Source organism: Paenibacillus lutrae (assembly GCF_009757775.1).
GTDB classification, from domain to species: Bacteria; Bacillota; Bacilli; order Paenibacillales; family NBRC-103111; genus Paenibacillus_F; species Paenibacillus_F lutrae.
Window position 1 is genome coordinate 126,869 of sequence record NZ_RHLK01000007.1, and the last position, 57,671, is coordinate 184,539.

The following is a 57,671-nucleotide window of genomic DNA, read 5'->3' on the forward strand; positions in this document are numbered from 1 at the left end:
ACTCGTCCAAGGAATGAACGGAAACTTGAAAGCGACCTTCGTTATTGCTCTTACTCAGCATTTTTTACACCTCGGCTCACCGTTTTACTTACTAATTCGATAAAAAAGCCTGTAGACCCTGCTCCTTACGGAACTTTGTCTACAGGCTGAGGCAGGGGCCCCAGGGGCCCTGCCTTTGTTGCCTTATAACATTAAACGGTTTACACTCACTCCGTTCAACAGGGGATCTCCCGTAATAAGGACACCCTTACTTGTCACATTCAAATCCAACTAAACTTCATAGACCCGGCTTATCCAAATCGTAAACATGAATCGGTTTCCCGTAATCCCCGGCAAGAATAGAAGCCGAATTCCCTATTTCCGGCAACCGCAGGCCGCTTAGTTTGATAAGAATTCCCTCATGCCTCACTTTATTTTATTCCGGGAAGACCAGCAGCCCGTTGTAGATCACTTGAGCCGCTTCCGCGCGGGTCGCTGCCGCCAGCGGCGAGAACGTATCGTCCGTTCGGCCGATCATCAGTCCGCTGTGGACGGCCTTGTCCACGGCGGACCGGGCCCACGTGCTGATATCCCCGCTGTCCGCGAAATCAGCCTTGGGCACTGCACCCGGGCCCGCATGAGTCTTCGCAGCCATGCGAGTCATCATCACCGCGATCTCCTCGCGCGTGATTCTTTGCTCGGGCGCGAACGTGTCCGGGCCGGTTCCTTCCACGATGCCGCTCTCGTAAGCGGCAGCTACCGCATCTGCGTACCAGCTGCCGGCCGGAACGTCCCGGAAAGCAGCCGGTTTAGCTGCGGTGATCTTAAGCTGCTTCACGAGCATCGTCACGAACTGTGCGCGGGTTACTTCCTGCTCCGGCGCAAAGCGGGTATCGCTCACCCCGTCGATGATGTGCTTCGCTGTCAGCTCTTTCACAACCTTGTACGCCCAGTGCTGCCCGGGCAGATCCGTGAACGATTTGTTGTACGTAAACACACCGTACCGGCCGGAATGCTCTACACGCGCGGCAATCGAGCTGCCATCCGGCTTACCGCCCGCGTAGACCGCTTGTCCTGCGGCATCCAGAGAATAGATGCCGGCCAGATTCCGGTCCGCGGGAGCCGCCGTCAGCTTCAGCTTCAGCGTCAGAGGCTCCGCAAAGGAATGGACGGGCACATCGTCCCCCCCTTGGACCCGGACGGCGATGCGAACATCCACGGTATCGCCTGCTGCTTGAACGGCGGCCCCGCCGCTGTGCTTGTTCCAGGCGGCGACCAGCTTGCCTACCGCATCTTCCCGGGCCCGGTCGATGTGGACCGAGAGCGAAGCGGCCGTCTGCCCGGCAGGCACAGCCGCCCCTAGTCCGGCGAGCGCTGCCTTCGGAAACACGATTGTGCCGAAGGTCGTAACTAGCTGGACAGGCGTATCCCCGGCAAGCTCCGCCAAATTGGCGGGCAGGAGCACTTCGCCGGAGCTATTGCCGCTGCCGAAGTCAGCCTGCAGTGTAATCAAGCCATTCTCCGGCTTCGGAATATCTCGCCCCGTGATCGTGACCACCCCGGCACTGCCCGGCTGTTCCGGAGTTACCGGCCCCGGCTTAGGAGATTCCGTTCCTCCGTTTCCGTTCCCGCTGCCGCTTCCTCCTCCATCGCCGTTGTCCCGCTTGGAGTACGTGAATGCGGAAGAAGCCGTCGTACCGCCAAGTCCTGCCACCACCTGATAAGTTCCCGTATCAGCTCCGTCCGGAAGCGTAAAAGAGGTCTTGTAGGCCCCTGCATCCACTGAAACGATATCATAGAAAACAATCGTTCCGTTAGGCGCCAGAACCTTCATAATGACTTCGGGGAGCTGCGTCCGGCCGGACACCGTAACCGTGCCTCCGGTCCACACTCCTCCTATGGCATCAAGGGAAATGCTGCTCTGCTGTGCCGCTTGTGCCGCTTCCACTGCCTGTACCTCCGTGGAGGCAGGAGCTGCAAGCAGCGCTGCCGCCAGAAGGCTCAGCAGAACCGGATTCCGTCTTTTTTCTCTCAAGGTAATGCCCCTTTCGCAATAAGATCACCGAACCCGAAGCGCCCGCCCCGGCCCCGGTCTTGCGCTAACCTTGCCGTTTCCCGCAGCTTCTACTGGTTTAAGTTCGTTATGCGCCCTTCCAGCTTGGAAGTAATCTTGCCGCCTTTGAAGGTCTGGGTGATGTAAGCGTAGAAGACATCGAGATCATTCAGCCCCACCTCCACGTTCTTTCCTTCAAGAAGCACTTTATAGTTGTCGCCGCCTGCCGCCATAAAGTTATTTACGGTTACCGTATACGCTCCGTTATCATCGATCGGTGTTCCATCCGCTTTCTTCAGATCCACTACCCGCTCTTCGATTGGCTTGCTGAAGTCAGCCGTATAGCTCAGACCCGAAATCTGCAAGGTCTTCGTATCCGGACTTCCGTCCAGCTTTTTGCCCCATTGCTGCTGAAGCAGTTTTTTGATCTGCTCCCCCGTCAGCGTCATTTTAACGAGTGTATTGCCGAATGGCTGGATTTTGGCCAGATCCGAGAACTGGATGTTGCCCTTGGGCAAATCGGCGCGGATTCCGCCCGGATTCATAAAAGCAAAATCCGACTGCATCCCGTCGCGCATCGCATCCGCGATGAGATTGCCCAGCGTATTCTCCCCGTTATAGGCGCCTGCCCGGGCATAAGCGGTATCTGTGGTTCCTACCGGCTCCTTGAGCACCGGAAACTTATCCAAGTACTTATTAATAAGTGCGACTACTTCTGCGTCAGGAGTAATGCCTTCCTGCTTCACATCCACGATAGCAGCCGTTTTTGTGACAATATCGCCTGTAGCCGGATCAATTTCCAAATCTACGTCTGCAAAAGCAGTCCCGTATGAGTACGCCTGCACCATCAGCTTGTTATCAACGATCGTATTCACTTTGGCATGATTATCTCCGGCAAAAATAACGTCGACTTCATCATCGATTGCGTTGGCCAGATCTACGGCTTCTCCGGAAGCCACGTTATCTTTCACACTGGCCGGGTCATGCGCAAGCACAACGATGGCTTTGACACCTTGCGCTTTCAGCTCCGCCACCGCTTGGTTAACGACAGGCGCCTGCTCGACCAGCTTGACACCCTTCAAGCCTTCCGGCGAAACCTTGTTAACCGTCGACATCGTTGCAACGCCGATAAAGCCGATTTTGGTGCCCCCGATTTTTTTAATGACATAGGGCTCGAACAAAGCCTTACCCGTGGCCGCATCCAATGCGTTCGTGCTTACATAAGGGAAATTCGCCTTGTCATAGACGACATCCGGCTTCTTTGGATCGGGTCCCCCGTTAATTTGCGCCCGGAGGGCTGCCACGCCCTGGTCAAACTCATGATTGCCGAGCGTACCGACATCGAATTTCATCAGATTCATAAATTCCATGGTAGGCTTATCCCTCTCCATAGAAGAAACAGGTGCGGTCGCTCCCACGGAATCTCCTGCATGAACGAGCAGCGTGTTCGGATTCGTCCCTCTCCACTCTTTGAAGTACGTGGCCAGGTAGGCGGCACCCCCAACTTTGCCGTATCCAAAATCGGAAGTCGTATCCAGCTGCCCGTGGAAATCGTTAACGCCGAGCAGCTGCACCTTAACCGGCTGACCCGGGTTTGGCCGTGTGCCGCCGCTGAGGTCCAGCGAATAGACGGCGAAGTCTTTGTCCGTAATCACATTCGTATTCTTAATGTGGGGGTTGTCTGCCAAATACGTAACCGCATTCGGAGAGCTGGTGAAGGTTACTCTAGGGCTGCCTGTAACCGGCGCGATGGACCAGTTCTTGTCCGCAGAAGGATTAATCGTCTTCTGCCCGCTGATGTAATCCATCAGCACTTGCCGGTTCTCATCGGCCGAATCTACAACGAGCTGCGCCCCCTTCAGGCCAGGGAAATTGCCCCCGCCGCTTGCACGGTAGTTGTTCGTCACCACGATGAACTCCTGCTCGGGATTAATCGGCTGCCCCTTATATTGCAGGTTTACAACCCGGCTGGAAGCCGCATCGTTCAGACTGCCATCCGGCTTATATTTGGCCGGTTTTGTAACATCCAGCTGATAGGTCACCCCATCGATGACGTCAAAGTTAAACACCTGGAAGCCCGGGTTCAACAGGGGCTGCTCTTCGGTGAGGGACGGATTGATCTGGTTGAACATGCCTGCGGACATATCCAGCCAATCCTTCACAACCGCACCCTTCACTTTAACCGCTTTGAGCGTATTGTCGTAGAGATACAAATCGCTGGCGCTTTTAATCGCAACAGGGCCTTTGGCGATATCCGTATATTCCTGCGGGCCGTTGCGGCCTGCTTTGAACGGTGCTCCTACGGAAAGAATAGGCAGATCTTTATACTGCGGAGCATTCGTTGCAATATAGTTGCCGACATATTCCTTCTGAGCGTTAGTTACGATTTGGACCGAAGGGTCATCCTGCACGAGGGCAAAATAACTGTGAATAGGCGCTGTCGTTTCACCGATCGGCTGATTAGCGTACGCCTTCGTCGCCCGATGCTCGGCCTCTACGGCCTCCAGAATAGCAGGATCGGCTTGCACAAGTTCTTTCTTGGCCGCACTATCGTAAATCGCACGGGTAGAAGACTGCGAACCCGCAACTCTCCATTTGCCGCTATCCTGAACCAGCTTCAAATCGATCAACCCAAGGTTCGCACCGCCGTAACCTGCCTGAACGGCTGCAACGCCATTGATCGTGCCTTTGACATTGTCTACACCCGGCAGCGGATTCCCCTTCGCGTCTTTGAACAAGCCATCCAGGGACTTGGTGTCCGCTGCCGGGAATACCTTGTGCGTATGCGAGAACGTAATCGCATCGATTCCCGCTACCTTACTCAGCGGCAGGATCGCGTCTTCTGCGAAAGTATCCGCCTGAGCCGCGCCGTTAAAGCCGGAATGGGCCAGCGCAATAACGACATCCGCGCCTTCCGCTTTCATCTTAGGCACGAATTTGGAGGCCGTTGCCACGATATCCTTGGCGATTACCTTGCCCTCCAGATTGATCTTGTCCCAATCCATGATCTGAGGGGCCACCAAGCCGAGAACGCCGACCTTGATCTTCTGATCCTGGCCCTTCTCGTCCTTGTAAGTTCTATCGAAAATCTGATACGGAGTGAATTTATTCGCATCGTTATCCGGATTATTATCATGATCGTCCACATAAATATTCGCATTCAGATACGGGAACTCCGCGCCTTTAATGGACTTATCCAAGAATTCCAGTCCGTAGTTGAATTCGTGATTGCCGAATGTTGCCGCATCATAGTCCAGTTTATTCATAGCTTTATAGACCGGATGAACCGCGTTAGACTGTTTGAGCCCGTCAATGGTGGCGATATAGGTTCCCAGCGGGGTTCCTTGGATCAAATCCCCGTTATCCACGAGAAAGGTATTCGGGTTTTCTCTACGCGCTTCCTTGATTAAGGAGGCCGTTTTGGCCAACCCCACGGTTAAGGAAGGAGCGTCTTTATAGTAATCGTAATCTACCAGATTCGTATGTACATCCGTTGTTTCCATAATCCGAAGATTCAAAGAGGAAGAATAAGAGGAGGGTTTAATCGCAACCGGTTCTGCCAGATTATTACCAACATTCGATAGATTTCCGCTGTAGGAATCCACTACAAAAACACGGACGGACAGGTTAGGGCCTACAGAATTAAAGTGGGCTGTTATTTTCTCCGGAGCTGTGATGTCCTTCTGGACAGCGGCAATCCCCACAGGCGCAGAGCCGTTGAAGAGTTCAAAAACCACGACTTCTTCACCGCTGTGATTCTCCCCAGCCGGACTGACCCGGACACTGGCACGCACCCCTGAAGCCGTGTCCATCACAGGATCAGCGAGTACAAAGGATCGCGATCCCGCTACGGCGCTTGCGATTCCAGCATCCGATAGAGGATCTGCCTGGGCAACCGCAACTCCCTGTTCGATGGGCCTTTGGGCCTTAATGACACCCGGCAAAATCTGCACGGAGATTAATCCGAAAGCCAAAGCCGAAGCTGTCAGCTTCCTCCACTGTTTAAGCGTACCGATTCCCATTCTATGAATCCCGCCTTCCTGTAAATAGATTACAGGAAATAGTTTACCAGAAGTATTTTAACCACGTGTTAATATTTTTAGAATTTATTGTAAAATGAGTCTGGAGTCATAGCTGCTCAGAATTGGGCTAGAACAATCTGATGCTACTCTGATGGCAGGTTTTATATGCACCCAAATGACGCTTGCATGTTCATCAAATAAATACAGCATATTTTTTTACCTTTAATAAGCAGAAAATAATAAGCAGAAAAAAAGACCTGAACAATCATTCAGATCTTTTGCAGACGCTTTTCAGTTATTAATGATTAATTCCTGTTGCATCCTAAGTTCCTCAAATTCTTTAACGAGTTGGTCAACCGGCTTTTTGTTCTCCTTCAAATCCTTCTCAATTTCAGCCAGCCTGACCTCCTTTTCAGCGACAATCTTAGCCGCTTTAGCGTAAGCTTTGCCATACTGCGGATGACTAGTTTTTGTTGAATAATAATCCTTGGTACCTAAAACATTTTTATAGCTTTTTAAATTGGCTTCTAGTTCTGTTCGGGGATCAACCGGGTTAATTTCCTCTTTTAGATTCCCGGCTGTAATACCTGCTTCCTTTACTTTCCGCCCTAGTTCATTACGTTCCTCCGAATTTTCTGGAAGAGCGTCAAACTTCGTTCGAAGATTACTTTCTTCTTGTGTGAGTTTCTCTAGCTTCTCTGCCTTGCTTACAACATTGGCTTGCGAATCGTTAGTTACCGATAATACGACTATAAGCGAAACAGCGGCACAAAAAGTGATTCCAACAATTTTTTTATTTTTTTTCACCAGCTCATACCTCCTATTTAATATTATCGTATCTTAAGCGTTCTTCTTGATTTTCAAAATCGTGACGTGTCCACCTTCATATTGTCTGTTTTTAATTTCTGTACGCAAACCCATATCCAGTCCCCAGTATCGATCGTTTGTGGAATGCTGAGCGACATTCATGGTTTTATCAGGTCCACCATAATTCCATACCACCTGTGAGTGATATGTATCGCCTGTAGCATCAACATATTGCACTATATCCCCATTCCAAAGCGAAGAATAAATTTCATCATAGCTCGCAACCGCATCGTGGTTAGTACATTTTACCATTTGGTAAGCTTTTTTCCAGCCTTATCATTCACTTGACCCCAATGCTTTCTAAACTCATTGGCTCCGGCCCAAGATGAAGTTCGTGGATTGCTTGGTGATGTGATTGTCTTTGGCACATCCGGGCCATAATAATACCAATCTATTGTATGGCGGTTGTATCCCTTTACTCCATGAATGGAGGACACCCCCAATACGGAGAACTTGAGATGCAAAATTTGTGCAGTCACCTCCATTTTCATTTGAACCGTATGTTGTGTATGGGCTCATCGTATAACCTGGCTTTGCTGCATATTTTTTTACAAAATCAACAGCTCCCGTTCTGTTATAGGAACTGTTTATATTGATGTCAGAATTAGTAAGCACAATAGTGCCAGCGGCAAAAGTTGAGCTTGCATACAATACAGAAACAGGACTTCCCGGTCGGTGCTGCTGACCTGCATCGGATAAATCAAAAAAGCGCCCTCCGAGGTTCGGAAAGACGCTTCCATATATTCGCTACCCCGATTTGGATCCCGATTCGGATGATACTATTAATAGTATCGAGCTATCCATTATCGAGAGCCCCGGCTAACTTTTGCAGAAAACATACTCATGCTTTAAATTAACTAATCCAATAAAGAGAGGTAAAACAATGAATAAACTTGGAATTGTACTCTCATCGTTCGGACTGGAATATCACCAACTACACCTTATACTCCGGAATCTTCCTGTTAGCACTTGGAGTCCTTATCGTCGCCGCCACCCGAAGGAAATGAGAACTTGTTTACCCTGCATGCGTCCTACTATTGTCACGCTTATTGCCATGCTATTTCACGGCTACAAAAATCTCGACAACGGCGTCCGCCGGGTCAAACTTCACAAGATCGTACCGCTCAAAATCCCCCGTATAAGTTCGCTCCTCTGAGGATTGCCCGAAATACCGCCAGATTTCCTGCCACTTCTGGGCTACGACCTGCTGCACCGGCCCTCTCTGCGTAGTAAATATTTTATACTTCGCTGCGGGCACCGCCGCTGTTGCAAGCCCTTCCCGTATTTCCCCCGCTCCGAGCTCATGCCCGATCAGCGCCGTATACGCTCCGCTGGCATCCGTTTCATAATCCGTGTACAGTCCATAGAGAAACTGAGGGTTCCGGATGCCCGGCGCAGCCGATAAGCCGCTCTCAAAATATCGCTGCCACAAGGCTCCCAGCTTCCCTTCCGGTCCCGCTTCCTGCTCGTTAGTTGTCCGGCAGTGGACACCGGTCAGTTCAAATGCCGGCAGCTGTGTATAGTTGTTTGTCATGTTCATACCCTCATTTCCGTTCATATACTTGTATCTTACGGGATTAAATTGGACATCAGTGTGTCATATTTCCGCATATTGATCCACAATTTGGGCAGCACGTCTCTTCAGTTCCTTCACCACCGCAGCTGGCCCTTCCACCTTAACCTTATTCCCGTAACTGAGCAGCTGGCTGTAGAACCATTCGTCCGCGTTAAATTCCCCCGTGACGCGCATCGTCCCACCCTCCAGATACTCAACCTGTTCGGGAAAATAAGAATCTCCCACCCGGTGTTTGACCTCAGGCCGAAAAATCAAGATGACCCCTGCCACCTTATTATCCGCAGACCAGGCGGAATCCCAGCTGTAAGAATCTATGGGAGGCGCCTTGCGCGCTTCGAAGAGCCGTGGGTGTACCTGCCATTCACAAATCCTCGACAGCCTGAAAATCCGGAAGTCCGCTCTCAGCTTGCAGTAAGCCAGCAGGTACCACACGTTTCCTTTCAGAATCAGACTAGCGGGTTCCACTTCTCTCTCCGAGTCGCTTCCGTTCATATTGGTATACCGGATCGTCACTAGCCTGGACGCCGCAATCGCTTCCTTGAGCGCATTGACTTTATCCCTAACCGCCTGTCCCTGCCCCCATGGATTAAAATCAAACGTAATCGCCTCACCGCTGATATCCAGCCGGTCCCTCTCCGTCTTGTTCAGCATAGCTTTCACTTTCTCAAGCAGATCGGCCAGCTTACTGTCATCCAGAGCCGTATGAATCCCTTTGACAGCAGCAAGCAATGACCGCAGCTCTTCCAGCGAGAGCACCTGACGGCTTATCGTATAGTGCTCCATTATTTCGAAGCCACCCGTGGTTCCCTGATGCGCAAAAACCGGAATTCCCGCCCCGCTAAGGGCTTCCATGTCCCGGTAGATCGTCTTGGTAGACACCTGGAACCGGTCGGCCAACTCCTTGGCGCTCATTTTTTTACGGTTCAGCAGCAGAACGGTCATCGCCAGCAGCCGGTCAATCTTCATCTCATCCTCTCCCCTATACAACAAGAAAAACCGGCAGCTCATGGAAAAGCCCGGTTTTGTATTAACATGCTATGGTTTCTTGCAAAGTCAGTCTTCCCGGAATAATTCAAGGCGCAGAAAGGGTCCTGTACAAGCTAGTTATGGTCCCCTCCATTATGTTCCCCGTGGAACAATCGGGTACCCGCTTCTCTTAAATGTACCACGTATAATCAACTGAAACTAGACCTATCAAGGTACCGACCCGAGTTATACGCAGCCTTCAGCCCCTTATAAAGGAGCAGCGACTCCGGCCACTTCGTTCACAACTTCATTTGTAGGCAGCATAACTATGCCGATCCTGCTCAATTCAGTGATTCCTAACTCATATACGCCGGATATTGCATTTGGCACCATCACCACTCTAAAATCACGTTCGCTTGCTTCATACATAGTCGTCCGGGGACAGTTGGGAAAGTTGCAACCGCTAAAGACGAGTGTATCCACATTCTTTTCTCTTAGGAAAGCTTCCAGATCCGTCCCATAAAAAGCCCCCCATCTCGGCTTGTACATCACCCATTCGTTGGGCCCGATTTGTTGGAACTCTCCCTGCAGCAAGATATCCGATGCCAAATGAGGCGCTTCCTGCGGCTTGATTTCAGGAACCAATTCAGCGCCATCCGTTCCTGGAGCAGCGATGACTCCCCCGTTTTCGATCAGTTCTTTGCGGCAGATATCCACATTGGCGCCATCTGTCTGATAGAGGCGAATCACGTGGATAATAGGCAAATTTGCTTCCCGGTATGCCTGCAGCAATTGCTGCATATAAGGCAGTACCTCCGCAGTACCCGCTATGCGGGCCGGAGCATCCGGCTGTGTAAAGTCATTCTGGGTGTCAATCGTGATCAGCGCAGATGACGTCCAGTTAGGTGCGGTATATTTGTTCATTTTATCACCTCTATTAAAATGATCGTTCACTCGGACACTTCCATATTTATCCTAGCACTGATATTCTTATATGGGAAGAGATTGCTGAATCTGCTTTGTACCTGTTCATAACAAAGACCGATCCCTAACAGAAGGGTCCGGTCCTGTTCCTGACTTGAGCGCCAGAACTTATTCTTCTTCAAAAGAGAGATTAAGGGGCTCATCGTGCAGTCCCCCGTCCACTTCCAGGTTCGTACTAGGCACACTCAGATCTACAGTCTCGAATGCGAAGCCGTCTGCCCAGACACGCCCGCTGCCGTTAAGCAGGACGCCGAACGATATCGCTGCGCTTGCCGGAGGCACATCAAGCACGATGGAGTAGTGGTTCCAGTGGTTGCTTCCTGTAATCGGCCGGTTACTCATGTTGTCGAACTGGAGAATTTCGTCCGATGTACTATCCACCCGCATCCACATGGCTGCGAACTGCTTCACATCGTCTGTTTTAATGAATGCGGAGAGTTTAATTCGCTTGCCGCGATAATGGTCGGCTTTAAAAGCCTGCATCATTGTAGCGAATTGCTCGGCGGATTCAACCATCATCGATTTCAGATATCCGGATGCTCTTCCTTTATGAACCGTTTGTCGGTCGATGCCCATCTCATAATGAAATGGATGGCTTCCGCTTAGAAACCAGCCTTTTACGGGCTGCGGGGTATTCATGGGTAACTCCTCCTTGTGCTGGTTTACTTTGTTCATCAGCTTGCGGTAACGTCCCGGCGGAAGATGGTATATCTTCTTGAACGCCCGGGTAAACGCTTCTTGAGATTCAAATCTGTAATGTAAAGCAATATCCAAGATACGTTCATTCGTATACAACAGCCTGACGGCTGCACCGACAATTCGTCTCGTCCGCACATATTCGGTGATCGTCATCCCAATTTCCGCCTGAAAGATCCGGTGGTAATGGAACATCGAGAAACCCGCGGATCGTGCGACCTTTTCCAAAGAAAGTTCTTCTTCCAAATGCTCTTCCATATATTCAATTGTCTGCCGAATAATCGGATGATAGCTCACGTGAACGCCTCCTTGTCTACAAAGATATCAGAACGCATTAAAATTATTTTGATTTTTTTTGCGAAATAGGGTATTATCTTTCATTAAACTTGTACTTTATTTCTTCAACGCGTTATAACGTTTCTGGATTAAGAGATTATAAGGAATCTAAGTGCGATTCCAGGTCGAATTCCTCCAGTTTTATTGACCACCGGTGAGTATGCAAATTGTTTTCAGAATATTTAATCTGTCACAAAAAATTTGCAAATTACTTTAAAAATACCGGTTTCAAAAAATAAAAAAGTTGCTGTATGATCAAAAACATGTAAAATTACTTTAAAAGATGACAACAACCTGACTCAAAACGTTAACTAAATTCTTAAGGGCTGGTGACTATGTATGGGTGTAACGCTTCAAGGCACGACCGGTAATGACGTCAAAGCGAAGAACTATATCGAGGAAGTTTACAAAGGTGTTCTGGAGCGTAACGGACACCAGTACGAATTTCAGCAAGCGGTTAAAGAGATCGTAGAATCCCTTACTCCCGTATTTGCTAAAGATCCGAAGTATATGGAAGCTGGCATCCTCGAAAGACTCGTTGAGCCAGAGCGCCTCATTTCCTTCCGCGTACCATGGGTAGACGATCAAGGTAAAGTGAGAGTAAACCGCGGCTACCGCGTTCAATTCAACAGCGCAATCGGCCCTTACAAGGGCGGACTCCGTTTCCACCCTTCCGTTAACGAAAGTATCATTAAATTCCTGGGCTTCGAGCAAATCTTCAAGAACTCTCTGACCGGCCAGCCTATCGGAGGCGGCAAAGGCGGATCCGACTTTGATCCAAAAGGCAAATCCGATGGTGAAGTCATGCGCTTTACACAATCTTTTATGACTGAGTTATCCAAATATATCGGTCCGGATACAGACGTTCCGGCTGGCGACATCGGCGTCGGCGGGCGTGAAATCGGCTATATGTTCGGTCAGTACAAAAAAATCCGCGGCGGATTTGAAGCAGGCGTGTTGACAGGTAAAGGTGTTCTCTACGGCGGAAGTCTGGCTCGTCCTGAGGCGACAGGTTACGGAACGGTTTATTTTGTACATGAAATGCTGCAATCCAAAGGACTCAGCTATGAAGGCAGCACGGTAGTCGTGTCCGGCTCCGGCAACGTTGCGATCTATGCGATGCAGAAAGCTAAGCAGTTCGGCGCTAAAGTTGTAGCGTGCAGCGACTCCAACGGTTATATCTACGATCCGACCGGTATCAAAGTCGAAACCGTACAGCAGCTTAAAGAAGTGGAAAGAAGACGGATCAGTGATTACGTTCAATTCCACCCGGAAGCGACTTACCACGAAGGTTGTTCGAACATCTGGACAATTCCTTGTGACATCGCACTTCCTTGTGCCACCCAGAACGAAATCGATCTCGATGCCGCGAAGACTCTGATCAGCAACGGCGTGAAAGCCATCGGTGAAGGTGCTAACATGCCTTCCACTCTGGATGCTATTGATTTGTTCCTGGATGCGGGTGTGCTCTTCGGACCTGCGAAAGCAGCAAATGCCGGCGGTGTTGCCGTATCTGCGCTTGAAATGGCACAGAACAGCTCCCGTCAATCCTGGTCATTCGAAGAAGTCGATGCCAAGCTTCATGATATCATGAGAAATATCTACCAGAATTCCATGCTGGCTGCTGAAGAATACGGCCATCCGAACAACCTTGTAGTTGGCGCTAATATCGCCGGCTTCAAGAAAGTAGCCGATGCTATGCTGGCTCAAGGCCTTATCTAATGCAATCCGCTCACTTTTAATACCACGGAATTATACAATACGAACGCCTCTTGGACCCGTCAGGGCTCAAGAGGCGTTTTTTTTGCTGTATTCGTGCAGATGGCGGGCTGAACCTCTTCTCCATTGTAATTCCCGGGTGATCTCTTCAACTCACTAGATCGGCCGGGACCGGGACTTACAGGACAGCTGTTCATACTTACATAAAAGTGCCTACTTGCTTTAAATTATATATTAGCTAATAATTATATATGAGGTCCATTCGGGCTTTTGCAGATGATCCGAGTTCATTCAGCGCATAATACGGTAATTACAGTTAGCGCTGCGGTTTGTTCATAGAGAGTTCTAATATAGAAGGGAGAATTTATTATGACTGAAGAAAACAAATCTGCCCGGGCTGCTAAAGAGATTGGAGAGACCACTTTCTCCATCCTGGACCTGGCCCCCATCACGGTAGGCCACACGGCAGCTGATTCTTTGCGCAACACCCTGGACCTGGCCCAGCATGCGGAGAAGTGGGGCTACAACCGGTTCTGGCTGGCCGAGCATCACAACATGCCCGGGATTGCTTCCTCGGCCACATCGGTCGTCATCGGCCATGTCGCTGCCGGTACGAAGACGATCCGGGTCGGCTCCGGCGGCATCATGCTGCCGAATCATGCGCCACTGGTCATCGCCGAGCAGTTCGGCACGCTCGAGTCCCTGCACCCCGGGCGCATTGATCTCGGGCTGGGGAGAGCCCCCGGCTCCGACCAGCTCACAGCCCGCGCACTGCGCCGGGGCCCCGAGAGCGACGGCCAGTTCTTCCCGCAGCAGCTAAGCGAGCTGCGGGCTTACTTGAGCCCCTCCTCGGGCTCAATGGGCGTGCGGGCTGTGCCCGGCGAAGGCCTCGACATCCCGATCTGGCTGCTCGGCTCCAGCGGCTTCAGCGCGCAGCTGGCCGGACAGCTGGGGCTGCCGTTTGCCTTCGCCAGCCACTTTGCGCCGGATTACCTGCTGCAGGCGCTGGAACTGTACCGCAGCAGCTTCCGCCCGTCGGAAGCGCTGCAGGAGCCTTACGCAATGGTCGGCATGAACGTCATTGCCGCGGATACCGATGAGGAAGCGCAGCAGCTGGCTACCTCCATGGAGCAGCAATTCCTGAATCTGATCCGCGGACGCACAGGCAAGCTGAACCCGCCGGTAGCGGATATGGATGAACTGTGGACTTCACAGGAGAAGGCCATTGTCCGTGATAAGCTCGGTTTTGCCGCAATAGGCAGCAAGGCAACAGTCTTGGACAAACTATCCTTCTACCTGGAGAAAACGCAAGCGGATGAATTTATCGTCACTTCTCAAATTTATAACCACCATGCTCGCCTGCGGTCCTATGAAATCCTCTCGGAAGCCATCGGGCTGCAGGGCAGCACCCGCTAACAGGCAGGAAGACAGGAAGGGTATGCAGCCTACAGCCGGCAAGCCGCGAAACAGAGTTAACCGATCTCACCGGCCTGTACTGCTTTCTTTTCCTCGGCTCTTCCTTTCATCCTTCACCGGTAAACATGCAAATGGACGCGATCTTAACGATCTGCGTCCATTTTTTATTATGCGAAAATGGCGCTTGCATATAGCGGAAGCTATCAGCGGAAGCTATCAGCGGAAGCTATCAGCGGAAGCTATCAGCGGAAGCTATCAGCGGAAGCGTCAGCGGTTTTCAGCACGCGGATCAGCATGCTGGCGCCGGCTCTGCTCTCGCAGCCTGCCCGGCGGAAGCAAACCGGAGCTAGCGAGCCCCGTTGAGCTGTTGCAGGACTTCGCCCTAAACCGCAGTCATTGGGCGCTTCTTATGCTGGCGCCCCTTCATCCAGAAGGCCAAGGAATTTAGCAATCGTAACCGCTTTGATCCGTCGGTCCACTTTCATTTTTCTAAAGATGTTCTTCACATGGATCTTGACGGTCGCTGTAGAGATGATCAGACGCGAGGCAATCTCCTGATTAGACAGACCCGCTGCCATAAGCTGGAGGACTTCCTTTTCCCTTGCGGTCAAGGTCTCCATGCTGTGCGTAACCGCCTGCACCTGCATACCCGGCGGGATTACGGGGGTTGCATCACAGCTCTGCCGCGCTAGATAGAGCGCCTGTACACCGAGGGTCTGAAGAACAGGATACCGCTCGGCCGCAAAAGCACGACGGTTCAGCTTGTTCTCCAGATACAAGCAACCCACCGGCTGCCCTCCCGCGATCAAAGGAAGCGCGAGCCGGGAACCGCGGGCCTCTTCGCTCAGCAGGATCGGCCTTGCTCCGTTTATGCAGTCCGCGAGGAGCTCTTCGTCCAGGCTGGGGTCGCCCGCAAGGCGCTTCACAATGCCGGAGACGACAATCTCTCCGGCACTGCTTACCGCCGACAGAATGCGGACCCGCTCCCCGCCCCGGGCCTTCACCAGTAAGGCCCGCTCTGCACCTGCAGTCTGCAGCAGCAAGGTCATCAGTTTCGCCGCCATTGCCGCGCCGCTGCCTCCAAGCGTAAAAGCCTGCGAGGATTGAATAATCGCAGACAGATCGAGCACCTGCGAATAGCTGGCGCTCTGCTCCAGAGTGACCGCCGCCGCACCGTGAGCTTGAACTGACGGTTTGTTGCCGTCACGGCGCTGTCCAGCGGACGGACTAGCATCAGTCCGCTCCGTGACCGGCCGTACTGCACGGCTGCCCGCCGGATTCACCGCCCCGGCTTGCAGTTCCCGTGGGGACGTACCTGCCCGCAGCGCTTGTGCAGCTTCCACCCTTCGGGCTCCGTGATCTCCGGCGTGAAGCGCTGCCTGCCCAGGGACGGGTTCTGACGGTGCGCACAGCTCATCCGCAGCCACTGCCTGCAGGGCTGCCCTCACTTCCGCCGCGCTTCCGAAACGCTCCGCCGGATCTTTGGCCAGCAGTCTCATGACAATATCCGCCAGCCTCTGCGGAATACGCCCATGGCTGCCGGGTAGAGGGGCTGGACTTTGCGCCATATGGGCATGGGACCAGCCCAGCGCATCCTTGGCCGCATACGGCAGCCGCCCCGCCAGCTGTTCGTAGAGTGTCACTCCCAGCGAGTACAAATCCGAGCGGGCGCCTACGCCCTGGTTCATCCGTCCCGTCTGTTCCGGTGACATGTAGTACGGGCTGCTTTCCATCAACGGGATGCTGCTGTCCTGCCACTTCCCGTCTACCGCTCTGCTTGCATAGCCGAATCCGGTCAAATAAACCTTCAGCGTCGTTTCCTGAATCAGAACCGTGTCCGGTCTGATGTTCAAATGCAAGACATGATTGTCATGAAGCTCCTGGATAATTTCAGTCAATCGGATGCTTATATTTAACAGGTCCCCCATAGAAATAGGCAGAAGCTCGGCATACCGGCGAAGCGTATGCCCTTGAATAGGCTCGAATTCAAGAGCCATGCCGCTGCTGTGCATGATCGCTGCAGTGGGCGCGAGAATTCCGTCCATTTTTAATGAGGAAGCCACTTTATATTCATTTAGTAATTTACCGTTCTCGGTTAACGTCCGGTTTCCGTCTTTGACAACCTTCAGGAGCACCTTGCGGGAAGAATGCGCAGACCAGGCGTAGCAGATCAGAAAGCAGGGGTCATCATATACGATTTCAGTCAATTCGTAGCCTTCTAAAGTAAACATAATCGAGTCCTTTGTCGACGGAAAGCAGTTCCGCTTTAAAATGAGACGACTTTCGTCAGGAGTTCTGAATATCCTAACTTTACCATTGATTGTTTGCACATGGCTACTTTTCTGTAAAATGCCTCTTGTTTCTGTCAGGATACGATATGAGCCTCATTCCATGCCCGTCTCAGAATCTCCTCTACCGTTTCCTCCGGCGTCAGATTAGACGAATCTACCCACATTCCGATCTTGGGCGTTTCATTGTTCAGCACCGAATATAAGCTTTCCACCGTCCATTCGCCGTATCCTTTCTTGGGGCGGCCCGCTTCTCTGGCGGCAACCTCCTGCGTATCCGGATTCAGCACCACGACGTAGAGGGGACGAGTCTGGACAAACGACAGGAATTCCGCCAGCATGGGTCCCACCACAACATCCTGCATGATTACGGTAAAACCCTGACTATAATAAGTATCCGCTGCCTGGGCGCTCAACCGGTAACGAAGTCTTAGCTGCTCCAATTGGTCCTCTCCCGCGTCAGGTTTCACTTCCTTACGGTCACATACGATCATTTTTCTGAAAATATCTCCCCGCAAATGTACCGACTTATTGAATTTTGCGGCCAGGAGCTGAGCAACCGTCGATTTACCGCTCGCCATAATCCCTGTAACCAAAAACATACATGGTTGGTTCATCGTTAACCTCTCCCTCCAGTGCTATAGCTTACTGCATGCATATTCATCAGTGTATCACGGTCGTATCCGAGGACTGAAGGAGCGTATCGTTATACATGAAAATTCCTGATTTCCGGCATTTACAGGACGAAGACTTTAGATTTCACACAAAAAGACCGTCGCCTTCTTCCGAAGGGCAACGGCCGATGTTAACCCGTTTATTCATGCCGAGGACTAGCCTCTCTTGCCGCCTGAAGCAGCTCTTCTTTGGTTAAATCAGCTCATCCGGAGCGGAGGAGTTGATGGAGTATTAATTCTTTTCTAAAGTGACTTCGGCGGATTCCCCGATGTTGCGCTGTGTTGATTTCTTACCTTTCCATAAACGATGAATTCCTAAAGTAATAAGAAGGAAGACCCCATAGACTCCAATGGTGATCAGAACATTCCTAGGCTCGGTCATCAGGTTGTCTCCAACGAAAGCAAACAGCAGCATGGCGGGAATTTTTCCGAGCGACGAAGCGACTGTATAGGACAGCAGCGAAACCCGGCTCAGAGCCGAGTACACATTGATTAAGATCGAAGGAACGAAAGGAACCAGGCGGGCAAAGAGAATGGCCAGGAATGCATTCCGTTCAAACAAGGCGGTGACTTTGCCCAAACGGCCGGAGCGCTTCAGAAGTCTGGCTCCCCACTCTTGATAGCCGTACCGGACGAAAAGGAACATGAGGACGGAAGCAGCGGCAGAGCCTACCCAAGTAATAAAACCTCCAAGAACGGGTCCGAAGGCAGCACCGATCACTCCGCCGACTACGGGATACGGGATCACCGGGAACAAAGCCATTAAAGTGGCTAGTCCCGCCGCCATTGGAGCATGATCCGACTCCCCGAACCAGGCTAACAGCGCCTCTCCGTACACGTATATCAGACAGGCAATGACGATGTAAAAAACGGCGAGGCTTATTTTTTGATACATTCATTTTCTCCCGATTCGTAAGCTTATTCTCTATCATACCACACCATACGTTCAAACGATCCGGTTTACATACAGGAGTATCTTCGAAATTATTTCCGGACAAGATTCCGATTAATTTGACATTTAATGTATTAAATTACATAATTATTTGGAGTACTTGTTTGTTAAGGATGTCAGAACTCGGTATCTGTCCTTTTCAAGCAACCACTTCCACTTCATCCGTTTGCAAAGGAGGGAAATGAAAGACTACAGCGGTTGTCCCCCAAGAAGGAAACACAAAGGAAGCACACCGTACCGGAACAGATTTTCCCACAAAATACTGTTCAATCCAAGGAGGTTATTTTCCAATGAGATTCAGTCCCAAGCACCTGCTAAGTCTCGCTCTTGTATTCGCACTTATCCTAACCATCCTGCCCGCAGCAGGCAATGCGGAGTCCCGCCCTAATGCGGATACTCGCGCAGGCTGTACGGTAAACTGCCATACCAATAACGCAGCCTTTCTTAATGCAGACTGGTTCAATGGGAATATTACCCTGTCCGATCAGCAAATCGCCGATTACGTGAACAAATTGAAGCAATATAAAATTAAATATCAGTTCGTTGATGTCGGTGTTCTCATAGATTCGAATACGGCGAGCAACGGTTCCCTTCCGGCTGCTGGATACTCCAAGCTGGCTAACTGGATTAAAGTTTCCAGGCAAACCGATCCTAACCAGCTGATCATCCCGGCTTTAAACTATGGCTCCCGGGCCCCGAGAGTGAACGGCGTCAAAACACCGAACCCTAATTTCGGAACACAGACGTTTAAAGCCAACCTGAATGCGGCAGCCAACAAGCTTGTAAACACAGGCCTGCAAATCAACGGCAGCGGAACGTTCTATAAAGCGGACGGGATTCATCTGGATATTGAAGGATTTATCTCGAATGATACGGTGCTGCTTGGTACTCTGCAATATCTGCGCGACAATGCTCTGGCAAACAACACGAACTTCTCCCAATCCACACCGGCCGATTTCGGCTCCTCCCCCGTGTGGAGCAATGCGTTCATCGCGCAGGTAGGGGCCATCCTTAACCAGGTTCAGCCGATGATCTATGACCAGATGGGATGGGGGTCCCCAATTGTGGATGCAGCCAGCTATCAAGCGCTGTGGACTCAAGAAGTGAAGCGCTACAGTACCGCGCTGGCCGGCACTTCCAGCAAGCTGATGCCGACTATGCCCGCTTACGAGAAGAAGACAGCCGAAGACGGCACGGTCTATCATGATCCTGCGGTTGAGAGCCTGTACAATGCGGCTAAAGGGCTCCAGGCCGCTATCGCTTCGCCGGGAAGTGCCAATGTACACGGCGCCAGCATCTTCTGGTGGAGCCATTTTGCCGGGTACCACCCTACTGTGTATGCTCCTGCCCTGTACCAGGCAGACCAATCCAATTGGCTGAACGAATGGGTGAATCATCCTTAAAAAATGCAGCCTAAGCCAGCAGCTTGACCGCTTTGCTGACAATTAATAAACGCCTGTCCAACCGGATAAGATCCGCGGACAGGCGTTTTTGATTACAACATGGAAGTCACGTGAAACGAAAGTACTGAACAGAGGCATCCAGAATGCTCAAGATGCCGGGTTGAATCCTAACTCCAGCTGATTCTCAGCAGACTGGGGTTCCCGCTTTTTGTCAATCAGATCCTGTGAGGGATGGAATTTGAACTGATGGATGTTGTCCTGCAGACCTGCGGCCATACCGTCCAGCGACTCCGATGATGCAGCTATTTCCTCCATAGAAGCCAGCTGCTCTTCGCATACGGCTGCTATGTTCTGGGACTGGTCCGAAATCACAGAGGACAGTTCCACAAGCTGCTGCTCCGTGACCAGGAGCTGCTCGGTCACCGCAGACAATTCTTCCGTCGCTGCGGATACTTCTTGTGCCTGCCCAGCTACGACTCCAACGGCTTTGTAAATGTGGTCAAAAGCTTCCCCCGTGCGGTCCATGGCCCGGGTACCCGCTTCAATCTCCTCAGAACCCGCCTTCATCGCATCCACCGATTTGCCGACTTTTTCTACCATACTGCGGATTCCATCCGCAATCTGTCCCGATGCATAACCCGTCTGCTCGGCAAGCTTCTTGACCTCTTCCGCTACAACGGCAAAGCCTTTGCCATGCTCTCCGGCCCGGGCTGCCTCGATACTGGCATTCAGGGACAGCAGGTTCGTCTGGGTTGCGATTTCTTTAATAAAAATACTGATCTTCTCGATCTGCTTCGACTGCTCACCCAACTCGTTGATCACGGCAGCCGATGTCCCCATCGTAGATTGAATCTGCTTCAGCTGAGCGACTGTCTCCTCCAGAAGCGCGCGTCCCTGCTGCGCCTCCTGGTCCGCCCGTTCTGCCGATTCGACTGTGATGGCCGCAGACTGGGCAATTCTTTGAATGCCGGCTGCGCTTTCCTCCATAGCCAGCTTATTTTCCCTGATCCGGGCCACTTGATTGTCCGCCGTTTCCGAGATGCCCTGAACAGCCTCCGCAATCTGCTGAGCGGCTATAACAGCCTGCCCGGAACCGCCGGACAGCTCCTTGGAGGCCGAGGCCACCTGCAGGGCGTTATCGTCGATATTCATCATAAGCGTCCGCAGGTTATGCTTCATGTCATTGAAGGCGCGTGCCATATCGCCGATCTCGTCCTGTTGTTTGACCGCTACATCCTCCGCCGTCAAATCGCCGCCGGCTATCCGCTTCACGGAATCGGCAACTAGCGTAACGGGGCGGGCAATCATCCGGATGATGAAAAAGGCCATAAGCGCTCCCACCAGAAGCGCCAGCAATACAGCTCCCAGAACCATCCCTTTATTATTTTGCACCTGCTGAGCGGTTTCTGTTACGGTCTGATTCAACTGGGCTTGCTGGTAATTCTCCAATTCTTCTGCCGCTGCTGCCATTTCCAGAGCGAGCGGGACACATTTCTCTTCCACCAGACGAATATACGACTGGGCATCATCTTTGTATTTGTATACGGCAATTTCGTTAACTGCCCCCGCGTATTGCTTCTCCAACCGGAGCAGCTGATCCGCATATTCCTTCGCTTGGACCGACGTAATACTTGCCTGTAGTTCCTGCATATCCCCCTTAAAAGCGGCTCTGTCTTTCTCGTAGTTTACAAAGTGCTCATTATTGCCTGTTAAAAGATAACCGCGCACATTTTTGGTCTGATCCGCTGCCAGAGCTCCTAAATTTTTAGCGAGCAAAATTTTGTGCACCCGGTCTTGAATGAGATTCTCGTAAGCCTGGTTGACACGGGTCAAGCCAATCCAGCTAATTGTTCCTACCAGAATGGTCAATACCAGTACAGCGGCAAAACTTAAGGTAAGCTTCTGTCTAAATCTCATAAAAAACCCCTTCGGTCTTTTTATTTTTTTAGTTCTTTGTACCTATTAAACAGGATCGTTATGATTCTAAACAGTGAATATTCATACCTACATAAAAAAATAATAAATCTAATTCCAGTTCTTGTTAAGGCCTATATACCCAAAACATAAAATTGTAGAGACTAGCTTCAAAGACCCGTCATTTCAATTATCCAGGGACTTCCATGTGCGATGGAGTCCTGAATAATGTAGAGAGAAATCTTACATATTGTTCTAAATTTTATAAGAAAGAAGGAAGGCGGATCAGACAAATCGAAGATAAAGAAAGCAGAAAAATATAGAGAGCAGACCAGCTGCCCGATTAACGGAGGACATTACTTGTGGACAAAATCGCAATTCTATCCGACATTCACGGCAATATACCCGCGCTTGAGGCTGTATTGGAAGATATCCGGCGAAGGGATATTACGAGAATATTGTGTCTTGGGGACCTGGTCGGCAAAGGTCCTCATTCCGATCAGGCGGTAGATCTGATCCGCCGGCATTGCGAGGCCGTTGTAAGCGGCAACTGGGATGATTTTATAACACGTGAAGCGGAGTACCCGGATCTATGCTGGCATCAAAATGTGCTGGGAGAAGCACGGCTTCAATATTTAGCCGCTCTTCCTTTCGCGCTTGAGTTCTATATGAGCGGCCGGTATGTGCGGCTTTTTCACGCCTCTCCACGCAGTTTATACGAGCGAGTGCAGCCTTGGGACGACTTGGAGAAACGACTCTCGCTATTCGAATCCTCCGAGCGTTGCACAGCCAATATTCCAGCCGATATCGTAGGCTACGGGGATATTCACAATGCCTATCTTCAGCATTTGCACGGGAAAGTGCTGTTTAACGTCGGCAGTGTAGGTAATCCGCTCGATGTAACGCAGGCGTCTTACGTGATTATGGAAGGCAGCTATGGAGCCCGGACAGCCGCCCCCCTAGATATCAGGTTCGTCCGGGTGCCTTATGACATCGAGCTTGCTGTCCAGCAGGCCATTGATGCGGATATGCCTCACCTGGAAGCTTACATCCAAGAACTGCGCACCGCGAAGTATCGCGGGATCAAAGACTAGGCAGCGCCCGCATATCTATTAGGCGAGGTGATTGTATGCAAGTAAGCCAACCTAAGTTAATTATTGATCGAACGGTGCCCGAACGTATATCCGACTTCCTGTCGGTTCTGCTGCTAGCAGGAGCTACTGTCCTCCTCGCGCTGCACTGGAGGGACATTCCTGCAGAAATCCCGATTCATTTCAACGGAAAAGGGGAACCTGACCGCTACGGCGGCAAAGCTTTCATTTGGGCGCCCATGGCACTAGCCAGCGTTATGTGGATGGTGCTGACCCTGCTTGAGAGGTACCCTCATGTTTATAATTATATCAACCTGACTGAGGCAAACCGTGAGAAGCAATACTTGAATGCCCGCATGATGATCAACCTCATGAAGTTGGAAATTGTGCTCTTCTTCGTCTGTATCAGTGCCGAGATCTACGCGGCCGGAAATTATGATTTTAATCTGCTTGCCTGGGGGATGCCGGTTTTTTTATTGCTGCTCGCGCTAACCCTTGCATTTTTTATTAACCGGGCAAGAAAGTTATAGGGAGGGTTCTATTAGCGGACAAAATATTATAAAAGCCTGCCGGTTCGGATCACTCTGCCGGCAGGCCTCTTTAATCTACGGATACAGCTCTATCTCATGGGCTCCGGAGAATCCGAGTCTCATCCGCAGACTGGTTCTGCATGGACGAGTCTCACACATTCCGGCTTCGCGGACTCTCTTCTTACTTCACCTTTTCAGCGCCCTTCACCTTTTCAGCGCCGAGGAACTCCAGCCAGTCTTTTTCCTCTGCCGTTTTGGACTCCAGCTTCTTTGCGAGATCCTTGGATGGCTTCGGCTCGTTGAATCGTATGTAATCCACGTACGTCAGGTTGTCCGCATAACCGGACAGATTCGTAAGCAGGCAGTAACCTACCTGCAGCTTAGCCGGAAGATCCGTCCGCTCGTGTGCATCCGCGAACTTCCACTGGCCCCCCTCTTCTTTGTACAGCTTGACGACGTTGCTGCCGATCCTTGCAAGCTTCAGCTCGATCCACTCCGTTTGTACATTCTCTGTTTTGTAGACAAATTGACTATTCACATTTTGCTTAAAATCAATGAGTCTAGTTCCGTTCTTGCCTCCGGTGGTCAGGTATTCCCAGTTCTCTTTGTTACCGGGCACAACCGTTCCCTCCGGCTCGCCCGGAGCCCGCATCATCAAGCCGGCCAGATCGAACTCACCGGAAGGAACGGATGCGCTCTTGCCCGTCACTTTAACCCTCATGGTGGCAACAAAGTCACCGGTAATGGTTTTGTAGGAAAGATGTCCGGTGTTCACTCCATACCAGGTACCGGATGTAGGCTCCAGGAACAGGTGCCCTTCGCTCGTCTGGTTGCTATCCGCTCTGCTTAAATAGAAACCATTCTGGAAAGTATCTCCGGCTTTTTTCCATTGGGCCAGCGATGTGCTATCGTTGAATTCATCACTTAATTCGGCTAGTTTGTCCACAGCCGGACTACCCGCATTCATACTGCAGCCGGATAAAATCATAACGGTTGTGAGCACGATAACCGGAATTGCTTTTTTAAACATATCGAATCCCCCTCTTAGATCCATATTTTCTAGACTCTACGTCCATTAGAACAGAGAGGGATATCTTACACAAGAAGGCACTTTTTGGTAACGAGGTTACCAAAAGGTAAGAATTAGGGGCCCACCTACGGTTTGAACGTTGTACCCCATGTAAAAAGACTGCTGAGAATCGGCTTCATAGCTTTCCCTTTCTCCGTCATGAAGTAAACGACACGCGGAGGCATCTCTGCGAAAACTTGCCGTCCGATAATTCCGTCCTTCTCCAATTCCTTCAACTGTTGAGACAGCACCTTCTGGGAAACTCCAGGCAGACGCCGCTGCAGCTCATTGAACCGGAGTGTCTCGTGCTGCAAATACCATAATGCAAGTACCTTCCACTTCCCGCTTAGTGCATCAACAGCAATCTCAACCGGACATTTCTCATATTGAATAGCCATCATCTACTTGCCCCCAGCATCGGATTAATTAAAAAATAAACACAACTCCGTTTTACTCTGCTATAATATCACGGTCCCTGTTTCCAGATATATACTAATCAGGAAAGGCGGTGGATTTGCATAAATAAGAGTAGAATATTAGCAATATTTTTGCTCACTGCTTCTGCCATGTTCCTTATACTATTCCTCTTGCTGTATGCAGGCGTGACTAACAATATCATTCGTCTGAACTAACTTCCGCTGCGGAAGTTAGTTCTTTTTCGATACCATTACGATTGACGGGATAATCTGGCGTTATCCTGCCCCGCCGATCTCCCTTAACCGCCTTCTCATCTCTTCCAAATTGGCGTTAAACTGCTTCAGTCTGTGCCCGTTGGCACCGGACGGATGCGGAAACCCCCATAGACACCGGGCGGGGTCCAATATGCCTTCCTTCCTGGCAAGGTGCATAACACCTTCGACCTTTTTTCCCAGAGGGATAATGAGGGGCCGATCCAGCAGAGAGAGTTCTTCCGCAAGGAAAGCAAGGGCGCGCTCTCTTAAGAAAGCTGTTGTCAGCAGATCGGGGTTCGATCCGGTGTAGTTCTTCTCTCCAATGAAGACAGGGTAACGGAGCAAAGATGTGGTATGCAGCAGGTTCCGATGCCCCAGAAACAGTTCGCCGCAAGACGGGATGCCCAAGTAATGATGCAGTCCCAGCGTATTCAGCATCCCGGTCAGATTGTGTCTCATTGTACCTGCGAACGATGCCTCTTCCTTGGCCGCTTTGCTTATTGCCTCCTGAGTAAGGCCCAATTCCAGCCCGCGTCTAGCCTCTTCAAAAGCTGCTTTCATCTGAGTCCACCCCGGCGTCAAACCAATGATGACTACCTGGGCCGACCGATTCATATATTCATTATGCGGGGCATAGTACATGTCTGCAGGCCCGCATCGTTCGATCAGGAACTCTTCCGTCAGCAATTGTGCTTTAGTGAGGCTTGTATGAGCCGGCAGAGCCCTCATGGCTTCTGTGTAGCTTTCGAATTTACTGGATAGTATCACAGCCGGTTCCCTCCTATATACCGCCGGCTTCCCTAAACCGGCCCCGCTTTTAACCAATCGGACAATCCTTCTAGAAAATAATACGCAAATCCGGGGATCATTTGTAGTAGAATTAAATAGTTGTATTTAATGATAGAGGGGATTTAAGCACGATGAAACTTGTATGGAATAAAGTATTCAACAATTACTGGAGCCCTTATGTCGCCATGGGGCTTGCCGGGGTGCTGAGTGCTTTGTATTTTGGACTGACCAGCACCGTATGGGCGGTGACAGGCGAATTCACCCGGCTCGGCGGACACATATTGGAGTTTTTTGGCGTAGATATTTCGGGGTGGGCTTATTTTAATCTTATCAAAATGAATGGAACTACGTTCACCCGAACCGATGGCTGGATTGTCTGGGGAATGTTCATCGGGGCGCTGATCACGATTCTTCTCAGCAATTCGTTCAAAATAAGAATACCCAAACAAAAGCGGCGTTATGTCCAAGGCTTCATCGGAGGGATTATCGCAGGATTCGGAGCCCGTCTAGCTCTGGGGTGCAATCTGGCTGCTTTTTTCACAGGCGTCCCCCAATTCTCGCTTCATTCCTGGATTTTTATTGTGGCGACTGCCCTCGGGACCTATCTGGGTGCCAAAGTGGTGAACACCGCCTGGTGGAAAGGCAAACCCATCCTGCGAAAAGGAAGCGGCAAGCCTGTATCCCCCTCCCGCAAGTCTACACGCATCCAGCCGCTTATCGGCGCTCTGGTCGCCCTTGCGTATGCGGGACTGATTCTTTACTTCTTCTTGACCGGCAGAACCATGCTGGGCATAGCCGCTATCTTCGGCGCCGCCTTCGGCATCCTGATTGAAAGAGGGCAGATCTGCTTCACCTCTGCGTTCCGTGATCTGTGGATCAGCGGACGCGCCACCATGACCAAAGCCATTGCGCTCGGCATGGCTGTCAGCTCGGTCGCTACCTTGTTCATTATCCTTTATTACGGACTTGAGCCGATCACCAAGATAGCGGCTCCGAGCACGTTTGTCGGCGGCGTACTGTTCGGCATCGGGATCGTCATGGCTGCCGGCTGCGAAACCGGCATGATGTACAGGCTGATGGAAGGCCAGGTTGTCTTCCTGCCGGTATTCGCCGGCAACATCCTGGGAGCCACGGCGCTTGCCTATGCCTGGGACCATATGGGCATATTCAACCTGTTCGTTAAGAGCGGCTCGCCGGTCAATCTCATTCACGTCATGGGCCCGGCAGGCGCCCTCCTGGTCACGCTGCTGCTGCTTGGCATCGGATTCGCAATCGCTGTTTATTGGCAGAAAAACTACCGTTTCGGCACGGGATTCAAAAAAGAAAGGGGACTATAACCATGTCCATTGACTATACGCTTGATCTCAGAGGAGAATCTTGTCCTTATCCTGTTATTTACACACTGGAAACTCTGCGCGATATGAAAAAAGGCCAGCTGCTTCAAGTTATCGCAGACTGTCCGGCTGCCTTCCGCAACGTTCCGGAGGAAGTCATTAAGCATGGATATACGCTTGCGCAAGAACCTGTTAAGAACGGCCAGGAATTTATGTTCTATATCACGGCTTAGTTCGTTCTTCATCTCCGCTTATTCTATACGGCTATTATCGAACGCCGCCTGTCATCCTCATGAATCCGATGGCAGGCTTTTTTTATATGCAGCCGTTCCTGATTAAAGCCCGCACTACCCATGTCCGCCCGGGAAAGTTATAATTGCATTATTGAAGAAAGGCAAGGTGGAAAAGCATGAATATAAAATGGAAGGTCTGGTTGGGCACCGCCATTTCAATTCTGGCTATAGGCGGCTTAACCACAATTGCGTGTTTGTTCTTAGATGGAGTCCCGCTGGCTCTGTCATTAGTGATAGGTTTAGTCGGACTTCTGGTTGGCGCATATCTAATCATCGGTGTTCACCGTGACATTAATAACGGAATGCATAGAGTCTCCCAGATCGTTCATGATATGGCGCACGGCTCCGTCAACCCCGCTGATCGTTCCGCTGAGGCGGGAGGCGAATTCGGGCAACTGGCACAGTCGTTCCGCTCTCTCGCCGTGGACCTGTACCACAAGACTGAAGAGGAACGCATTCTGCGGCTGAAGGCGGAGGAACAGACTTGGATTAATGTCCATGTCTCCGAAATGGCTATTCTCCTTCAAGGTTCTGTTCAGATCGAACGGGCATCGGAGATTTTCATCGGCAAGCTGGCCTCGTCGGTACAGGCGACCTACGGCGCTCTGTATGTGCAGCGGGATGACATGCTGCACTTTGCGGCCGGCTATGCCTACAAGAATATAACGGCCCCCCAGGACCCCATTGCTCCGGGCATCGGGCTGGTCGGGCAGTGCGCGCGGGATAAGAACCCTATCCTGCTGCACGATCTTCCGGACGGATATGTTACAATCCATTCCGCTCTCGGCGAAACGAAACCCAAGACGCTCATCATCGTCCCTGTCCTCTATGAGGATGAAGTAGTCGCGGTCATCGAACTGGCTTCCTTGCGGGAATTCACCGACAAGGAGCGCCAATTAATCGAGCAGACCAGCGCCAATATGGGAATTCTGCTGAACACCTTGGCGGATATCGCAAGGATCGGAGTTCTGCTGCATGAAACCCAGCTCCAGAAGGAAGAGCTTGAGACCCAAACCGAGGAACTTCAAGCCCAAACGGAGGAGCTTCAGATGCAGGCCGAAGAGCTTGAAAGCCAGACCGAGGAACTGCAGGCGCAAACCGAAGAGCTCCAGATGCAGGCCGACAGCCTATACAAATCCAACGAGCAGCTTCAGGACCAAATGAGAATCACGGAGCTTCAGAAAGAAGAAATTAAACAGCAGGCGGATGACCTTAAAGAACAAGCCGATGAATTATTCACTTCCAATAAACATCTGCAGGAGCAGATGGAGCTGACCGAAGTCCAGAAGACGGAGATTGCCGAACAGGCTGAGGAGCTTAAGAAACAAGCGGAAGAGCTGTCCGCTTCCAATGAGTATTTAAAGAAACAGGTCGAGCTGACCGAGCAGCAGAAAATCGAAATTAAAGAGCAGGCCGATGAAATCTTCATGGCAGCCCAGTATAAATCCGAATTTCTCGCGAACGTTTCCCATGAGCTTCGGACGCCTCTTAACAGTCTGCTGATCCTCTCCCAAATTCTCGCGGAGAATAAGGAAGGGAATCTGGAGGCCAGACAGCTGGAGTACATTCACACGATATTCTCAGCCGGCAAGGACCTGCTCACGCTGATTGACGAAATTCTGGACCTCGCTAAGCTGGAGGTCGGCAAAATGACCGCGGTCGTCGAGCCGGTCTATCTGAAAGACATCAGCAGTCATTTCTACCGCCATTTCGAGCAGCAGGCACGGGAGAAGAATATTGAGTTCGATATTTACTGCGACAATAGCCTGCCCGAGAGTTTCCTGACGGATGGACACCGACTGCAGCAAATATTGAACAACCTGCTATCTAATGCACTTAAATTCACAGAGACGGGTTCGGTTAAGCTTTCCATACACGGAACCCCCTCCCCATCCTCGCCTTACGGCAAGGACGGGAAGTCCGTGGCGGACGAGATTGTCTTCTCCGTCAGCGATACGGGCATCGGCATCCCCGCGACCAAGCTGGAGAGCATCTTCGAAGCGTTCCAGCAGGCGGACGGCACCACCAGCCGCAAATATGGCGGCACAGGCCTGGGCCTCACCATCTGCCGGGAACTGGCTGCCCTTCTTGGCGGCCGAATCGAAGTAGAGTCGGCGGAAGGCAAGGGCAGCACTTTCTCCGTGTACCTGCCAGCCGTACAAGCGGCCTCGGGCAGCACCGAAGCGGCAGCGGCAAGCGCCGCTTCCGCCTCCGAACAAGCCAAGCGAGACAAGAGCCGATTCCAGGAATCGTTCATTCCGGATATCTCGATCTCCAATCCGAAGCTGCTTCAGCTCTCGGAAATGGAGGATGACCGCGCTAATCTGCAGCCCGATGACACTTTGCTGCTGATCATCGAAGAGGAAGCCGAATTCGCGGCCATCCTGCTGAAATTAGCCCGGCAGAGAGGGTTCAAAGCCATTGTCGCCTCCCAAGGCGATCAGGGCCTGGCCCTGGCTCACGCATACAAACCGGATGCCATTCTGCTCGACATCCAGCTTCCCGTACTGGACGGCTGGTCCATCATCAGCCGCCTGAAGGGCCGGCCCGAGCTGCGGCATATCCCGATTCATATTATCTCGACCGCAGAAGAGAATCAGCAGGGACTTGCCATGGGAGCCTTGGCCTTCTGGAAGAAGCCGAACGATGTCCACGAGCTCGAAGCGGCCTTCCTTCAGATCGAATCCTATATCCGCCGGCCTGCCAAAAGCTTGCTGATTGTCGAAGACAACCCCGATCTGCGCAATAGTGTCGTGGCCTTCATTGCCCACCCCGATGTGAACGTCGTCGCCGTGGCAACCGGACGGGAAGCGCTGGAGCAGCTGGCTTCCAACCATTTTGACTGCATGGTGCTTGATCTGGGGCTGTCCGATATTTCGGGCTTCGATCTGCTGGAGCAGGTCAAGACCAACCGCAAGCTCCAGACGCTGCCGGTTATTATTTTTACAGGCAAAGAATTAAGCAAACAGGATGAACAGAACCTGCATCATTATGCCGAAAGTATCGTCATCAAGAATGTAAAGTCCATGGAACGGCTCTATGATGAGACCGCTCTTTACCTGCACCGCAAACATGCGGATCTGCCGGCCGACAAACAGCAGCTGATCGAGAAGCTCCATAATCCCGAAGCTGCCTTCCAGGGGAAGAACATTCTTCTGGTGGACGACGATATGCGGAATATTTTTGCTTTATCCAGCGTGCTTGAAGGGTATAACATGAATATAACATTTGCCCAGAACGGCAAAGAGGCTCTTACTAATTTGCAGAACCATCCTGAGGTTGACCTGATCTTCATGGATATCATGATGCCGGAGATGGATGGTTACGAGACCATGAGGGAGATCCGCAAAATACCAGACTTCGAGAAAGTCGTCATTATCGCGCTGACTGCAAGGGCAATGGAAGAGGACCGGATCAAGTGCCTGCAGGCAGGCGCCTCCGATTATATCTCGAAGCCGATTAACACGACGCAGTTAGTCAGTATGCTCAAAACCTGGTTGATCAAATAAATCCGATGCAATCATACATGCCAGCTTGTTACGGGGGATTAGAATGGAGTATCCAATTCGCATTTTATTAGTCGACGACCGGCCCGAGGACTTTCTTACGATACAAGCTCTGCTGGTTGAGACGTCTTATCAACTGATCCGGGCATCTTCCGGAATGGAAGCTTTGAAATTTTTGCTGGAAAATGAGTATGCTCTTATTATTATGGATGTCATGATGCCGGATATGAACGGGTTCGAAACCGCGGAACGGATCAAAATGCGTAAAAAATCAAAGGATATTCCGATTATTTTCCTGACGGCTCTTACCCCTGAGGTTGAAGATTATATGAAAGCTTATACGGCAGGAGCGATCGATTATTTGACGAAGCCTTTTCATTCCGGCGTGTTGAGGAGCAAAATCGAAGGTTTCGTCCGGCTGTACAAGGCGCACAAAGAGCTGCAGATCAAAACAAACGAGCTCCAGGAGCAAGCTCTAGAGCTGGCGGAGGCCAACCGCGTGCTGACCCAGCTCAAGGAAACGGCCGAGGTCGCCTCCAGGATTAAATCGGGCTTCCTGGCCATGATGAGTCACGAAATCCGGACACCGCTGAATGGAATTATTGCGATGTCCGATATTCTGAAAGCTTCCGATCTAAAGCCGGATGACGCGGAAATGGCCGAGATTATTCATACGAGCGGACACGCTCTCCTCTCTGTCATGAATCATATCCTGGATTTCACCAAAATCGAATCCGGTAAAATGGAGCTCGATTATGAGCCCTTCGATTTGAAAGCCTGCATGAAAGAGACGACCGATTTATTCAGGGCCCTTGCCCGTGAGCGCAGCCTGACTCTGGAGACGCATATCGATCCTGAGATTCCCGAAATGCTGATCGGAGATTCGAACCGGCTGAGACAGGTGCTCAACAATCTGATCGGCAATGCGGTTAAGTTCACGGAGGCCGGCAGTGTAACGGTCTACGTGAACAACCGGGACATAAGCGGCAATATCATCCGCCTCGAATTTATTGTTGAGGATACCGGTATCGGTATCCCTCAGGATAAGATGAATCATTTGTTCCAGCCCTTCACACAGATTGATGCGACCATCAACCGCAAGTTCGGCGGTACGGGACTCGGGCTCTCCATCTGCAAAACGCTCGTGAATCTGATGGGCGGCACCATCTATGCCAAAAGCAACGTCAAAGAGGGAGCGGTCTTCGTATTTACCGTCCAGGCCGGCATTCCCTCCCGCTTCATGGCAAGCCTGTCGTGAACCATAACGTATGGATGGCGGGATTTATAAAAAATGACCTTTTCCAAGGCTCGCCGGCCGTCGGAAAGGGTCATTTTTTAAATAAAACCATCTAAGCCAGAACAAGTCCGGTAATCCGTCATACTGCGGGGATGCGGGTGCTTGCCTTCCTTAAACGCCCAGCAGGACCTCAATCCGCTCGCTCGCTTCTGCTTCATCTTCCAGCCGGGACCAGTACACTTTCAATTCCTCGCTGATCGCTTCAAGCACATGTGTGCTGAGGTGAAGATCGGAATACAGCCGGTAACGGTCCCACTGGCGGGTGACCCTTGCTTCACCGTGAGGACGATTGCCCTCCAGCTGCTCAACCGGCAGCGTCAGCGCCCCCGGATGAACAGGGAGCGTCAGCGTCCCGCGGCGGATGCCGCTCTGCACTTCCTGGCCGCACAAATACCGGATAAGCGAGCCCGCAGCCTCCTGAGAGTCAGAACGGCGGTTCACCGCCAGCCCGGTCGTCAGAAGCAGCGTATCCTTGGAGCTGAGCGAGGGCAGCGGGGCCACGCCATAGTCCAGCCGTTTATTGCCTCTCAGGCGGTTCAGTCCGAAGAAGGTTGTCAGGATCATCGACGCACGCCCGTCATGGAACCAGCGCTCCACATCGCCGTCGCTGTCTGTCCAGAGCACGGAATCCCCCTGCTGGTAGATAAGGTCCCTGGAGATGCGGAGACTCTCCCAGAGGGCCGGATCTTCCGCAGTACGCTTGCCTTTGCCCGTATTGAACTGGAATCCGTTCTGCAGCAAGAACACCGGCCACCGGTTGATCGACTGGATATGCACGACGAAACCCCGGGCATCAAGCTGCTTGTTGAACGTCCTTGCCGTCTTAAGCAGCGTATACCAGGTCCAGTCTTCACCCGGCTCCGCGATCCCGCACTCCGCAAAGTGGCTGCGGTTATAACACAGGACGAGCGGGGAATAAACGAACGGTGCCGTCGTCAGCCTGCCATCCTCAGCCTGAAAGGGCCGGGATAGGATAGGATGCGCATAGTCGGTCGGGGGAGCGTCCGCGAACAAGCTCATAGAAGAATCCTTGTCCTTCAGCTTGAGCGCATCCCAAGCCGTTACCGTCACCACATCCGCCATGCCGTGTTCGGCCAAATCCAGCGGAAAGGGCGTCGGGATCATGCGGACACGCACACCCGGGTGCAGCGCCTCGTATGCTTGAACCGCCTCCTGAAGCTTCACTTCTTCTTGAAGGGAAGAGTGATAAGCCAGGCATAGAACCGTTTGCCCCGTTTGTATGGAAAACTCCGGGGTGCTCAGGTCTTCCCGCCGCCCTTCATCCCGGGCAATTGAAGCTGCCGGATTCAGAGCGCCTCCCCCAGTGTTCTCCCCTCCTGTCCGGCCGGCTGCCGCTTCATTAGATTCTTGGGAAGGGAAGGGCCCCTTCACACGGTTTCCGACACGCCGGATTTTCGCGATCAGCCCCTCCTCCACCAAGATATCCAGAGCCCGCCGCACAGACTCCTTACTTAATCCGAACGTCCGTCCTAGCTCCACTTCAGAAGGAAGGTAGTCTCCTGTCTGTAAAGAGCCTTGTACAATAGCATCCCGCAAGCTCCCAACCATCTTTTGGGTGCGTGCATTAAATTCACTTCGGCTGGGCCGTGCCATGTTCTCCCTCGTTTCTATAACCTATTGATTATTGGATTATAACACAGTTATATCCAGTTTGTTCAAGGCGATTTTTAGACTACATATTTAAATTAAACGACTCCTTCTTGTATTGACAGCTTAACTGTTAGTGGTTACTCTATAATTGAATCGTGTACATATAGCCTAGATTTTCTCGAGATCAGTCTATGAAGAGATCGTAATTCAGCACTTGCGGTGCCATACATATGCTACGGAGGATGATACCATGACCACTTTACAGAGTCTGCCGCCGTCCAGGGACCCTGTGCTTGCTTTTGCCCGGCAGGAATGGGAACAATTAAGCCGCACATACGGACATCTCTGGGGCTCTCTGACCCGGACCTCTAACATCTACATCGGTTTGTGGGAGGAAATAGCGGCTGCGGGCCTCAGCCCGCTCCTGGAGCAGTCCATGCCCTTGCAGACTCCGAAGAAAGACAGCTATTGGATCGAAGTTTCGCCCGATACCATCATTATCAGCGGCGAGAGTGCGCATTCGACTCTTTATGCGGTGTACGATGCTTTCAAGCGCTACGCCGGCGTGAACTGGATCTACCCCGGGGAACCGGCTTCGCTGATCGATATTCCCCATTCGATTACAGATACGCAAGAGGCCGGCCCGCTTTTTGAGCCCTGGTTTGAACGCAGAGGATTCGTCATCGAGAATTTATACGATCCTCCCTATATCCTTGATATGATTGACTGGCTCGCCAAAAACCGCGTGAATGAGATCTTCTTCACGTTCACTTTATGGGACCGCATCAAAGAAGAGGCGGCTCCCGAGATCGTCAAGAGAGGGCTCAGCCTGACGCTCGGCGGGCACAGCATGAAATTCTTTCTCGATAAAAAAGAGGCCGAGAGTTTGCAGGCGGCCGATCATCCATATACGGCCAAGCAGCAGCTCGACTATGCGGATGTATCCTGGCAGGAGCCTGTCTGCGACCTTATCGCCGCGTACTGTGCCGATGTCCCCAATCTGAGCCGTGTCTCCTTGTGGCCCGAAGATTTACCGGCGGAGCAGCAGGGAGATTTCCTGCCCAAATATATCCGCTTTACAGCGTTGCTAAAAGACCGTCTGCGGCCGGCTCTGCCGGAGCTCACCGTGGAGCACATCGCCTATAATGCCGGGCTCGCTTGGGATATGCTGGAGCGCAGAGGTGAGCCGGCATCCGGGCAAGTGGATACGCTGTACGCATTCTGGGGAAGAGACTACCGCAGTTCCCTGAATCATTCCCCGAACGCTGCCGATATCCGGGCTATCCGTTCGCTGACGGATTGGACCCCTGCGGTGCATGAGAAGCAGCGTAAGCTGAGCGTGTTCGAATACTACAGCGATCACTTCATGTTCTCCGCTCTGTTCCCGAGCATGCCCGCGAGAATCGTAGAAGATGCGGCGTACTACCGCTCATTAGGTGTAGATGGTCTGACGAATCTCATCGTCCCGTGCCCGGGATATCCCGATTATCCATGGAAGTGGGCGACCGGTTTGAACAGCTACGCGTTCAGCCGGGCTGCGTGGGGCGACTGCCTGGAGAGCATCCTGCGCGACTACTACAGCTATTATCCGGAAGACGGGCGGGAAGCGGTCCGCCAGTGGATGGAAACGGTCGAGCAAGCCGTAACCGCCGTAACCGCCTGGAATACCGTCCTGTTCCCCTACCGGATCGTCGATGCGGATAAGATTCCGGACAAAGAGGAACATCGCTCCGATGTAATATCCCTGCTCGGCAGCATCCATGAGCAATTGACAGCCGCTTTGGAACAAGCGCCGCCATCGGCAGCTCACGGACCAGCGGCTCTATACCTCAAACATTTAATCGCGCAGGCCGAGGTGTGCAGGAAAGCCTGGGCTTCGTAAAGACAGAGGCGCATGCATTCCCGATTGCTCAGCAGCGGCGCTTACCCCCAGCCAATAGTGTTGGGGGTATTTGCGCATCGCCGTATGCCGTATTTAGAGGCTGCTTTTCCTATAATAGATCGCATAATAGATCGCAGAAGGGTATTCTCCATAACGGATCTCATCCGCTGGAAATGCCCCTCTCTTATTCCTCCCACGGATTGAATCGGTAAGTTCCTAAATCAATCCGGCCCCGGTCGTTCAGAACGATTCCTTCCCTCTCCAGGCAGAGCGTCTGGGTGTGTCTGGCTTCTTCATCCTGAAACGCTATCTCCCCCTTAGCGTTGACGACCCGGTGCCAAGGAAGGTTATATTTCCCGCTTAACGTATGCAGAATCCGCACGACCTGCCTCGCTCCCCGCCTGTTTCCGGCCATTTCCGCGACCTGTCCGTAAGTCATCACACGGCCTTCCGGGATTTCCTGTATAATTTGAACGACCTGCTTCGTGTACGGCTTCATTCTGCTCCTCCTGCTTCCTCACTTTTCTCTATCATCTCTTATATCAGGCAACAAATCCAGATCGGATAGAACTCCATCGGGTAAGCATTTGTTTAGCCCCCTCTTCCTAAGGGTAATAAACTCATAACCTGAACTGAAGGAGATGTTAAATATGAGCGACAACGGACTTAGCGATAAAATCAAAGGCGGCATTTCTAAGACTAAGGGTGAAGTAAAGGACCAAGTCGGGAACGCGACTAATAATAAATCCCTTCAAGCTGAAGGCAAGATGGATAAAGCCAAAGGCGAAGTGCAAGAAGGAATCGGCAAGCTAAAAGATGATAAATAAGTGCCCTTAATAGAGAAAACCCCCAAACGGTTCGTCCGTCTGGGGGTTTTTGGTGTTCGGTTTTTGGTGTTCGGTATGTTCTGAAAGTCAGTGGCTGCCCGATCCGGCACATGACCGCTCGACCTCCGGACTCCCTCACTTTCTGGCCTGGCTCACTTTCAACAGCTTGCCCTTAATGTTCGTATTCTTCATAACTTCCAGAACAAGCGGGCCTTTTCCGTTCAAAATATCTACGTACGAAACATTGTCTTGAATGGTGATAATGCCGATATCCTCCGCACTCACGCCCTCTATCTTCGCAATGGTACCGACAAAATCGACTGCCCGGATTTTCTTTTTCTTGCCCCCATTGAAATACAGCTTCATAATTTCTTTATTTAAATCTTCATTCTTCTCTTTTTTGAGACTGGCTCCCCTGCTCATTTTCTGCTGAAAAGCCTCTTCCTTAGATAGGACTTCCTCCTGGGAAGGTGCCGGGATTACAGGAATAGGGAACCCGATATATGCTTCTATCTCCGCCAGGAATTTCCCTTCATGCGGAGTCACAAACGTAATGGCCTTCCCCTCGCGTCCTGCCCGTCCCGTCCTCCCTGTGCGGTGCACATAGCTTTCTTTTTCCATAGGAAGATCATAGTTAACGACATGCGTGATATTCTCAATATCAATGCCTCTGGCTGCTACGTCCGTAGCCGCCAAGTACCGGAACTGTCCCCTGCGGAAGGCCTTCATGACTTCAAACCGTTCCTCCTGCTCCATCCCTCCATGAATCTTATCGCAAGAATAACCGGCCTGGACCAATTTCCGGTGAACCTGGTCCACCCCTTCTTTGGTCCGGCAGAATAGGATACAGCTATCCGGGTTCTCCACAATGAGGACGTCTTGCAGCACCGCAAATTTATCCGCTTCTTTCACTTCAATAAGAGCGTGCTCGATCCGGTCCGTTGTAATCCCCGCTGCTTCGATCTCAATCGGCACCGGATTGTTCATATATTTCACACATAAGCTCTCCACATCCCGCGGCAAGGTCGCCGAGAACAGCATGGTCACCCGATCTTCCGGCAGCTCTTGTATAATCGCCTCTACCTGCTCGATGAACCCCATATTCAGCATTTCATCGGCCTCATCAATCACCAGGCAGTTCACGCGGTTCAAGGCGAGTGTCCCTCTTTGGATATGATCGAGCACACGCCCGGGAGTCCCTACGATGACGTGCGTCTTCTGCTTCAACTCCGCCGTCTGCTGGGCAAAAGGCTGCTTGCCGTACAAAGCGGCCGCTTTGATCCGCTTAAACCGCCCGATATTGGTAATATCTTCTTTCACTTGAACCGCCAGTTCTCTCGTCGGCGTTAAGATCAGGGCTTGAGGCTTGTTTTCATTCCAGTCGGCTAACTCGCACACGGGAATCCCGAAAGCAGCCGTCTTGCCGCTTCCCGTCTGTGATTTGACGACGAGATCCATTTTTTCCAGCGCAATCGGAATCACTTCGCTTTGAACAGCCGTCAGCGTCTCATAACCCAAACCGGCTAATGCTCTTACGATTTCCTCGCTTAACCCATACTCATCCAAACGTGCTTCACTCATTCTATAACCTCTTCTGCTCTATATACTCTGATTAAGAACCAGGCTTTTGCCTCCATACATGCGCTCGCGTTGAAACTGCCTGTAACTGGCGTACATCCCCCATTATACTCGAATTGAGGCGTTCGCTATACAGTTTGTACAGATCCCTCTCTATCTTCCTATCAAAAAAGCACCGGAGCCCGCTGGCCCCAGTGCCTGATGGATCATTCACAATACTCGTTCAAGGCAGATAACTTCAGCCTACACATCGAATTCCAGCTGTTTTTGAGCCTGTACGATGAAGTCGAGCGGAGACTCAATAATATCCTCCCGGTACTGGACGGCTCCCATTTTCAGACTCAAATCGACCTTATATTTACTGGCGAATTCCTGCCGGTTAAATTCCACAAGGCTGAGTTTGATCCGTTCCATCACAATCTTGGCTCCATCCTTGTCCGTAAACAGCAGCAGTCCCCATGTAGCCTCCTCTTTGTCGAGCAGATAGAGAGCGTCATTCGTTCGGATACTCGCTTGGCTGATCTGGGATACGTCATAGATCGCTTCCGCCAGCTGCTCGTCCCCGATCAGACGGCGGATTTCATTCCAATACTTCACCTTAATAACCAAGAGAGTCAGGGGAATGTCATAGCGCGTTGAGATACCGGAGAATACGGCCGCGTCCTTGCGGAAAGCGAGGCTGTTCTTCAGGTCCGTTCTTTCATCCAAGGTAGCCAGTCTTGCCTTCTGCTTACGCAGCTCCTCGTTCTCATCCTGAAGCTGCCGCGCCGCTAGCGAGAACAGCCAGATGATAACGGTAAGCAGCGGAGTCATAATCAGCCAGAAGTACGTCTGCAGCCCAATCGTTTCACCCTGTGAAATCGTCTGGTACATAATGAAAAGGCCGTAGCCGAAAATGAACACAACATTCAAAAGCAGACCCGCCGTTACGGTGGTAAAATAAGTCACCACCGCGAAGAAAAAGGCCAGATTCAGAAAGATAAGGTTCTGCATCAATTTATTCGGATCGCCTGCCGTAAAGGCCACACACAGGTTACACAGGATAAGAAGCCCTAAGAAGGCGAGATCTGAGGTCAAACTGCTGCGGTTATGCTTCACCTTCTCCACCCCTTTTCTTCCTGTGTTTGCGAACCAGCAGGACAAGCGATACTAAAGCAAGCCCCGCAACCAGAACGAGCGCGGTAAGAAAGCCCACGACGTCTCCGCGTTTTACGATATCTTCGAGCAGCGACGATTCTTCCGCCGCTGCTTCCTTTTTAAACCGGTGGGCATTCACGTTCCCGTCCTTGTCCGTTACGACCCCGTCCCCGTATACTTTCCAGATTGAATTCTCGGTTGCAATCAGTTTGGAAACGAGGTAATAATTCTCCGCCTGAGTACCCGTCACCGCCAGGAATCCGTTACCGGACTGGAAAGGCGACGGCAGGAGCTGCAAGGTTCCGATCCATTTGCCGTACTCGGAGTCAATACTCATTTTCTCATTGGACAGGAAGGTCGAACCTGCGGAGTCATACTTGAAATACAAGTTCTTGTTATTGTCGCGGATGAGCTTATTGTCCAGATAAGTGCCGACTGCAATAATATTGCGCTCTTTAAGCTCATCGGCCCCTGCCGATTCCTTGTAGAACTTCACATCGCCCGTGTTCCCGCTCGTATACTTGCCTAACAGATTAAACAGGTTGGAGACGGTCCGATACGTATAATTATCGCGTTCCTGCGGAATAACCACCGCCACTTGATTAAACACGCCATCCCTCAAGAATGGATGCGGATAATTATTGAACAGCAGATCGTTGCGGTCTTTGGTCTTAAAATCAATCAGGGTATCCTTCGTGATGAACGCCCACGGCATTTCGTCGCCATTGCGGGTACAAGCGGCATCCTCCAGCTCCAGATCGAATCCGACGGTAACGGAGAAATTCCCGTTCACAGCCAGATCAGCCGGAATGGCGAAGTGAGCCGTGTCCCCATTGGCCAGCTCTTTCGTCAGCTTCTTGCTGCCGATAGGCGTGTTGTTGATGGAAACCGTAACCAGAGAGCGGTTGAAATCCAGGTTCTGGGCATAGCGGAAATCCAGGCTGATTTGACCCGCATCCGCAATGGACCTGTTGGCAGGCAGAGTCACAAAATACGTCTGTTCCTGATGGCCCGGCCCTTTCAGCTCGTCCCCCTTCTCCGTGAAGTTAATGCGCGTGCTGACAGGCACAACCGGTGTCGTCACATCCGTGCTGTCATCCACTACCTTGATGTCGCTGCTCAACTGCCCCATCAGAGGCTGGTTCGCCACCAGGCGACCCGCCTTGGCAAGCAGCTCGGGATTCTGGGAGGTGATGACCAGAGTCGGCTGCGTCTCCTTGTTCACGAGCTGAATCAGCGCTTTCGTATTAAAGTCCTGCTTGCTCAGCAGGCCTTTGACTTCGGCCGGCAGCCGGTCATGCAGAGCGATAAGCACGACCGCTTCCCGATCCTTCAGATTGTCTGCCCGGTAAGGCAGAATCGGTATATCTTTGTCGTTCACGGAGTTGGATTTAGCGAAGCCGGAGAGAGCGTATACGGCGGCTTCAAGCTCAGCCGGCTCGCTTTTATCCGGAACCGCAATGAGACTGCGGCCTGCGCTCACCGTATCCAAGCCCGTGAACCTCTGGTTAAAATCCTGGATGGCTGCCTGCATGGCCTTCTGTGTATAGCGCACGTCGATTCCGGACGTCTTGTACAGCTGCAGCCATTGATCCGGCGTCTGATCGGAAGGGCAGACCAGATTATCCTCCGTCCGGATGTAGCCTTCCACCTTCAGCGTGTTCAGCCCTTGGGTGAGAAGCTCCTTGGGCACTGTAACCGCGAGGTTCTGCTTCTGAGCATTCGCCGCTGCGGGCCGGAAGGAGTGAAAAGGACTTCCGTTGACCGAGAGCGTAATGCTCGAATTCAGATCCTTCGCCAGAGGCGACATCTGATAATCCAGGCTCAGCTTCACCTCGGTGAGATCCCAGTAATCGAGAATTTGGAAATACATTTGCTTCGAACCCATGACACCGGATAAGGCCGTTCCGTTCTGGGCGAACGGGGTCTGATACAAGCGCGCTTCGTCTGCCGGGGCTGCGGCCGCACCTTGGCCGCTGCTCATGATGCAAAGGAATAGGAGTAAGAATAAAGTCCCTTTTCTCACTGTCGTCACCTGATTTCTTCTCTGTTTCATTTCGTTTATATCCCCCATTAGTAACGCTCTGTTTTATACCATTTGACTTCCCTGGAGAAAATCAAATCCTTGAAATAGTTGTACAGCCCGTAAGCGGCAACGACCATCCACATCTGACAGTAGGATACATACATGAGGAGGATGATCCACAGATTGGACAGATTCATTTCCCCTTTTTCCGTCGTTAATGTGACATAGGTGCCCACTACGAAGAGCGTAATGGCAAGCAGCCACAAGAACGTACTGAACCCGGCAATCGTAGTATGTACGTAGCCCAGCGCATTAAGAATAAGCAGGATGTCGGATGTAATCAGCGAGGTCAGAAGCAGGAAATAAATCGATAAAAAATAAAGAATATCAAACCGGATTCTCTTCGCTGATGGGTGGAACAGCAAACGTGCGTTCTTTACGATCACGTAGATGTTACCCTTGGCCCAGCGGGTCCGCTGTTTGAACCAGACCTTGACCGTTTGCGGCTCCTGCTCCCAGGTCACCGCCTGCGGCTGGAATTTAATCCGGTAACCCATCATATAAATGCGGAAGCTGATTTCCGTATCCTCCGCAATCGCCTTCACATCCCAGCCCCCGATGCTCTCGACAATGTGCCGCCGCATAATAAAATTCGTACCCGGGATGGTACACAGCTTGAATAGCTTCCAGCGCCCGGCTTGGGCCATCCATTGAAACGATAACGTCTCGATATTGATAAAACGCGTCAGCAGATTCACATCCCGGTTACGGGTGCGGAATTTGCCGATGACCGCTCCAAGCGAGTCGTCGTTGGTAATCTCGCCGACGAGATACCGCAGCGCCTTTCTTTCCGGGGTATTGTCCGCGTCATAAATTGCGATGAGTTCGCCTTTACTCTGCGCGAACCCCAGATTCAAAGCATTGGACTTCCCTTTGCCGCCCGTTACAGAGTCCGTGTTAATGATCATCAGGTTGCGGCCGGGATTCTTCCTCTGAAGATTTCCGAGCAGCTCCGCGCTATTGTCCGAAGAATTATCATTGATGACAATAATCTCATACCGGTCATGCGGATAATCAAAGTCGAGGAGAGCCTCCACCGTCTGGGTGATTACCTTCCCTTCGTTGTGGGCAGGTACCATGATGGTGACGAAGGGCTCTTCTCCCTTGATCTCCGGGATCGCTTCTTTCTCACACTGGATGTAATAGAAGTATCCGGCAATAATCAGGACTACATTCACTAGCAGAAGGGACCAGATGCACAAAACCGCTATGACCATGAAATAATCTGCGAGTGTCATGTTATTCTCCTTACTTACTTCAAATATTTTCTCTTGTATAAGCGATAACCGGCAATCAAGAAGCCGCCGAAAATGATGAGAGACACGATAATAAGGGCAATAAAGATTTTGTTCTGAATATTAAAAGCATCCGTCAGACTCTGCTCCGCCCGCTTCTCATATTCGTACTTGTCACTAACACTTTGAGGCGTATAGTTCAAGTTCAACCGGTTGCCGTTAATGGTAATGACCCCGTTCCTGGAGGCAATCTTAAATTCATCTGTCGTGACCTGGTGCTCCCCGCTCTTGTAATCGGCAAAAGGAATCCGCGAATCTTTGAGGAGCAGAACGGCCTCCCGGAGCTCTTCCTTATTCTCAAAAAAATTGTAGGTGACGGCAGTATCCATCGGGAATACGGGAAGGGCATTCTCCGGCCTGTCCAGCTGCTGCAGCTGCTCCATCTTAATACTGTACAAAGAAGAAGAAAACGACTTGGATGTATCCGTCCGCTCGGTATACAGAGGCTTCTCATCCGGAAACAGCACGGCCGAATTGAAGTAGCTCAATCCTGCAATGGTGTACTCATTGTCATAGGACCAGTACAGCTCCGCACCGATTCCAAGCGGCGCCAGACCGTTCTGCGCCAATACGGCGATAAACCCCGCCATCTTGACGTCCAGCATCGGGCCCTGCCCGTACACGACAGGTGCGTTCACGAGAATGGTCCCGTTCTTGGACTGGACATATTTCAGCGCTTCCAAGTACCTCTTCATCGCCGGGAAGTCCGTATTGGAGAAAACGGGGCGGACACTGACCGCGAAAGGAATTCCCGCCTCATAGAAGCGGTCGGCCGTCTCTTCCAGAAGCTCCAGGTCAGAGAACGGATACACTTCTTTGAAGACCAGGAACGTTTGAGCGGGCGTCTCAATTCCGAGCCACTTTTTCAAGACAGAAGCCATGGCCAGTTCGCTCAGATTCCCCTGTTCAAAATAAGGCACATACGCATACGGCCCGTTCTGCGTACTGAAGGGCGTCTGGCGTTTGCTGCTCATGGATGTAATCGTACCGGCGGCATTTTCTCCGGCTGTTTCCTCCAGCGAAATGAAGTCCTGCACCTGAATGCCGGTCTGGGAGTATGGCGGCATACTCAGTTGAATGGTTTCCTGCCGCCTGGTCTCCGTAACAAGATTCAGCTTCTCCTGAATCCGCAGCGGCAGATTAGCCCCGACATGCAGATAATCAGCAGCGTAGGCCGCCATGTCTCGCACGTAATCTTCATTGCGCGGCTTCAGGTCGGAGGCATTCATGACCGTAATGACTTTGGTGTAGGCACTCAGGGTGCCGGGTTTGTACTGATCTATACTCAAGGTCCGGACCTGAACCCGGTAAGAAGCCAGCAAGCGCTGAAGGATCGTTACATTCCCTTCCCGGGGTGTCCCTTTGGCCAAGCTGTCGTATAGAAGAAGAACCTGAGCCGGCTTCTGCTCTCCCGCAGCCTGCACCGGGGAAGCCGGAAGCAGCAGCACACACGCCAAGGTGACCAGCAATCCGATTCTAAACGCTTTTAGTTTCAACAAGCGGTCTCACACCCTCTTTGACTTCTGGTCCGTTATCGTCTGTCTCGCCGCCGGTATCATGATGACGCATTAAACGGCGGCTGATGATATCCGATAGAGTCAAGAACGTCACGATATCGAAAGCTACCGTAAACAAGAATTCGTGTTTAGCCAGATCCGCATCCCCCGCGCCTATAATCGAGACAAGGATACCCGACAGCCCGCACAAGATCATCGTTAGAATAAGAATCATCCTTTGCGCCAGCCTGAAATTCCTCGATTTAACGGCTTCAATAAACGAAGGCATGTACAGTCCGACTACTAGAGCAATCCAGATGATGATGAATCCGTAAGTTTTGGGAGACAGAGCTTTCTTAATCAGGCTGTAAGCCGAGAAGAAGCTGGTATGTTCACCAAAAGCTTTGCCCGCTGAAGCTTCATAGTTGCCCATAGCGGGCGGCCGGATCGTAAAAGCGTCCTTAGCGGCCACATTCAGCATAGAGCTGAGCTTGTCCGGGTGTGTCACGTAGTACTTTAAGATCGGGACAAATCCATACTGGCTGTAAAAATGCTTCTCCAGCAAAGGCGAATCCACATCGACGGTCGTATAGCGTTCGTAATAAATATTGCCTTTGAGAATCGCGAACTGCTCATTAATTCCGAAAGTCTTTAGTGTTTCTTCGGGGTTAGGGGACTGCATAAGGACCCCCCGCGTCATCGCATGATACTGGTTGATATTCACAAACTCTTTGGAAATCAGGGCATAGGTAGCTACGCCTGACAGGAATAATACAGCCAGCGACCCTACAGTCAGCACCCGGAAGATGCGGTCTCTCCGGATCCAGAGCAGCGACACCGCCATTACCGCTACAATCAACCCGACGGGAGCGTTCTGCTGTTTGGACGTGGTCAGAAGCAGCGAACTGATTATAAACACCGCCAGCAGCACATAATCGTTGTACCGTTTGCGGTAAATCAGGAGCCAGGACGCAAAAACAAACAGCATCATAATAAACACAATGCTCTCGCCATAAAAAGAATTAAAGTAAGCGGTGTAGCCGGTATCACCGAACATGAAAACGGCCAGCAGCGCGATGATATATCCCCGCTTCCGGGGGATCTTCCAAGTCAGGCTTTCCACGACCAGATAAACCGCAGCAGCGTATAGCAAGGTGAAGATAATGCCCTGAAACCGAATATCGAACACAGCCGAGTCAAACAACAGCTGATTCAACAACATAGCCGCTTTGATAAACAAAGTCTGAGATGAAATAACCATCGAGCCGTTCTCATTAAAATATTGAAAGATGCCGTACTGCCTCACAAAATGCCCAAAGTGATGACTGTCATAGTCCGGCAGATTAAAATAAAGCCCGGCGCTGTATATGCTGCGGAAGTAATCTCCATTATCCGCCATGCCGATATACGGAGGCGTGAATAAGGCGAAACCGGTGATCAGCAGAACGCCGATCACCGCCAGCAGCGCCGGTGAAACATACCGGTGCAACAGCAGCCATCCCTTCACCAGCTTCTGTTGTACCGACCGGTTGTCTGTCATCCCGTTCACCTTCGTTCTAAATCATAGGTGTAAGCAAGTAACGCCATCAGGTTGTCGAAAGAATACGCCTGGTTCGCAGCAGTATCCCCGAACCCTCCATTCAGAGGACTGCCCGGGTCTTTGACCTGGTACGCATTCATTCTCCGTATACTGTCTTGATAAAGGGACGCATCGCTGATCTCGGCACCGATCATGGCCGTGATCGCGTAAATCGCCGTAGACTGGACATCCGTTGCCGGCTTGCCCTCCTTTGAATATTGCCCGTACAAAGTTCCTGCCTGCACATGCTCCTTGATATAAGCGATGCTGGCCGGTTTAGTCTCGCCCGCCTCCGCCAAATGGAGAATGGTCAAAAGCGACTCTACCATTTGGATTTTCTCGGAAGTATACGAATTGGTATTGTACTGAAACCTGGTTTCATAGAATGGAAAGCTGTCGGACAAATATCCGTTGTGAATCACGGCCTTCATCCCGTCCAGAAGCTTCTGTTTCATCTGCGCCTCAACAGGGAGCTGCTCCAGCGTCCTGAGATCGATGTAGCACAGCGTAATGAAGAGATTCGTGATGTTATACGTTTCGTCATAGAAATCATAGAGAAGATGATTCTTTACATTCGTTTCATAGAATCTTTGTCCATATTGGTCCGCTTCCCTGGTGTAGGACACGTCTCCAAAAGCTTTGCCCGCCTCATACAGCGCCCGGATGATCCGTAAATCGTCCACAGCCGCGTTAAGCGGATATCGCTTGTCCAGCTTGGGGCTGTACCGGTAGCTGAAACCGTGCTTCAGGTCAAAGGTCTGCTTCGCGGTCGTCCATTCCTGATCGAAGGAAGCCCGATCTTGGGAATGTGCGTGCACCCGCATCAGCAGTGAGGCCGATTCGCTCAGCACCTCGTGACCCGTCGCCACTTCACGGGACTGATCCGTGTCCTGATAATTGGTGTATACGCCGAAAGGGCCCTTCATCCGGGCCTTGATGAAATCATACACCTCTTGCTGCCCCGCCTGCATGCCCATGATTTTTCCATCCGGCTTCACAGGATTAGAACTCACTTCCGGGATTGCTGTGGGCCCTCCCGCCTGTTTATAGAGGACAATTCCGATCAGACACAAAACGACACCGATCGCTAAGAACATGCGTTTATTCAACCTATCACTTCCCTGAACGAAATGGAGCTCCATTCCTTTTCTGCATAATAGAATCATGTACCTTTACAAATAATTCTACTTCTTAATATTGCCATAAAGTCACAAATTAAAGCAAAGCATTTGTGGCTTTACGGACTAATTTTAAGATTAAATTATGATAAACTTCCTCCTTGTTCGACTCTAATCGACAGGTATTGTACAGCCCCGAGCGAATATAAACTTACATCATGAATCCTATGACGGGTTGTTTCTTATGAAAAGGAAGCGGATAGGAGGAGAAGGGGCATTCGGGGTTACTCCGGGTAATACTTATAAAGAAACGGTTATCTTCCTTTGACGACGAGATCCATCTTATCGAGCGCAACCGGCAACTCTGCGGAAATACCGCCAACCAGAAAGGTGTGAGCTGCTATGCTTCAGTTAAACGTGATTCGCACTGGCTTCTTATTGGGCATTTCTCTGGTGCTCTCAGCCATTATTTATTTCTTCGCAGCCAACTGGGGCGGACTGGATCGAATAGAGAAGGTCCTGCTATCTGCCGGGCTGGTTCTCCTGTTCTACGGCCTATGCTTCATCTGGTCACGATTTCGGGGGATGCTCGGTCACCACACGTTCCTCTCTAATCTGTTTCTGGCCGGCGGCTGCATCGCTTTCGGAATATCTGTCGCCCTGCTCGGACAAATCTATAACTCTCATGCGGACAGCTATGGCTTATTCCTCATCTGGTCGGTTCCGGCCCTGTTATTCGCCTGGATTACCCGGTATAGCCCGTTCTATCTCCTGTCTTACGTCCTGATCCATCTAACCTTATGGTTCTATTTCTATCCCTCTGCCATATTCTACGAACACCGGGATGAGAAATTGATGCTGATCGGCGTCCTGTTCGCTGTAATCAACCTGGTTGTGTTTGTATGGACGGAAAGAGAAAGGCTGCAGTCGGCTCCTTTAAAATTTATAAGCTTCATCATCTTCCATCTCTCCTTACTATTTCTAACGGACTCTACCAAATTTGAAAACGCCGGATTGTGGATGAATATTCCTTGTATAGCCGCCATCTCCGCCGGATTCTACTACTTTACGAAGATCCGGTTAAACAAAATGTATCTCACCCTGAATGCCTTGGCGGCATCCGCCTTCGCTGTGTTTAAATTTTTCGAGCTTGCGGCCGCCTACTCATCCACTGCCTTTTTCGTGTACGGATTGGTTTTTGTGGCACTGCTGCTGACGGCAAATGCGTGGTTTTTCCGGTACCTGAATAAACTTGACAGACAAGAATCAGAATCTGCTGCTGAGCATACTCATCAGGATGCCCCCCCTGAACAGAGCAGCGCGCTTGTAGGGAAAATAGTTTCTTCCATCGTCACCGTAATCGGCGTCATTATCGGAAGCGTCTCCTTGCTCGGGGTTGTGCTGCTCGCAACCGATGCCCGCGATCCGGAGAATACGATATTCATGCTGTCCTTGTTCTTTATTATTCCGATGGTCTTGATCCCCCGGATGAATGCAGCCGTGCGCTACACTCTGCTCACAATCGGATACATAGCGGGATTGCTCTCCCTTGTACTAATCGACAAACCCGTGTTATCTAGTCTGTTTCTGATTCTTTCTATCGCAGGCTGGCTGCGTATGGAGGGGAGAATCCAGCGGCTGTTTACGTACGCACTTACCCATATTAATCTCGCTGTTCTTATTTATCAGCTGCTCAGCCCCAAGTATGAGGAGTTTGCGGCCATCGTGCTCATCCTGTTCGTGCTGAATGCTGTCATGCACCTCTACAGCTATTCGCTAAAGAAAGACACACTGTGGCAGCCTGTCCGGGAAAGCAGCTTATTCTTCGCTCTCCTGTTTCTATTCTGGCTGACCTTTCTGGATGATATCTTCCCTTATTCCCGGGCCCTCTTTACCGTTCTTAATTTCCTGCTGGTAACTTTCCTGGTATTTCTGTATATTCGCCAGAACAAAACGGCATATGCGTACATGAGTCTCTTCTTCTGGTTCAGCTTCCTCGTCTACAAGTATTATGATTTGCTGTGGAACCTGCTTCACAAATCGGTAACATTAGCCCTGCTCGGCTTACTCACTTTTGCAGTCACTTATATCGCAGCCCGCCGTACGGGAGCAAACGATACAAGTACGAGCGTCAGCTTCGTGCGCGCAAGTCCCCTGCTGATCACCGTCACGATTGTGCTCCAGCTTGGATTTATCGGCTATCAGGCGGCTGCCTATGAGTCTCTACTGAAGAACGGAACTTCCATCAAACTGGAAATCGAGCCGCTCGACCCCAGATCTTTACTCCAGGGCGATTACGTGAATCTGAGGTACACCATCTCATCGCCAGCGCAGTCCACGACCGGACGCCTGGATCAGGAGAGCAGCCAAAGTAAGGTGAAGGTGGTGCTGGTGCCGGATAAGGACGGCATCTATACGTTCGGGCACTTCTTAGCGGAAGGGGACACACTGGCCGGCGGAGAAGTCGTCATTAACGGGGAAATGAGCGGAGGGCGCTTCATTTACTACGGTATCGAAACTTATTTTGTGCCTGAAGGAACCGGCTTGGAAGTCGAGCGCAATGCCCGGTATGCTTACGTAAGGGTTAATGCTGACGGCGACGCACGGATCGAGAAATTAGCCCGGGATTGACAAGTGAACGCACCCGAAGACAATCTCCTATAAAACAAAGAAGATCTGTCCCGGCGGACAGATCTTCTTTGTTCGTATCGTCTATCAGAACGGATTCATCACATGGAAGAAGACGTTCGGCGAAGCCATCCGGTAGTAGAAGCTGCTCCAGCCTACACCCTTGTTCGTGAAGCGGTTGGTCGTGCTGAACAGCAGTCGTTCCTGCTCCAGCTCTTCAATCCGCTGGATCTTGCCGTCGACATAGTCGAAGATCCGCTGCGAAGCCGTGTCCAGACGATTGATAACACCGCCGTAACGGATGTCGATGACTTCCCAGCCGAAAGGCTTGAACATGCTCAGCCACTGGGTGCGGTGAGCAGCCCGGAGCGCCTTCACCGCATCGGAGATCTCAGGAAGCACTTCGGAGGCGATGCGCTTCATTGTGTCTTGATCGCCGGCATCGTAGGCCCGTTTCAGCTCAATGCCGATCTCGCTCTTGCGTCTCAGCACGCCGGCCAGCTTCTCCGGCACGTCGAAGATATAATCCAGCTTGGCGTCCGCATCGCGTCTGCTGCGGATATCCTGCTCCACCTTCGCGTAGTGGGCGGACATTTCCAGTCCCTCGATCTGCTTATCGAATAGCCCGAGCAGCACATCCTGATAGAGAAGGAACTTCGAAGGATTGCTCTGCTTGCAGTTGTCCGGCTCGGAGCCCGGAGTCTCATCAAGGTATTTCATCTGCAGGAATGCATCCGCTTCAATACCGGTGCAGAACTTCACCCGCTCCGCCAGCTTCTCCCAATCCGGAGAACCCTCTGTATATGCGTGCTCCGCATAGAACTGCAGGCCGAGCAGCGCGATATAAGGGTTGCTCTCCATTCCGTCGTCGCCCCACATGGTTGCATAGGCTTCACGGATGCCCTGCTTCTTGGATACGTTCAAGGCTACGTCTGAAGCTTTCAGGGACAGACCGTAGTTTACGCCGAACGTATTAAACACCCATACGCCCCCGGCGTACACCAGATTGCAGCCAAGCGGCTGGTGCTGGGCGATTTGGCTCAGGTAGTCTTCTTCCTCGGTATGGTTGTAATCCCAATAGACCATATCCACGTCCTTTGGAATACGGCGCGCCATTTCCTCCGGAATTTGTGTACTCTTATCGTAGTGGTCGCTGCCTGTTCCGGAAGCAAGCTTCAGGAACATGTCGCTCCACATCATGGCCTTCAGGCCCTTGCGGCGTGTAATTTCCAGCACCTTGTCCAGGTGCGAGACCATGATATCGAACCGGCTCGTGTAGCCGTTCTTATCCAGGTATTTACCACGGCCCAATTCCTCCGCTTCATCCATCCCGATATGGATTTTACGGCTGCGGAAAGGAGCGCTTGCGGCGCTGATCATCTTCTCTACCAGTTCATCTGTTTTATCATAACCGACTAGCAAAGCGCCTTTGGTGTCTTTATATTCTTTGACAGGCTCCCACTTCAGGAATTCTTCCAGGTGAGCCAGAGTTTGAATGCTGGGAAATGCTTCAATGCCGAATTGATCGGCGTAATCGTCAATTTCTTTGAGCTCCGCTTGTGTATAGCGACCGCGCATATACCCGAAATACGGCTCATCGTTAATTTCGTAGGTGTCCTCCAGATACAGCATCACCGTGTTCATGCCCATCAAAGCCATTTTACGGAGCATGAGTTTGAAGCTATCCACCGTCAGAACGGCGTTGCGGGATAAATCAAACATCGGTCCTACGGTATCCAGATGCTGCTGCTCCCGGATCTGGAACGCCTCACCGTTTGTGCCATGCTGCACAAGCAGACCCAGTGCCCGGAAAAACTGATGTTTGCGGCTATAACGTATGTATGCTTTCGTATTCGCCTGATCCAGGCCCACTTCCAAATCGCCTTCGGATGACCGCTCAACCTGAACAGCTAAGCCGTCCTCCGCTTCCCGGGCCCCAATCTCCTGAAGCAGGATTCCAATTCCGGGCTGCAATTCTGCCAAATCTCCATGAAAACGCAGTTTCATTGTGTATGCCTCCTAAACAAGTATGGTTTCATTTTAAAAACTTGGGGGACCAGCTTCTCTATCTCTATGTAAGTGTCACAAATTTTTACACTTTTCTTATTATATTTGATATCTTCACGCTTGGGGAGAGTAAACTGAAATTGCGTTCCTTTTAGCATGGATCGGCTTTATTCTCCGGCACTTGCCAGCAGATCCAAGCCTGTCCCGGCAGGTTCAGGCGAATTTTATCTCTACGATTTTACCGCGTTCTTCAAAACCGATTGTCCGATACACTTTATTGGAGTCCGGATTCTTCAGATCCGCATATAACATAGCCTGTAAGCGTTCTTTCTTGGACAAAGCCGTCCAGCGTATTGCCCCCTTAACATGAAGAGGCTTGTTAACTTGAGTCCATACATACGACTGCATGCCGATGTGAATAGTGTGGGGAACGTTATAGTACCTGCAGTACATTTCGGCAAAAGACTGTACGACTTCACTGTCTCCCCTAATACCGGGTAGAGGTACACCTTTCAAATTATAAGCGAATTCCAGGTTTAACAGAATCCCTCTCATCATGACTGAGTCTCTTTTGACACCCAAATCCATCCCTTATGTCCGGGATTCTGTGCAAAGAAAGCTTTTCGGACTGGTCTAACAAGACACTTGGCCTTCTCCGCCTCCTGAATAAGGTAGAACATATTGTAGACACCTCATCATCTCTAAATAGATCCTGATCTAAACCCCCGTCGTTCTCAACAAATTTCTCCAACATGGCCGGTCTCCCCTCCGCTAGTTCAAAAAACATAGAGCCCCGCCCTTCTATTGACAGGGCTAGCACTAACAATCTAAATATACCAGCATGTAGCGCCAGTTCTGACTGCCGCTACACTCACACATCACCCTCATCGTCAATAAATATTCGTTCCTGATCCCTATATAAACAGAAGACAACTGATTTTTAGCCACGAAAAAAACACCCTTCCCAGAAAGTCGGATATTCGCTTTATCGCCTCTGAATATTTTTTTATTTCCATGAAAATAAAGGCACAAAAAAGATTAACTTCCAATAATTATAGTGGTACTATAGAACTAAGAGATAAAAGAAACTAATCTATACATAGGACTTACTGACCAACAATGCACTAGATTAAACCTTAATCTCCCAATTATGTTCTAATTATGAAAGGGTGTTTTGACAGTGAGAGTACATTTAAAAACTGAGGCTGGATTAATGAAGGAGGTTAAGGTTGGTTTCAGTTGGACTACCTTCTTTTTTGGATTCTTTCCTGCCTTGTTCCGTGGAGATCTGAAGTGGGCAGCCATTATGTTCCTTATTTCTCTAATTTTAGGAGCCTTTACTATCGGCTTCGGCGCTGCAGTTAGCGGTATTGTTTTTTCTTTTGTCTACAATAAAATCTACATCAAAGAATTGATCGAAAAGGGTTACCGGCCTGCTAACGAAGAAGCTAGAGCCATATTAGAAAACAAAGCCATTGTTTCCCGCTATGCTTAATTACAAACGGCTCTGATCGCCTTATGCGACAGAGCCTTTTTTCTACACAGCTGCCGGATCGGAATCACGACAATCGATTCACCCAGTTTAGGTTGTAACAATCTTCAACGTAAGTCCCGTTTATAAATTCTATCAACTTCGGGTATATGACTATTAAAAGAACTGCCAAGGTGCAGTCCCACACGTAAGTGACCCAATGAAGTGGAGAGGCAGACAGGGTAGTACGAGCCTTGAAGATCGTAGAGGAATGAGCGCCGGTGGTAAACGACGGGATTGTTTTAATTATCGTTGCTGATCGTAACTCTGCTGAGCGGCAATCCCAAGAATCTCCTGAGCAGCTTGCATGAACTTGCCAGCAGATCCAAGCCTGTCCCGGCAGGTTTAGGAAAATTTTATCTCTACGATTTTACCGCGTTCTTCAAAACCGATTGTCCGATACACTTTATTGGAGTCCGGATTCTTCAGATCCGCATATAACATAGCCTGTAAGCGTTCTTTCTCCAGGATCTCGCACAGCTCGGCCACCAGGGCGCTGGCATATCCTTTTTTACGCATAGGCTTGGGGGTATAGACTTGGTTGATTCGTCCATGTCTCGGGGAGCGATGGGCTATATTCGCCATAGATACGGGTTTGCCGTCTACGATCCACAAATATAAATTGCCCGTGCCCACCAATTTTGCGGCACCGGAAATTTGACCGGCCGCTTCGACCGTGATCCCGTAAGCACCTTCCAGAAAGCCCGCCATATACTCCGCAATCGTCCTCACATCAGACAAAACCGCCCGGCGTACTGCCCCCCGAACATCAAGGGGCTTATTAACCTTAGGACATACATACGACTGCATGCCGATGTGAATATGGTGGGGAACGTTATAGTACCGGGAGTACATTTCAGCAAAAGACTGTACGACTCCGCCGTCTCCCGAAATACCCGGTAAGGGCACGCCTTTCATCGAATCCACGAACTCCAGGGTAACAGCACTTCTTTGTTCGTAGTCCAGATCCCTTGATACCCACAGCCATGCATTATGACCGGGGGTCTGGGCCAATAGAGCTTTCCTATCGGGCGTTGTGAGGCATCTGGCCCTCTCTCCCTCCCGGATAAGGTAGATCAGATTGTAGGGGATTTCATCACATTTAAACAGCTCCTGATCTAATATGCCGCCGATTTCACCGGACTTCTCTACCATTCGCCGCCCCCCTCCTTTACTGGTCTATCGTACGAAGACCCCTGCTCTCTGTGAGCAGAGCTTCCGCCGTAAACTACACGGATGCACGGTCATTCTGGCACCGGCAGCTGTCTATACAGTTAAACAGGCCTAAGCACTGTCTTTGATTTACCCGCACTTGGATAAAGTAGTATTCAGTCTACCTAGGTTCAATTTTCCCGTCAAGGATTTTCGGCGCCGTTTACTTAGGGCCTCTCTATTCACGCCTTTGCAGAAACAGGCCGCATATTCTCGCTATAAGCCGGCAGGCCCCCTCCCATTTCTTTACATCCTTTATTAAAATAGAAGGAATTGATTGAGCCGGGAAAGGATGATCGAAATGCCGGAACGTAGCAGCATGCTGTTGGCGGAGGTCCGGACAGCTTGGAATTGAACAAGAATACAGCGGCCGGGCTGAAGAAGCCGAGCCGCCATCGGCGGGGAAAGGCCAGATAGAACGCAGTTTTATGCATGGCCTACATCTCCGTCCGCCCCTTCATCGACAAGTACCGTTTATTCCCTCGACTAAAATCTACTAACTTCGGGTATATGACTAATAAAGAACAGCACATGGCGCAGTCTCGCACGAATGTGACCCGAGGAGGAGCAGCAATGAAGTGGAAAGGCAGACAGGGAAGTCGGAACGTCGAAGACCGCAGAGGAATGAGCGGCGGCGGCAAAGGCATCATTGGAGGCGGGATCGGCCTGGTTATCGTCCTGATCGTAACTCTGCTGGGGGGCAATCCCGGCGATCTTCTGGGCAATCTGCAGAATACAGGCTCAGAGAGCAGCGCGCCTTACGAAGAAACAGCGCAGGAGAAAGAGCTTTCACAGTTCGTATCGGTTGTTCTGGCGGATACGGAGAAAGTCTGGACCGAGGTGTTCCGCCAGGAAGGCCTGACCTACCAGGAGCCCACGCTTGTCCTGTACTCAGGCAGTGTGAACTCAGCTTGCGGAACTGCCGGTTCGTCTGTGGGGCCTTTCTATTGCCCGGGCGATAAGAAGCTCTATATTGACCTGAGCTTTTACCAAGAGCTTCAGGACAAGTTCAAGGCGCCCGGCGATTTCGCGATGGCCTACGTAATCGCCCATGAAGTAGGTCATCATGTTCAGACACTTGTCGGTACGACAGATAAGATTATGCCTCTGCGTTCCAAGCTCAGCGAAGCCGAGTTCAATCAATATTTGGTCCGCTTCGAGCTGCAGGCCGATTATTTGGCCGGCGTCTGGGCACACCATGCCCAGGGAATGGACCTGCTGGAACAGGGGGATCTTGAGGAAGCGCTGACTGCCGCCAGCGCAGTGGGAGACGACAGCATTCAAAAGAAGGCGCAAGGCTATGTTGTGCCCGAAAGCTTCACCCACGGGACTTCCGAGCAGCGGAAGAAGTGGCTGTTTAAAGGCTTCCAGTCCGGCACTCTTCAGGGCGGCGATACCTTTAGCGCAGGTAACCCGTAAGCGGGGGTCAATCAATTCCCATGTCAGCTCTAAGATATGGAGAGACGCCACAAGATGAGCCTGAGTTTCTGCGCATTTCGTTTAACCGCAAATATATGCTTGATGCACTAAAGGTGCCCGACAGCGACCGGGTCCGTATAGATAAGCACCGGTTCTTGTGCCCTTTGAAAATACCGAACCTCCCAGCCCTGAAGGGCTTGGGAGGTTCTTTGTAATTGATCCTGCCCAGCTACCGCTTCGCCAGTTGGATCAGCAGCCGCTTAAGTTGATCGGTATCAGCGCCGAGACCCGCGAAGAACTCTCGGTCTGCTGCCTCGACAGCTTGAACAGCCCGGGAGGCAAGCTCATTTCCCTGCGGGGTCAGCGTAATGACTTTGGCCCTGGTATCGGTCAGATGAGGGTTGCGGTTCAGAAGCCCTCTCATCTCAAGCGTCCTCAGCACCTGGGAGGTTACGTTCACGTCTACCCGGGCGTGCTGGGCCAGCTGAATTTGCGTCACTCCTTGGGGACAATCCCTGTCATTCAACCATTGACAGGAGAAAAGCAGCACGAATTGCGGATGAGTTAGTGCAAGCGGCTCCAGCGCAAAGCGAATCTCCTTTTGCCACATGTTCGTTACCTGCCACAGCAAAAAACCGGGGCTCTCTTGCGAATCATTGAATTCTGAACTCATTTCATCCCTCCAGCATGGCGCCTGCAATCGTTCGAAATTCTTCGCGCCCGTCTCCAAACCGCCTCTGCACCAGCCCTACGGGAGAAGTGGATACCGCAGCTGCCCGGCTGCCGGCGGTATGCCTTCGTTCTCAACCTCCCTGCTGACGCTCTCTCTCTACCGCCGCCGCGGCAAGTCCCTGCATGGTGGACGGGAGCCCCTGTGCGATCTGGCCTCCCCACTCCGGGCCTAACTGCTCTGCATTCGGACCGGTAATGTTGACTTCATGCGTAATCGCAGTCCCTTTATGCGTCTGCTGAAGACGATGAATGAATTCGATGTGGATGCCGGCGCCGGGGATATCGGCAATATTGGCAAATCTGCGCGGGGGGTCGACCTCTGTCAGCTCAAAAGTCATCAGTCCCTGGCCTTTGGGCTGCAGGGCTCCTTGTATGCCGGCTATAAACGGCCCTTCCAGGGAGGCAAAGTCAATTTCCTTGTCCCACTCCACCCAGGAAGAAATATCACTGTACAGCTTCCAGATCGTTTGCACGCTTGCTTCTGTGAGTATCGTGTGTTCGAAATGCCACATATCGAATCACCTCTTAGGGTTATTTAGGGGTATTATATGTACACATACTATATTTGTCAATATGTTCCATAAGGTATGGATGACGAGAACTAAAAAAAGGATCTGCACCCTGGCAGATCCTTGTCTTTACAATCCGACCGCATCAATGTGCGGCTTCAGCCTTATCAATATGCCGGATATGTTCATAGTTGAACCAGATAAACCACACTGAAAGCAGAACAAAACCAGCGCCCACAAAGAAAGGAACGTGGGGGTTGAAAATCTCCGACAGCTTGCCCGCCATGAACGGCGCTATAGCCGCTCCCAGAAAACGCAGGAAGCTGTAGGCGGCAGAAGCTGTGGATCTTTCAACCGGGGAAGCATCCATTACCGCCGTTGTAATCAATGTATTGTTATTGCCCAGAATAGCACCGGCGAAGATTACCGCCGCGATCACTACCCACTGGGTCGAAGTGAAGATCCCCATGACCACCAGGTCCAGAACAAACAAGATCAGCATCATACACATCGACTTGACGGTTCCGAACCATTGCTGAAGTTTGGGTGCCATGAAGACAGAGGTAACGGCCAGCAAGAACCCCCAGCCTAAGAATACA

Annotated in this window: 45 protein-coding genes (1 of these 45 cut by a window edge); 14 read left to right on the forward strand and 31 right to left on the reverse strand. The window is 51.2% G+C overall.

What is annotated here, in order from left to right:
* Positions 1-415: 415 nt before the first annotated feature.
* From EDM21_RS13785 to EDM21_RS13825, 9 genes are all read right to left on the reverse strand, one after another.
* The gene (locus EDM21_RS13785) at positions 416-2,014 is read right to left on the reverse strand and encodes an S-layer homology domain-containing protein (protein WP_235918185.1); all 1,599 of its coding nucleotides are present in this window, start codon (positions 2,012-2,014) and stop codon (positions 416-418) included.
* 89 nt (positions 2,015-2,103) lie between these two features.
* Positions 2,104-6,054, reverse strand: a complete 3,951-nt coding sequence (locus EDM21_RS13790; protein WP_235918186.1) for a bifunctional 2',3'-cyclic-nucleotide 2'-phosphodiesterase/3'-nucleotidase — start codon at positions 6,052-6,054, stop codon at positions 2,104-2,106.
* 291 nt (positions 6,055-6,345) lie between these two features.
* The gene (locus EDM21_RS13795; RefSeq protein ID WP_157336289.1) at positions 6,346-6,861 is read right to left on the reverse strand and encodes a hypothetical protein; all 516 of its coding nucleotides are present in this window, start codon (positions 6,859-6,861) and stop codon (positions 6,346-6,348) included.
* A 33-nt stretch (positions 6,862-6,894) separates the two neighbouring features.
* The gene (locus tag EDM21_RS13800; RefSeq protein WP_157336290.1) at positions 6,895-7,173 is read right to left on the reverse strand and encodes an amidase domain-containing protein; all 279 of its coding nucleotides are present in this window, start codon (positions 7,171-7,173) and stop codon (positions 6,895-6,897) included.
* 54 nt (positions 7,174-7,227) lie between these two features.
* On the reverse strand, positions 7,228-7,536 hold the full coding sequence (locus EDM21_RS25550) for an amidase domain-containing protein (protein WP_420850664.1): 309 nt from the start codon (positions 7,534-7,536) through the stop codon (positions 7,228-7,230).
* A gap of 442 nt (positions 7,537-7,978) precedes the next feature.
* Positions 7,979-8,455: a GyrI-like domain-containing protein gene (locus EDM21_RS13810; protein ID WP_338043986.1), complete on the reverse strand. Its 477-nt coding sequence runs from the start codon at positions 8,453-8,455 to the stop codon at positions 7,979-7,981.
* Between the two features lie 63 nt (positions 8,456-8,518).
* The gene (locus EDM21_RS13815) at positions 8,519-9,463 is read right to left on the reverse strand and encodes a helix-turn-helix transcriptional regulator (protein WP_157336294.1); all 945 of its coding nucleotides are present in this window, start codon (positions 9,461-9,463) and stop codon (positions 8,519-8,521) included.
* Between the two features lie 267 nt (positions 9,464-9,730).
* A complete protein-coding gene (locus EDM21_RS13820) occupies positions 9,731-10,387 on the reverse strand; it encodes a cysteine hydrolase family protein (protein ID WP_157336295.1) in 657 nt (218 codons plus the stop codon).
* A 168-nt stretch (positions 10,388-10,555) separates the two neighbouring features.
* Positions 10,556-11,440: a helix-turn-helix domain-containing protein gene (locus tag EDM21_RS13825; RefSeq protein ID WP_420850661.1), complete on the reverse strand. Its 885-nt coding sequence runs from the start codon at positions 11,438-11,440 to the stop codon at positions 10,556-10,558.
* 378 nt (positions 11,441-11,818) lie between these two features.
* Between EDM21_RS13825 and gdhA the strand changes: the two genes are divergently transcribed.
* Both gdhA and EDM21_RS13835 read left to right on the forward strand, forming a co-directional pair.
* The gene (gene gdhA / locus EDM21_RS13830) at positions 11,819-13,201 is read left to right on the forward strand and encodes an NADP-specific glutamate dehydrogenase (protein WP_157336296.1); all 1,383 of its coding nucleotides are present in this window, start codon (positions 11,819-11,821) and stop codon (positions 13,199-13,201) included.
* A 366-nt stretch (positions 13,202-13,567) separates the two neighbouring features.
* The gene (locus EDM21_RS13835; protein ID WP_157336297.1) at positions 13,568-14,614 is read left to right on the forward strand and encodes an LLM class flavin-dependent oxidoreductase; all 1,047 of its coding nucleotides are present in this window, start codon (positions 13,568-13,570) and stop codon (positions 14,612-14,614) included.
* Positions 14,615-15,021: 407 nt separating this feature from the next.
* On the opposite strand, the gene EDM21_RS13840 is transcribed toward EDM21_RS13835, so the two are convergent.
* The 3 genes from EDM21_RS13840 to EDM21_RS13850 all read right to left on the reverse strand — a co-directional run bounded on the left by EDM21_RS13840 (position 15,022) and on the right by EDM21_RS13850 (position 18,471).
* The gene (locus EDM21_RS13840) at positions 15,022-16,845 is read right to left on the reverse strand and encodes a protein kinase domain-containing protein (protein ID WP_157336299.1); all 1,824 of its coding nucleotides are present in this window, start codon (positions 16,843-16,845) and stop codon (positions 15,022-15,024) included.
* 134 nt (positions 16,846-16,979) lie between these two features.
* Complete coding sequence (locus EDM21_RS13845; RefSeq protein ID WP_157336300.1) at positions 16,980-17,519, reverse strand: P-loop nucleotide/nucleoside kinase family protein; 540 nt, start codon at positions 17,517-17,519, stop codon at positions 16,980-16,982.
* A 289-nt stretch (positions 17,520-17,808) separates the two neighbouring features.
* Complete coding sequence (locus EDM21_RS13850) at positions 17,809-18,471, reverse strand: TVP38/TMEM64 family protein (RefSeq protein ID WP_157336301.1); 663 nt, start codon at positions 18,469-18,471, stop codon at positions 17,809-17,811.
* A 347-nt stretch (positions 18,472-18,818) separates the two neighbouring features.
* On the opposite strand from EDM21_RS13850, the gene EDM21_RS13855 reads away from it, so the two are divergent.
* Entirely contained in the window at positions 18,819-19,931 is a 1,113-nt protein-coding gene (locus tag EDM21_RS13855) for a hypothetical protein (protein ID WP_157336302.1), read from the forward strand.
* Between the two features lie 147 nt (positions 19,932-20,078).
* Here the strand turns inward: EDM21_RS13855 and EDM21_RS13860 are convergent, their stop codons facing one another.
* Positions 20,079-21,848 carry a methyl-accepting chemotaxis protein gene (locus EDM21_RS13860; RefSeq protein ID WP_157336304.1) on the reverse strand — a complete coding sequence of 590 codons (1,770 nt, stop codon included), beginning with the start codon at positions 21,846-21,848 and terminating at the stop codon, positions 20,079-20,081.
* A 359-nt stretch (positions 21,849-22,207) separates the two neighbouring features.
* Between EDM21_RS13860 and EDM21_RS13865 the strand changes: the two genes are divergently transcribed.
* Positions 22,208-22,939, forward strand: a complete 732-nt coding sequence (locus EDM21_RS13865; RefSeq protein ID WP_166542004.1) for a metallophosphoesterase family protein — start codon at positions 22,208-22,210, stop codon at positions 22,937-22,939.
* A 35-nt stretch (positions 22,940-22,974) separates the two neighbouring features.
* Entirely contained in the window at positions 22,975-23,466 is a 492-nt protein-coding gene (locus EDM21_RS13870; protein WP_157336305.1) for a DUF1648 domain-containing protein, read from the forward strand.
* A 181-nt stretch (positions 23,467-23,647) separates the two neighbouring features.
* Here EDM21_RS13870 and EDM21_RS13875 read toward each other — a convergent pair whose 3' ends face one another.
* The 3 genes from EDM21_RS13875 to EDM21_RS13885 form a co-directional block, all read right to left on the reverse strand.
* Entirely contained in the window at positions 23,648-24,496 is an 849-nt protein-coding gene (locus EDM21_RS13875; protein ID WP_157336306.1) for a DUF1349 domain-containing protein, read from the reverse strand.
* Between the two features lie 125 nt (positions 24,497-24,621).
* Entirely contained in the window at positions 24,622-24,936 is a 315-nt protein-coding gene (locus tag EDM21_RS13880; RefSeq protein ID WP_068776619.1) for a winged helix-turn-helix transcriptional regulator, read from the reverse strand.
* Between the two features lie 291 nt (positions 24,937-25,227).
* Positions 25,228-25,974 carry a hypothetical protein gene (locus EDM21_RS13885; protein ID WP_166542005.1) on the reverse strand — a complete coding sequence of 249 codons (747 nt, stop codon included), beginning with the start codon at positions 25,972-25,974 and terminating at the stop codon, positions 25,228-25,230.
* A gap of 152 nt (positions 25,975-26,126) precedes the next feature.
* Here EDM21_RS13885 and yedE point away from each other — a divergent pair, with 152 nt between their 5' ends.
* From yedE to EDM21_RS13905, 4 genes are all read left to right on the forward strand, one after another.
* Positions 26,127-27,332, forward strand: coding sequence for a selenium metabolism membrane protein YedE/FdhT (yedE, locus tag EDM21_RS13890; protein ID WP_157336307.1), 1,206 nt, complete (start codon positions 26,127-26,129; stop codon positions 27,330-27,332).
* Between the two features lie 2 nt (positions 27,333-27,334).
* Positions 27,335-27,562, forward strand: coding sequence for a sulfurtransferase-like selenium metabolism protein YedF (gene yedF / locus EDM21_RS13895; protein WP_068776617.1), 228 nt, complete (start codon positions 27,335-27,337; stop codon positions 27,560-27,562).
* 176 nt (positions 27,563-27,738) lie between these two features.
* Positions 27,739-31,131, forward strand: a complete 3,393-nt coding sequence (locus EDM21_RS13900; protein ID WP_157336308.1) for a response regulator — start codon at positions 27,739-27,741, stop codon at positions 31,129-31,131.
* 43 nt (positions 31,132-31,174) lie between these two features.
* A complete protein-coding gene (locus EDM21_RS13905) occupies positions 31,175-32,386 on the forward strand; it encodes an ATP-binding response regulator (RefSeq protein ID WP_157336309.1) in 1,212 nt (403 codons plus the stop codon).
* 150 nt (positions 32,387-32,536) lie between these two features.
* Here the strand turns inward: EDM21_RS13905 and EDM21_RS13910 are convergent, their stop codons facing one another.
* Positions 32,537-34,039: an extracellular solute-binding protein gene (locus EDM21_RS13910; protein ID WP_157336310.1), complete on the reverse strand. Its 1,503-nt coding sequence runs from the start codon at positions 34,037-34,039 to the stop codon at positions 32,537-32,539.
* A 247-nt stretch (positions 34,040-34,286) separates the two neighbouring features.
* Between EDM21_RS13910 and EDM21_RS13915 the strand changes: the two genes are divergently transcribed.
* Positions 34,287-35,918 carry a hypothetical protein gene (locus EDM21_RS13915; protein WP_157336311.1) on the forward strand — a complete coding sequence of 544 codons (1,632 nt, stop codon included), beginning with the start codon at positions 34,287-34,289 and terminating at the stop codon, positions 35,916-35,918.
* 184 nt (positions 35,919-36,102) lie between these two features.
* Here EDM21_RS13915 and EDM21_RS13920 read toward each other — a convergent pair whose 3' ends face one another.
* Entirely contained in the window at positions 36,103-36,417 is a 315-nt protein-coding gene (locus EDM21_RS13920; protein ID WP_157336312.1) for an MGMT family protein, read from the reverse strand.
* 151 nt (positions 36,418-36,568) lie between these two features.
* Between EDM21_RS13920 and EDM21_RS13925 the strand changes: the two genes are divergently transcribed.
* On the forward strand, positions 36,569-36,745 hold the full coding sequence (locus EDM21_RS13925) for a CsbD family protein (protein WP_157336313.1): 177 nt from the start codon (positions 36,569-36,571) through the stop codon (positions 36,743-36,745).
* A 135-nt stretch (positions 36,746-36,880) separates the two neighbouring features.
* On the opposite strand, the gene EDM21_RS13930 is transcribed toward EDM21_RS13925, so the two are convergent.
* The 7 genes from EDM21_RS13930 to EDM21_RS13960 form a co-directional block, all read right to left on the reverse strand.
* The gene (locus EDM21_RS13930; protein WP_157336315.1) at positions 36,881-38,326 is read right to left on the reverse strand and encodes a DEAD/DEAH box helicase; all 1,446 of its coding nucleotides are present in this window, start codon (positions 38,324-38,326) and stop codon (positions 36,881-36,883) included.
* Positions 38,327-38,566: 240 nt separating this feature from the next.
* On the reverse strand, positions 38,567-39,421 hold the full coding sequence (locus EDM21_RS13935) for a diguanylate cyclase domain-containing protein (protein WP_166542018.1): 855 nt from the start codon (positions 39,419-39,421) through the stop codon (positions 38,567-38,569).
* Positions 39,411-41,516 (reverse strand): cellulose biosynthesis cyclic di-GMP-binding regulatory protein BcsB, encoded by a 2,106-nt coding sequence (locus EDM21_RS13940; RefSeq protein WP_157336317.1) that lies wholly within the window; start codon positions 41,514-41,516, stop codon positions 39,411-39,413. The genes EDM21_RS13935 and EDM21_RS13940 overlap by 11 nt, the downstream gene beginning before the upstream one ends.
* A gap of 17 nt (positions 41,517-41,533) precedes the next feature.
* Entirely contained in the window at positions 41,534-42,784 is a 1,251-nt protein-coding gene (locus tag EDM21_RS13945) for a glycosyltransferase family 2 protein (RefSeq protein WP_157336319.1), read from the reverse strand.
* Positions 42,785-42,798: 14 nt separating this feature from the next.
* Positions 42,799-44,340, reverse strand: a complete 1,542-nt coding sequence (locus tag EDM21_RS13950) for a hypothetical protein (protein ID WP_157336320.1) — start codon at positions 44,338-44,340, stop codon at positions 42,799-42,801.
* Complete coding sequence (gene wsfD, locus EDM21_RS13955; protein ID WP_235918187.1) at positions 44,318-45,877, reverse strand: glycan biosynthesis hexose transferase WsfD; 1,560 nt, start codon at positions 45,875-45,877, stop codon at positions 44,318-44,320. The genes EDM21_RS13950 and wsfD overlap by 23 nt, the downstream gene beginning before the upstream one ends.
* A gap of 5 nt (positions 45,878-45,882) precedes the next feature.
* Complete coding sequence (locus EDM21_RS13960; protein ID WP_235918188.1) at positions 45,883-47,025, reverse strand: glycosyl hydrolase family 8; 1,143 nt, start codon at positions 47,023-47,025, stop codon at positions 45,883-45,885.
* Between the two features lie 411 nt (positions 47,026-47,436).
* On the opposite strand from EDM21_RS13960, the gene EDM21_RS13965 reads away from it, so the two are divergent.
* Positions 47,437-49,665, forward strand: a complete 2,229-nt coding sequence (locus EDM21_RS13965; RefSeq protein WP_157336321.1) for a GDYXXLXY domain-containing protein — start codon at positions 47,437-47,439, stop codon at positions 49,663-49,665.
* A gap of 84 nt (positions 49,666-49,749) precedes the next feature.
* Here the strand turns inward: EDM21_RS13965 and EDM21_RS13970 are convergent, their stop codons facing one another.
* Positions 49,750-51,669: a beta-N-acetylhexosaminidase gene (locus tag EDM21_RS13970; protein ID WP_157336322.1), complete on the reverse strand. Its 1,920-nt coding sequence runs from the start codon at positions 51,667-51,669 to the stop codon at positions 49,750-49,752.
* A 213-nt stretch (positions 51,670-51,882) separates the two neighbouring features.
* Positions 51,883-52,227, reverse strand: a complete 345-nt coding sequence (locus EDM21_RS13975) for a GNAT family N-acetyltransferase (RefSeq protein ID WP_157336323.1) — start codon at positions 52,225-52,227, stop codon at positions 51,883-51,885.
* A 622-nt stretch (positions 52,228-52,849) separates the two neighbouring features.
* Here EDM21_RS13975 and EDM21_RS13980 point away from each other — a divergent pair.
* Positions 52,850-53,164 (forward strand): DUF2628 domain-containing protein, encoded by a 315-nt coding sequence (locus EDM21_RS13980; protein ID WP_166542006.1) that lies wholly within the window; start codon positions 52,850-52,852, stop codon positions 53,162-53,164.
* A gap of 381 nt (positions 53,165-53,545) precedes the next feature.
* Here the strand turns inward: EDM21_RS13980 and EDM21_RS13985 are convergent, their stop codons facing one another.
* Complete coding sequence (locus EDM21_RS13985; RefSeq protein WP_157336325.1) at positions 53,546-54,355, reverse strand: GNAT family N-acetyltransferase; 810 nt, start codon at positions 54,353-54,355, stop codon at positions 53,546-53,548.
* Between the two features lie 630 nt (positions 54,356-54,985).
* Between EDM21_RS13985 and ypfJ the strand changes: the two genes are divergently transcribed.
* Positions 54,986-55,831 carry a KPN_02809 family neutral zinc metallopeptidase gene (gene ypfJ, locus EDM21_RS13990; protein ID WP_157336326.1) on the forward strand — a complete coding sequence of 282 codons (846 nt, stop codon included), beginning with the start codon at positions 54,986-54,988 and terminating at the stop codon, positions 55,829-55,831.
* A 229-nt stretch (positions 55,832-56,060) separates the two neighbouring features.
* Here ypfJ and EDM21_RS14000 read toward each other — a convergent pair whose 3' ends face one another.
* The 3 genes from EDM21_RS14000 to EDM21_RS14010 all read right to left on the reverse strand — a co-directional run.
* A complete protein-coding gene (locus tag EDM21_RS14000; protein ID WP_157336328.1) occupies positions 56,061-56,504 on the reverse strand; it encodes a MarR family winged helix-turn-helix transcriptional regulator in 444 nt (147 codons plus the stop codon).
* A gap of 130 nt (positions 56,505-56,634) precedes the next feature.
* Entirely contained in the window at positions 56,635-57,075 is a 441-nt protein-coding gene (locus tag EDM21_RS14005; protein ID WP_157336329.1) for an SRPBCC family protein, read from the reverse strand.
* A gap of 142 nt (positions 57,076-57,217) precedes the next feature.
* Positions 57,218-57,671, reverse strand: the 3' portion of a protein-coding gene (locus tag EDM21_RS14010; RefSeq protein WP_157336330.1) for an MFS transporter. The gene runs 785 nt beyond the window's last position; the window shows 454 of its 1,239 coding nt (coding positions 786-1,239); its start codon lies off the right edge, out of view; the stop codon is at positions 57,218-57,220.

Coding starts and splice junctions, on each gene's coding strand:
- yedF (WP_068776617.1), top strand. CDS start 27,335: ATGTCCATTGACTATACGCTTGATCTCAGAGGAGAATCTTGTCCTTAT.
- EDM21_RS13875 (WP_157336306.1), bottom strand. CDS start 24,496: ATGTTTAAAAAAGCAATTCCGGTTATCGTGCTCACAACCGTTATGATT.
- EDM21_RS13930 (WP_157336315.1), bottom strand. CDS start 38,326: ATGAGTGAAGCACGTTTGGATGAGTATGGGTTAAGCGAGGAAATCGTA.
- EDM21_RS13860 (WP_157336304.1), bottom strand. CDS start 21,848: ATGAGATTTAGACAGAAGCTTACCTTAAGTTTTGCCGCTGTACTGGTA.
- EDM21_RS13835 (WP_157336297.1), top strand. CDS start 13,568: ATGACTGAAGAAAACAAATCTGCCCGGGCTGCTAAAGAGATTGGAGAG.
- EDM21_RS13920 (WP_157336312.1), bottom strand. CDS start 36,417: ATGAAGCCGTACACGAAGCAGGTCGTTCAAATTATACAGGAAATCCCG.
- EDM21_RS13965 (WP_157336321.1), top strand. CDS start 47,437: ATGCTTCAGTTAAACGTGATTCGCACTGGCTTCTTATTGGGCATTTCT.
- ypfJ (WP_157336326.1), top strand. CDS start 54,986: ATGAAGTGGAAAGGCAGACAGGGAAGTCGGAACGTCGAAGACCGCAGA.
- EDM21_RS13925 (WP_157336313.1), top strand. CDS start 36,569: ATGAGCGACAACGGACTTAGCGATAAAATCAAAGGCGGCATTTCTAAG.
- EDM21_RS13880 (WP_068776619.1), bottom strand. CDS start 24,936: ATGATGGCTATTCAATATGAGAAATGTCCGGTTGAGATTGCTGTTGAT.
- wsfD (WP_235918187.1), bottom strand. CDS start 45,877: ATGACAGACAACCGGTCGGTACAACAGAAGCTGGTGAAGGGATGGCTG.
- EDM21_RS13815 (WP_157336294.1), bottom strand. CDS start 9,463: ATGAAGATTGACCGGCTGCTGGCGATGACCGTTCTGCTGCTGAACCGT.
- EDM21_RS13800 (WP_157336290.1), bottom strand. CDS start 7,173: ATGGTAAAATGTACTAACCACGATGCGGTTGCGAGCTATGATGAAATT.
- EDM21_RS13945 (WP_157336319.1), bottom strand. CDS start 42,784: ATGACACTCGCAGATTATTTCATGGTCATAGCGGTTTTGTGCATCTGG.
- EDM21_RS13820 (WP_157336295.1), bottom strand. CDS start 10,387: ATGAACAAATATACCGCACCTAACTGGACGTCATCTGCGCTGATCACG.
- EDM21_RS13905 (WP_157336309.1), top strand. CDS start 31,175: ATGGAGTATCCAATTCGCATTTTATTAGTCGACGACCGGCCCGAGGAC.
- EDM21_RS13970 (WP_157336322.1), bottom strand. CDS start 51,669: ATGAAACTGCGTTTTCATGGAGATTTGGCAGAATTGCAGCCCGGAATT.
- EDM21_RS13900 (WP_157336308.1), top strand. CDS start 27,739: ATGAATATAAAATGGAAGGTCTGGTTGGGCACCGCCATTTCAATTCTG.
- EDM21_RS13810 (WP_338043986.1), bottom strand. CDS start 8,455: ATGACAAACAACTATACACAGCTGCCGGCATTTGAACTGACCGGTGTC.
- EDM21_RS13985 (WP_157336325.1), bottom strand. CDS start 54,355: ATGGTAGAGAAGTCCGGTGAAATCGGCGGCATATTAGATCAGGAGCTG.
- EDM21_RS13850 (WP_157336301.1), bottom strand. CDS start 18,471: ATGTATCAAAAAATAAGCCTCGCCGTTTTTTACATCGTCATTGCCTGT.
- EDM21_RS14005 (WP_157336329.1), bottom strand. CDS start 57,075: ATGTGGCATTTCGAACACACGATACTCACAGAAGCAAGCGTGCAAACG.
- EDM21_RS13975 (WP_157336323.1), bottom strand. CDS start 52,227: ATGATGAGAGGGATTCTGTTAAACCTGGAATTCGCTTATAATTTGAAA.
- EDM21_RS13845 (WP_157336300.1), bottom strand. CDS start 17,519: ATGAACCAACCATGTATGTTTTTGGTTACAGGGATTATGGCGAGCGGT.
- EDM21_RS14000 (WP_157336328.1), bottom strand. CDS start 56,504: ATGAGTTCAGAATTCAATGATTCGCAAGAGAGCCCCGGTTTTTTGCTG.
- EDM21_RS13870 (WP_157336305.1), top strand. CDS start 22,975: ATGCAAGTAAGCCAACCTAAGTTAATTATTGATCGAACGGTGCCCGAA.
- EDM21_RS13790 (WP_235918186.1), bottom strand. CDS start 6,054: ATGGGAATCGGTACGCTTAAACAGTGGAGGAAGCTGACAGCTTCGGCT.
- gdhA (WP_157336296.1), top strand. CDS start 11,819: ATGGGTGTAACGCTTCAAGGCACGACCGGTAATGACGTCAAAGCGAAG.
- EDM21_RS13915 (WP_157336311.1), top strand. CDS start 34,287: ATGACCACTTTACAGAGTCTGCCGCCGTCCAGGGACCCTGTGCTTGCT.
- EDM21_RS13840 (WP_157336299.1), bottom strand. CDS start 16,845: ATGTTTACTTTAGAAGGCTACGAATTGACTGAAATCGTATATGATGAC.
- EDM21_RS13910 (WP_157336310.1), bottom strand. CDS start 34,039: ATGGCACGGCCCAGCCGAAGTGAATTTAATGCACGCACCCAAAAGATG.
- EDM21_RS13855 (WP_157336302.1), top strand. CDS start 18,819: ATGAGATTCAGTCCCAAGCACCTGCTAAGTCTCGCTCTTGTATTCGCA.
- yedE (WP_157336307.1), top strand. CDS start 26,127: ATGAAACTTGTATGGAATAAAGTATTCAACAATTACTGGAGCCCTTAT.
- EDM21_RS13940 (WP_157336317.1), bottom strand. CDS start 41,516: ATGAAACAGAGAAGAAATCAGGTGACGACAGTGAGAAAAGGGACTTTA.